Source organism: Paenibacillus physcomitrellae (assembly GCF_002240225.1).
GTDB classification, from domain to species: Bacteria; Bacillota; Bacilli; order Paenibacillales; family Paenibacillaceae; genus Fontibacillus; species Fontibacillus physcomitrellae.
Genome location: NZ_CP022584.1, coordinates 1384116 through 1441786, shown reverse-complemented (window position 1 = coordinate 1441786; position 57671 = coordinate 1384116). Strand labels below are relative to the sequence as shown.

At 50.4% G+C, this 57671-nt stretch carries 54 protein-coding genes and 3 tRNA genes (2 of these 57 cut by a window edge); 42 read left to right on the top strand and 15 right to left on the bottom strand.

The genetic code is table 11. From position 1 onward, the window contains the following. Together ileS and CBE73_RS06635 are read left to right on the top strand one after the other, a co-directional pair. A protein-coding gene (gene ileS, locus CBE73_RS06640; protein ID WP_094093559.1) for an isoleucine--tRNA ligase crosses the window boundary here: on the top strand, window positions 1–2138 show its 3' portion. Its footprint begins 961 nt before the window's first position; the window shows 2138 of its 3099 coding nt (coding positions 962–3099); the start codon falls outside the window, past its left edge; the stop codon is at window positions 2136–2138. A 288-nt stretch (window positions 2139–2426) separates the two neighbouring features. Beyond that, on the top strand, window positions 2427–2714 hold the full coding sequence (locus CBE73_RS06635; protein ID WP_094096174.1) for a DUF5665 domain-containing protein: 288 nt from the start codon (window positions 2427–2429) through the stop codon (window positions 2712–2714). A gap of 10 nt (window positions 2715–2724) precedes the next feature. Here the strand turns inward: CBE73_RS06635 and CBE73_RS06630 are convergent, their stop codons facing one another. Beyond that, complete coding sequence (locus CBE73_RS06630; RefSeq protein WP_094093558.1) at window positions 2725–3462, bottom strand: TraR/DksA C4-type zinc finger protein; 738 nt, start codon at window positions 3460–3462, stop codon at window positions 2725–2727. A gap of 205 nt (window positions 3463–3667) precedes the next feature. On the opposite strand from CBE73_RS06630, the gene lspA reads away from it, so the two are divergent. The 16 genes from lspA to CBE73_RS06550 all read left to right on the top strand — a co-directional run bounded on the left by lspA (window position 3668) and on the right by CBE73_RS06550 (window position 24778). After that, complete coding sequence (lspA, locus tag CBE73_RS06625; RefSeq protein ID WP_094093557.1) at window positions 3668–4165, top strand: signal peptidase II; 498 nt, start codon at window positions 3668–3670, stop codon at window positions 4163–4165. Next, complete coding sequence (locus CBE73_RS06620; RefSeq protein ID WP_094093556.1) at window positions 4162–5142, top strand: RluA family pseudouridine synthase; 981 nt, start codon at window positions 4162–4164, stop codon at window positions 5140–5142. Before lspA ends, CBE73_RS06620 begins: the two co-directional genes overlap by 4 nt. A gap of 145 nt (window positions 5143–5287) precedes the next feature. Continuing rightward, window positions 5288–6070, top strand: a complete 783-nt coding sequence (locus CBE73_RS06615; protein ID WP_094096173.1) for a class I SAM-dependent methyltransferase — start codon at window positions 5288–5290, stop codon at window positions 6068–6070. A 571-nt stretch (window positions 6071–6641) separates the two neighbouring features. Continuing rightward, on the top strand, window positions 6642–7196 hold the full coding sequence (gene pyrR, locus CBE73_RS06610; RefSeq protein ID WP_094093555.1) for a bifunctional pyr operon transcriptional regulator/uracil phosphoribosyltransferase PyrR: 555 nt from the start codon (window positions 6642–6644) through the stop codon (window positions 7194–7196). A 1-nt stretch (window position 7197) separates the two neighbouring features. Beyond that, window positions 7198–8112 (top strand): aspartate carbamoyltransferase catalytic subunit, encoded by a 915-nt coding sequence (locus CBE73_RS06605; protein WP_094093554.1) that lies wholly within the window; start codon window positions 7198–7200, stop codon window positions 8110–8112. A 107-nt stretch (window positions 8113–8219) separates the two neighbouring features. Further along, on the top strand, window positions 8220–9515 hold the full coding sequence (locus tag CBE73_RS06600) for a dihydroorotase (protein ID WP_094093553.1): 1296 nt from the start codon (window positions 8220–8222) through the stop codon (window positions 9513–9515). A gap of 39 nt (window positions 9516–9554) precedes the next feature. Continuing rightward, on the top strand, window positions 9555–10691 hold the full coding sequence (locus tag CBE73_RS06595; protein WP_094093552.1) for a carbamoyl phosphate synthase small subunit: 1137 nt from the start codon (window positions 9555–9557) through the stop codon (window positions 10689–10691). A gap of 4 nt (window positions 10692–10695) precedes the next feature. Further along, complete coding sequence (gene carB, locus CBE73_RS06590; protein ID WP_094093551.1) at window positions 10696–13923, top strand: carbamoyl-phosphate synthase large subunit; 3228 nt, start codon at window positions 10696–10698, stop codon at window positions 13921–13923. A gap of 84 nt (window positions 13924–14007) precedes the next feature. After that, window positions 14008–14745 (top strand): orotidine-5'-phosphate decarboxylase, encoded by a 738-nt coding sequence (gene pyrF, locus CBE73_RS06585; RefSeq protein ID WP_094093550.1) that lies wholly within the window; start codon window positions 14008–14010, stop codon window positions 14743–14745. Next, on the top strand, window positions 14738–15379 hold the full coding sequence (gene pyrE, locus CBE73_RS06580) for an orotate phosphoribosyltransferase (RefSeq protein WP_094093549.1): 642 nt from the start codon (window positions 14738–14740) through the stop codon (window positions 15377–15379). Before pyrF ends, pyrE begins: the two co-directional genes overlap by 8 nt. A 173-nt stretch (window positions 15380–15552) precedes the next feature. Beyond that, window positions 15553–16725 (top strand): M20 metallopeptidase family protein, encoded by a 1173-nt coding sequence (locus tag CBE73_RS06575; protein ID WP_094093548.1) that lies wholly within the window; start codon window positions 15553–15555, stop codon window positions 16723–16725. A gap of 621 nt (window positions 16726–17346) precedes the next feature. Further along, window positions 17347–18183 (top strand): ABC transporter ATP-binding protein, encoded by an 837-nt coding sequence (locus tag CBE73_RS06570; RefSeq protein WP_094096172.1) that lies wholly within the window; start codon window positions 17347–17349, stop codon window positions 18181–18183. Then, window positions 18149–19273 carry an efflux RND transporter periplasmic adaptor subunit gene (locus CBE73_RS06565; protein ID WP_094093547.1) on the top strand — a complete coding sequence of 375 codons (1125 nt, stop codon included), beginning with the start codon at window positions 18149–18151 and terminating at the stop codon, window positions 19271–19273. Before CBE73_RS06570 ends, CBE73_RS06565 begins: the two co-directional genes overlap by 35 nt. Further along, window positions 19273–22344 (top strand): ABC transporter permease, encoded by a 3072-nt coding sequence (locus tag CBE73_RS06560; protein WP_229752475.1) that lies wholly within the window; start codon window positions 19273–19275, stop codon window positions 22342–22344. Before CBE73_RS06565 ends, CBE73_RS06560 begins: the two co-directional genes overlap by 1 nt. A gap of 2 nt (window positions 22345–22346) precedes the next feature. Then, window positions 22347–23240, top strand: a complete 894-nt coding sequence (locus CBE73_RS06555; RefSeq protein ID WP_094093546.1) for an ABC transporter ATP-binding protein — start codon at window positions 22347–22349, stop codon at window positions 23238–23240. After that, a complete protein-coding gene (locus tag CBE73_RS06550; protein ID WP_229752476.1) occupies window positions 23237–24778 on the top strand; it encodes an extracellular solute-binding protein in 1542 nt (513 codons plus the stop codon). Before CBE73_RS06555 ends, CBE73_RS06550 begins: the two co-directional genes overlap by 4 nt. A gap of 83 nt (window positions 24779–24861) precedes the next feature. Here the strand turns inward: CBE73_RS06550 and CBE73_RS06545 are convergent, their stop codons facing one another. The 4 genes from CBE73_RS06545 to CBE73_RS22110 all read right to left on the bottom strand — a co-directional run bounded on the left by CBE73_RS06545 (window position 24862) and on the right by CBE73_RS22110 (window position 25584). Further along, window positions 24862–25089 carry a DUF6199 family natural product biosynthesis protein gene (locus CBE73_RS06545; protein WP_094093545.1) on the bottom strand — a complete coding sequence of 76 codons (228 nt, stop codon included), beginning with the start codon at window positions 25087–25089 and terminating at the stop codon, window positions 24862–24864. A gap of 111 nt (window positions 25090–25200) precedes the next feature. Beyond that, window positions 25201–25274 (bottom strand) — tRNA-Ile (locus tag CBE73_RS06540). 11 nt (window positions 25275–25285) lie between these two features. Continuing rightward, a tRNA-Met gene (locus CBE73_RS06535) sits at window positions 25286–25359 on the bottom strand. Window positions 25360–25419: 60 nt separating this feature from the next. Next, window positions 25420–25584 (bottom strand): hypothetical protein, encoded by a 165-nt coding sequence (locus tag CBE73_RS22110; RefSeq protein ID WP_174704675.1) that lies wholly within the window; start codon window positions 25582–25584, stop codon window positions 25420–25422. 770 nt (window positions 25585–26354) lie between these two features. Here CBE73_RS22110 and CBE73_RS06530 point away from each other — a divergent pair. The 3 genes from CBE73_RS06530 to CBE73_RS06520 all read left to right on the top strand — a co-directional run bounded on the left by CBE73_RS06530 (window position 26355) and on the right by CBE73_RS06520 (window position 28786). Continuing rightward, window positions 26355–27296, top strand: a complete 942-nt coding sequence (locus tag CBE73_RS06530; protein WP_094093544.1) for a cation diffusion facilitator family transporter — start codon at window positions 26355–26357, stop codon at window positions 27294–27296. A gap of 223 nt (window positions 27297–27519) precedes the next feature. Then, window positions 27520–28263 (top strand): glycoside hydrolase family 73 protein, encoded by a 744-nt coding sequence (locus CBE73_RS06525; RefSeq protein ID WP_157739428.1) that lies wholly within the window; start codon window positions 27520–27522, stop codon window positions 28261–28263. Window positions 28264–28420: 157 nt separating this feature from the next. Next, window positions 28421–28786: a YidH family protein gene (locus CBE73_RS06520; protein ID WP_094093542.1), complete on the top strand. Its 366-nt coding sequence runs from the start codon at window positions 28421–28423 to the stop codon at window positions 28784–28786. A 17-nt stretch (window positions 28787–28803) separates the two neighbouring features. Here CBE73_RS06520 and CBE73_RS06515 read toward each other — a convergent pair whose 3' ends face one another. Next, a complete protein-coding gene (locus CBE73_RS06515; protein ID WP_094093541.1) occupies window positions 28804–30084 on the bottom strand; it encodes an ATP-binding protein in 1281 nt (426 codons plus the stop codon). A gap of 353 nt (window positions 30085–30437) precedes the next feature. On the opposite strand from CBE73_RS06515, the gene CBE73_RS06510 reads away from it, so the two are divergent. The 5 genes from CBE73_RS06510 (at window position 30438) to CBE73_RS06490 (ending at window position 35991) form a co-directional block, all read left to right on the top strand. Further along, complete coding sequence (locus CBE73_RS06510; protein WP_094093540.1) at window positions 30438–30836, top strand: VOC family protein; 399 nt, start codon at window positions 30438–30440, stop codon at window positions 30834–30836. 604 nt (window positions 30837–31440) lie between these two features. Further along, window positions 31441–33264: a cache domain-containing sensor histidine kinase gene (locus tag CBE73_RS06505; RefSeq protein WP_094093539.1), complete on the top strand. Its 1824-nt coding sequence runs from the start codon at window positions 31441–31443 to the stop codon at window positions 33262–33264. Next, window positions 33239–34018 carry a response regulator transcription factor gene (locus tag CBE73_RS06500; RefSeq protein ID WP_094093538.1) on the top strand — a complete coding sequence of 260 codons (780 nt, stop codon included), beginning with the start codon at window positions 33239–33241 and terminating at the stop codon, window positions 34016–34018. Before CBE73_RS06505 ends, CBE73_RS06500 begins: the two co-directional genes overlap by 26 nt. Window positions 34019–34077: 59 nt before the next feature. After that, window positions 34078–35394, top strand: a complete 1317-nt coding sequence (locus CBE73_RS06495; RefSeq protein WP_094093537.1) for an extracellular solute-binding protein — start codon at window positions 34078–34080, stop codon at window positions 35392–35394. A gap of 36 nt (window positions 35395–35430) precedes the next feature. Further along, window positions 35431–35991 carry a GNAT family N-acetyltransferase gene (locus CBE73_RS06490; protein WP_157739426.1) on the top strand — a complete coding sequence of 187 codons (561 nt, stop codon included), beginning with the start codon at window positions 35431–35433 and terminating at the stop codon, window positions 35989–35991. 182 nt (window positions 35992–36173) lie between these two features. Here CBE73_RS06490 and CBE73_RS06485 read toward each other — a convergent pair whose 3' ends face one another. Beyond that, window positions 36174–36884, bottom strand: a complete 711-nt coding sequence (locus CBE73_RS06485) for a YceI family protein (RefSeq protein ID WP_094093535.1) — start codon at window positions 36882–36884, stop codon at window positions 36174–36176. A 224-nt stretch (window positions 36885–37108) separates the two neighbouring features. Here CBE73_RS06485 and CBE73_RS06480 point away from each other — a divergent pair, with 224 nt between their 5' ends. Then, window positions 37109–37792: a response regulator transcription factor gene (locus CBE73_RS06480; RefSeq protein WP_094093534.1), complete on the top strand. Its 684-nt coding sequence runs from the start codon at window positions 37109–37111 to the stop codon at window positions 37790–37792. Further along, window positions 37777–39183 (top strand): HAMP domain-containing sensor histidine kinase, encoded by a 1407-nt coding sequence (locus CBE73_RS06475; protein WP_174704674.1) that lies wholly within the window; start codon window positions 37777–37779, stop codon window positions 39181–39183. Before CBE73_RS06480 ends, CBE73_RS06475 begins: the two co-directional genes overlap by 16 nt. Before the next feature lie 270 nt (window positions 39184–39453). On the opposite strand, the gene CBE73_RS06470 is transcribed toward CBE73_RS06475, so the two are convergent. Continuing rightward, entirely contained in the window at window positions 39454–39792 is a 339-nt protein-coding gene (locus CBE73_RS06470) for a L,D-transpeptidase (protein WP_094093532.1), read from the bottom strand. A gap of 120 nt (window positions 39793–39912) precedes the next feature. Between CBE73_RS06470 and msrA the strand changes: the two genes are divergently transcribed. From msrA to CBE73_RS06455, 3 genes are all read left to right on the top strand, one after another. Further along, a complete protein-coding gene (msrA, locus tag CBE73_RS06465; protein WP_094093531.1) occupies window positions 39913–40431 on the top strand; it encodes a peptide-methionine (S)-S-oxide reductase MsrA in 519 nt (172 codons plus the stop codon). 240 nt (window positions 40432–40671) lie between these two features. After that, window positions 40672–41538: a YitT family protein gene (locus tag CBE73_RS06460; RefSeq protein ID WP_094093530.1), complete on the top strand. Its 867-nt coding sequence runs from the start codon at window positions 40672–40674 to the stop codon at window positions 41536–41538. A 237-nt stretch (window positions 41539–41775) separates the two neighbouring features. Then, window positions 41776–43593: an APC family permease gene (locus CBE73_RS06455; protein WP_094093529.1), complete on the top strand. Its 1818-nt coding sequence runs from the start codon at window positions 41776–41778 to the stop codon at window positions 43591–43593. 159 nt (window positions 43594–43752) lie between these two features. Here CBE73_RS06455 and CBE73_RS06450 read toward each other — a convergent pair whose 3' ends face one another. Next, the gene (locus CBE73_RS06450; protein WP_094093528.1) at window positions 43753–43950 is read right to left on the bottom strand and encodes a hypothetical protein; all 198 of its coding nucleotides are present in this window, start codon (window positions 43948–43950) and stop codon (window positions 43753–43755) included. A 96-nt stretch (window positions 43951–44046) separates the two neighbouring features. Between CBE73_RS06450 and CBE73_RS22105 the strand changes: the two genes are divergently transcribed. Next, window positions 44047–44325, top strand: coding sequence for a hypothetical protein (locus tag CBE73_RS22105; RefSeq protein ID WP_094093527.1), 279 nt, complete (start codon window positions 44047–44049; stop codon window positions 44323–44325). Between the two features lie 55 nt (window positions 44326–44380). Here CBE73_RS22105 and CBE73_RS06440 read toward each other — a convergent pair whose 3' ends face one another. Continuing rightward, window positions 44381–45166 (bottom strand): polysaccharide deacetylase family protein, encoded by a 786-nt coding sequence (locus CBE73_RS06440; protein WP_229752477.1) that lies wholly within the window; start codon window positions 45164–45166, stop codon window positions 44381–44383. Window positions 45167–45442: 276 nt separating this feature from the next. Here CBE73_RS06440 and CBE73_RS06435 point away from each other — a divergent pair. Next, window positions 45443–45528, top strand: a tRNA-Leu gene (locus CBE73_RS06435). Between the two features lie 400 nt (window positions 45529–45928). On the opposite strand, the gene CBE73_RS06430 is transcribed toward CBE73_RS06435, so the two are convergent. Together CBE73_RS06430 and CBE73_RS06425 are read right to left on the bottom strand one after the other, a co-directional pair. Next, window positions 45929–46474, bottom strand: a complete 546-nt coding sequence (locus tag CBE73_RS06430; protein WP_094093526.1) for a glutathione peroxidase — start codon at window positions 46472–46474, stop codon at window positions 45929–45931. Between the two features lie 175 nt (window positions 46475–46649). Further along, the gene (locus CBE73_RS06425) at window positions 46650–47630 is read right to left on the bottom strand and encodes a bile acid:sodium symporter family protein (protein WP_094093525.1); all 981 of its coding nucleotides are present in this window, start codon (window positions 47628–47630) and stop codon (window positions 46650–46652) included. 305 nt (window positions 47631–47935) lie between these two features. On the opposite strand from CBE73_RS06425, the gene rnhA reads away from it, so the two are divergent. The 6 genes from rnhA (at window position 47936) to CBE73_RS06395 (ending at window position 53376) form a co-directional block, all read left to right on the top strand. Further along, window positions 47936–48586 (top strand): ribonuclease H, encoded by a 651-nt coding sequence (gene rnhA / locus CBE73_RS06420; protein ID WP_094093524.1) that lies wholly within the window; start codon window positions 47936–47938, stop codon window positions 48584–48586. Between the two features lie 138 nt (window positions 48587–48724). Further along, complete coding sequence (gene ung, locus CBE73_RS06415; protein ID WP_094093523.1) at window positions 48725–49399, top strand: uracil-DNA glycosylase; 675 nt, start codon at window positions 48725–48727, stop codon at window positions 49397–49399. Window positions 49400–49413: 14 nt separating this feature from the next. Beyond that, complete coding sequence (locus CBE73_RS06410; protein WP_094093522.1) at window positions 49414–49842, top strand: hypothetical protein; 429 nt, start codon at window positions 49414–49416, stop codon at window positions 49840–49842. A 124-nt stretch (window positions 49843–49966) separates the two neighbouring features. Next, window positions 49967–52105 carry an Ig-like domain-containing protein gene (locus CBE73_RS06405; protein WP_094093521.1) on the top strand — a complete coding sequence of 713 codons (2139 nt, stop codon included), beginning with the start codon at window positions 49967–49969 and terminating at the stop codon, window positions 52103–52105. Window positions 52106–52258: 153 nt separating this feature from the next. Further along, on the top strand, window positions 52259–53155 hold the full coding sequence (locus tag CBE73_RS06400) for a ComEC/Rec2 family competence protein (RefSeq protein ID WP_094093520.1): 897 nt from the start codon (window positions 52259–52261) through the stop codon (window positions 53153–53155). Between the two features lie 5 nt (window positions 53156–53160). Beyond that, entirely contained in the window at window positions 53161–53376 is a 216-nt protein-coding gene (locus tag CBE73_RS06395) for a DUF3006 domain-containing protein (protein WP_094093519.1), read from the top strand. A gap of 156 nt (window positions 53377–53532) precedes the next feature. Here the strand turns inward: CBE73_RS06395 and manA are convergent, their stop codons facing one another. Then, window positions 53533–54477: a mannose-6-phosphate isomerase, class I gene (gene manA, locus CBE73_RS06390; protein ID WP_094093518.1), complete on the bottom strand. Its 945-nt coding sequence runs from the start codon at window positions 54475–54477 to the stop codon at window positions 53533–53535. Between the two features lie 131 nt (window positions 54478–54608). On the opposite strand from manA, the gene CBE73_RS06385 reads away from it, so the two are divergent. Then, window positions 54609–55640: a LacI family DNA-binding transcriptional regulator gene (locus CBE73_RS06385; protein ID WP_094093517.1), complete on the top strand. Its 1032-nt coding sequence runs from the start codon at window positions 54609–54611 to the stop codon at window positions 55638–55640. On the opposite strand, the gene CBE73_RS21865 is transcribed toward CBE73_RS06385, so the two are convergent. Continuing rightward, a complete protein-coding gene (locus CBE73_RS21865) occupies window positions 55637–55813 on the bottom strand; it encodes a hypothetical protein (protein ID WP_157739424.1) in 177 nt (58 codons plus the stop codon). The genes CBE73_RS06385 and CBE73_RS21865 overlap by 4 nt on opposite strands. A gap of 255 nt (window positions 55814–56068) precedes the next feature. Here CBE73_RS21865 and CBE73_RS06380 point away from each other — a divergent pair, with 255 nt between their 5' ends. Next, window positions 56069–56647: an LOG family protein gene (locus tag CBE73_RS06380; RefSeq protein ID WP_094093516.1), complete on the top strand. Its 579-nt coding sequence runs from the start codon at window positions 56069–56071 to the stop codon at window positions 56645–56647. A gap of 142 nt (window positions 56648–56789) precedes the next feature. Here the strand turns inward: CBE73_RS06380 and CBE73_RS06375 are convergent, their stop codons facing one another. After that, window positions 56790–57320 (bottom strand): DoxX family protein, encoded by a 531-nt coding sequence (locus CBE73_RS06375; protein WP_094093515.1) that lies wholly within the window; start codon window positions 57318–57320, stop codon window positions 56790–56792. A 235-nt stretch (window positions 57321–57555) separates the two neighbouring features. Between CBE73_RS06375 and CBE73_RS06370 the strand changes: the two genes are divergently transcribed. Continuing rightward, window positions 57556–57671: the 5' portion of a general stress protein gene (locus CBE73_RS06370; RefSeq protein WP_094093514.1), read on the top strand. Its footprint extends 355 nt past the window's final position; 116 of the gene's 471 nt are visible here — the first part of the coding sequence; the start codon lies at window positions 57556–57558; its stop codon lies beyond the right edge, outside the window.

Below are 57671 nucleotides of genomic sequence, written 5' to 3'. Positions count from 1 at the left end.
AAGACGACTATAAGACCTGCCGCGACAACGGCGTGGAGTTTATCAACGTCGTGGATCAGCAGGGCCGCTACACAGACGTGGTGAGTGATTTTGCCGGCCGGTTCGTGAAAGACGAAACGCTGGACGTAGATATCGTTAAAGCTTTGTCCGAGAAGGGCTTGCTGTACGGTAAGGAAAAATACGAGCACAGCTATCCGTTCTGCTGGCGCTGCAAAACGCCGCTGCTCTACTATGCGATGGACAGCTGGTTCATCCAAACGACAGCGGTCAAAGATCAGCTGATCGCCAACAACAATACCGTTCAATGGTATCCGGATCATATCCGCGAAGGCCGTTTCGGCAAATTCCTTGAGGATTTGGTGGATTGGAACATCAGCCGGAACCGCTATTGGGGAACACCGCTTAACGTTTGGGTCTGCGAAGCGACGGGCAAGGAATATGCGCCTAAAAGCATCGCGGATCTGAGATCCCGGGCGGTAGGCGATATTCCGGAGGACATTGAGCTGCACAAGCCGTATGTGGACGGCATTCAGCTGAAGTCGCCGTTCCAGGAAGGCGCCGTGATGAACAGAACGCCGGAGGTAATCGACGTCTGGTTCGACAGCGGTTCGATGCCATTCGCCCAGCAGCATTATCCGTTTGAAAATGAAGCGACCTTTGGCGAGCAGTATCCGGCCGACATGATCTGCGAAGGCATTGACCAAACGCGCGGCTGGTTCTACAGCCTGCTTGCCGTATCGACGCTGTACACGGGCAAACCGGCGTACAAAGCCGTTATCGCGACAGGGCATGTGCTGGATGAAGGTGGACAAAAGATGTCCAAATCCAAAGGCAATGTCATCGATCCTTGGGACATCATCAATGAATACGGCACGGACGCCTTCCGTTGGGCGCTGCTGTCCGACAGTGCGCCGTGGAACAGCAAACGTTTCTCCAAAGGCATTGTAGGAGAGGCCAAATCCAAAGTGATTGATACGCTGGTGAATACGCATGCGTTCCTGACGCTTTATGCGAACATCGATGGCTATCAGGCTGAAGAGCACGCCTACCGACCATCCGAGAACAAACTGGACCGCTGGATTTTGTCCCGTTTGAACTCCTTGATCGGCACGGTGGATAAAGGACTTGCTGTCAACGACTTCCTGAATCCGGCTAAAGCGATTGAAGGGTTTGTCGATGAGCTGAGCAACTGGTACATCCGCCGCTCCCGCGACCGTTTCTGGGGCGAAGGTCTGAACGAAGACAAACTGTCCGCTTACCAAACGCTGACCAGCGTGCTGGTGACTTTGGCGAAGCTGATGGCTCCGTACACACCAATGCTTTCGGAGGACATCTTCGTGAACCTGACTGGCGGAGAAAGTGTGCATTTGGCCGATTATCCGAAGGCGGATGAAGCTTTGATCGATCAAACGCTGGAGCAGGATATGGAAACAGCGCGTCAAATCGTTGAGCTGGCCCGCAACGTCCGGAACGAAACAGGTCTCAAAACCCGCCAGCCGCTCTCCGGCTTGGTCGTTTCGCTCAGCACTGATTTCGATGCAGCTTCCTATGAAGAGATCATCAAAGAAGAGATCAACGTCAAGAAGATCGAAATCGAGAACAGCGACAGCGGGGTTGTGGATTTCACCCTGAAGCTGAACCTGAAAGTAGCTGGCAAGAAATATGGCAAAAATGTCGGTTTCCTGCAGGGCTTCCTGAAAAACATGGCACCGGCGGATACCCGCCAGGTCGTAGAGACAGGCAAACTCGCGGTTGTTTCTCCTGAAGGTGAAGAGCTGCAGATTACTTCGGAGGAGCTGCTGATTGAGAAGACAGCCAAAGAAGGTTTTGCTTCCGCTTCCGGCTATGGCATCACTGTAGCCCTCAATACCGACCTTACGCCTGAGTTGGAACAGGAAGGCTGGGTCCGCGAGGTGGTTCGGGCCGTTCAGGATACACGCAAGAAGCTGGATCTTCCGATCGAGAGACGTGTGGCGCTGACACTGCATGTGGACGACGAGCTGAAGCAGGCCATCACGGCGTTTATGGACGTATTGAAAGAGAATGTTCTGGTAACGGACGTGAGCTTCGGCGAAGCGGCTGATATGGAAGTTATCGATTTGGGGAGCAAAAAAATCGGGGTAACGGTTGTAGTTTAAACGTTAACTGGGTTCACAGTTAACCTGATTTCATCGAGGGCCTGCATGCTCTTCCCTGTGCAGGGTTATAATACAAGCTAAAGAATAGCGGACGGGCTGGGCAGCCCGAAGAAGGTCGAGGTCGACCTTCTTCGGAACTGACCGGCTCGTTTGCGCTATTTGGTTCTTTTTCGAGAAGAATAAAGGATGATACCCTGCATGAAGCTGAACAACAAAGACGGGAAAATAGACGGGAAATTACCATTACATAAGCCGCCCGTTATAAACGCAGAAGCCGAACCGGAGAATATGGAAGACCGGATGAACAAAATGTATGAGCTGACGGTCTGGCTCGCCAATGAGCTGGAGAAATCAAGAATAGCAGACTACACCCAACTGCTTCACAGACCCTTTCGGCTGATTTGGCTGAATTTATTGTCGGGAACGGCCAGAGGCGTTGGATACGGTATCGGGCTGACTTTATTTGGGGCCACCATCATTTATCTGCTGCAGGCGCTTGGAGCGCTTAACCTGCCCATCATCGGCGATTATATCGCGGATCTGGTCCGGATCGTGCAAAGACAGCTGCAGCTTTAGCTATACCGCATTAATAAATGTTGGAGCCTCTGCCAAGTGAATCCTCTGAAGCCAGATGTTTGGTTTCTTTCATATGCTTGCGGTAAACGCCGTTCCGGTAAAAAACGGTATTGCTGCCGTAAATATCGGTGGCTACAAAGCTTTCAAAAGCTTCGGTAAAGCCGTCCAGCTCACCGCTGGCTTCAATCTCAAGGTCATTGTAGTCGTCGACCTCGTTATCCTCGGCGTAAGCCGGAGAGGTTGAGCTACCAAAGCTTTCGACGATCTGCCAGGCATCCTCGCCGTCAAATTCGGTCTCATCGCTGCGCTCGTCAAAGCTGGTTCGGCCAAACGGTGGATACAAAAGTTCTTCCTCCACCGGACGTCTCGCTGAGACGAGCTGCTGAGGACTATGCTCGCGGCAGTAGCAGGTCTCAGGAATCGCCTTCAAACGCTCCGGGTCAATAGCACCCCCGCAGGTTTCACAGATACCATAGGAGCCGTCCTGCATGCGAAGAAGGGCTTCGTTAACGCGGGTCAGTTCCATTTCGGCATGCTCCAGCAGCGATAAATCCTTGGAGCGCTCAAACATTTCTGTCGCGACATCCGCAGGGTGGTTATCGTTGGTGGACAGCTCGCCGGTTTCGTCGCGGAGAGAAGCTTCGATGCCGAAATGATCGTTGTCTTCCAATCGGTGTTCAAGGTCCTGCTTTCGTTCCAGAAGCTGTTCCTCAAGACGCTGCAGTTCGTTTTGTGTCAGGTGATCCATCGGACAGGACTCCTTCCTGAAGATATAAATTCGCTGGTGCTACCGTTTAGATTGCGCCAAAAGGCCTAATTTTAGAGAAGGAAAATCCTTTCGTGCATGGACGGTATATTGGGCCCTGTGCTACAATAAGGAAGCTTGTTTTGGTTAATCCTGTCTGAGTGGGAAAGCCGGAACGCCATAAGACAAAACGGGGTGACAACCTACTGTGGTGTATTATTTGATCGCTTTAATCGCTTTTCTGGTTGACCAAGGAACGAAATATCTGATTGCGAAACAGCTGCAGATCGGGGAAGAAATTCCGATCATCGGGCATTTTTTTGTGATTACGTCCAGCCGGAACCAGGGCGCTGCTTTCGGTATTTTACAAGGTAAACGCTGGTTTTTTATCGTGATTACCATTGCGGTTGTAATTGGAATCGTCTGGTATATGGAACGGGTGAAGAAGAACGGTCAGAAGCTGCTTCCCGTCGCGCTTTCCCTCATTTTGGGCGGGGCTATCGGCAATTTCCTGGATCGCTCTGTAAGCGCTGAAGTTGTTGATTTTCTGCAATTTACGTTTGGCAGCTATATTTTCCCGATTTTTAATTTCGCGGATTCTTGTATTGTAGTCGGTGTTGCCTTAATTATTCTGGATACTTTGCTGGAGAACCGCCGGGACAAAACCAAGCCGGCCGATCCAATGCGAGGAGACAATCATCTATGAGAAATTTGGACCAGTCAGACCATTCAGCTTCAGTGGACAAGCCATTGTTGTCCGAGGATAACGCGGGATTATACGAATGGACGGCTGATGCGAAGGACGCTAAACAACGGATAGACAAATATATTGTAGAGGGTCTGGAGGAGCAGGTTTCCCGAAGCCAGATCCAGCTTTGGATCGACGGCGGTCATGTTACCGTTAACGGCAAGCCTGTCAAAGCCAATTATAAGCTCGCGGCAGGAGACGAAGTGGTCGTCCAGATTCCAGAGACAAGCGCCGTTGAAATCGTGCCGGAGGATATTCCGCTTGATGTGTATTATGAAGACAGCGATGTAATCGTGGTCAATAAACCAAGAGGCATGGTCGTTCATCCGGCACCCGGACACGCTTCCGGGACACTTGTGAACGCTTTGATGTTTCACTGTAAGGATTTGTCGGGTATTAACGGCGAACTCCGTCCCGGCATTGTCCATCGGATCGACAAGGATACATCAGGTCTGCTAATGGCCGCTAAAAATGATCTGGCTCACGCTTCACTTGCCGCTCAGCTTAAGGACCATTCGGTTACACGCAAATATTTTGCGCTGGTGCACGGCAACCTGAGCCATGATCAAGGCACGGTGGACGCGCCGATCGGGCGTGATTCCGCTGACCGGAAGATGTTCACGGTAACGGAGAAGAACAGCAAACATGCGGTCACGCATTTCCAGGTGGTTGAACGCTTTGGCGATTATACCCTGCTTGAGCTGAAGCTGGAGACCGGACGCACGCACCAGATTCGTGTGCATATGAAGTTTATCGGCCATCCGCTGGTCGGAGATCCGATGTACGGCAAAAGCAAAGGCATCAAGATGGACGGCCAAGCGCTTCATGCGGCGGTGCTCGGATTCGTTCATCCGCGCAGTGGTGAGCAACTGGAATTTGCCGCTCCAATGCCTGAAGATATGGAGCAGCTTCTGGTGCAGCTTCGCGGGCGTTAATTCCATTTAAGACCAGACGAACATTTGAAAGTTTGTAAGCATTAGTGGCATTTAAAGCATGGCTGTAAGGGGAGATACCTGGGCCATGCTTTTTTGTAGCATTAACAACAGAAAGCCGGAGGGAGAGTTTGCGATGAATGAGTGGATGGGTGAATCGAAGAAGAATCAGGTTAAGCAGCAGTTTGCCCGAAATGCCCAGAAGTACGTGACGAGTCCAAAGCACGCAAAAGGCGAAGATCTGGACTGGCTCGTATCAAATTCCGAAGCTGACTCGAATATGAAGGTGCTCGATATTGCGACTGGGGGAGGGCATGTAGCCAATGCGCTTGCACCGCTTGTTCAGCATGTGACGGCCTATGACTTGACCCCTGAAATGCTGTCGGCTGCTGAACGTTTTATCGGAGGCAACGGGCATACCAACGTAAATTACATAAAGGGGGACGCAGAGAAGCTGCCGTTTGAAGATGAAGCCTTTGATCGGGTAACTTGCCGGATCGCTGCGCATCATTTCACAGATGTCCCGGCCTTTACCGCAGAGGCGCTGAGAGTTGTCAAACCTGGCGGGAAGCTGCTGCTTATAGATAATGCATCCCCTGAGCAGGATCATTTGGATCAATTCTATAATGAGATCGAAAAGCTCCGTGATCCAAGCCATGTTCGGGCATGGAAGAAGTCGGAGTGGATTCATTTGATTGAAAGTACAGGATTTCGTATAGAGATGTCCGTCTGTTTTCCAAAACCGTTCCCTTTCAAGGATTGGTGCGAGCGGGCTGGTCTTCCGCTGGCGGAAAGAGAAGCTTTGGCGAACAAGCTGCTGCAATCTCCAGAAGAAATACGCGATTTTTTCTCGATTTATTCGGATGAACAAGGAGAACTTGCGGGTTTTTCCGGAGAGTCGGTCTATATACAGGCCATCCGGCCGAAGTAACAGCAGGATGGCCTGCCAAACTGTTTCAATAAAGAGGTACTAGAGTTTTGAATTCTGAGCAAGGACAAGAGAATGAATGCATGCATGAGGCCCACGTTGTCTATAACGATGGGCTTTTTTGAGTTAAATAAAAAAGAATGTGGATATTTATGCGGATTTATTGTATAATTATTAACAAGATACTTGGTTTTATAAAATAAATAATATGTTTATTCATCATCCATACATCTTCCTGTATCGCTCGGCATGCCCGAACCTTGACAAGTTCTCAGTCTTCTGTCATAATTCACGGTAATCAAATAGCACCTTTAAATCAGTCCCGTGAGGCTGGCAAGGTAACGTGAACGAGGTTTGCGGAGGGTTCCTCTAACTGTGTGCTGCACAGTTATGGACTTTTTAGCACAGCCTCTGGACAGTCGCGACTTTAGGTTCGCGGCTAGAGAACTCCTTGCCTGGAATGGGCAAGGAGTTTTTTTATGAAGATTTATGTTATCGGGAAAAGCTCCTTTGGAAGGTTAAAGCCATGCGGGGCAGGGTCTGGTGCAGCCCACAACGATGAGGAGGATTATGGATGAGCGAGAACCGTGTCATTATGGATGAAGCTGCGATTCGCCGGGCGTTAACGAGAATTGCGCATGAGATTTTGGAAAAGAACAAAGGAATTGAAGGCTGTCTATTGGTCGGGATAGTAAGCCGAGGTGTACATTTGGCCCAGCGGCTTGCGGAACGTCTGGAGGAAATTGAAGGCGTAACGGTGCCATGGGGAGAACTTGATGTAACTCCTTACCGGGACGACAGGGAAAGCGACGTTGACGACGTTGATGCCATTGCAGCGGGAGATCAGCTGAAGGGAATGGAGGTACAGGGCAAGAAAGTCATTCTTGTCGATGACGTGCTGTTCACAGGCCGGACGATTCGCGCGGCTATGGATGCGATCATGGACTGCGGACGACCTGAATCGATACAGCTGGCGGTGCTTGCAGACCGCGGCCATCGGGAGCTGCCGATCCGCCCGGATTATGTAGGCAAAAACGTGCCGACCTCCCGGGAAGAGGAAATCGAGGTTTTACTCCAGGAACGCGACGAGACGGATGTAGTCAGACTTACGCAGAAGCGAGGGAATTAACATGGCCCTTACATCAACCATCCTGAAGGAACGCAGTCTGCTGGGGCTCAAGGATCTGAGCCGCACCGAAATTGAATCGCTGCTGGAAAGAGCAGCTTATTGGGAGAAACAGCCGGATAAGGTGATTCCGGTACTGAAAGATCGTTTTGTCGCGAATATGTTTTTCGAGAATAGCACGCGGACGCGGTTTTCCTTTGAAATGGCCGAGAAGCGGCTTGGAGCCGAAGTGCTGAATTTCGCTGCCGCCGCTTCCAGTGTGGAAAAAGGGGAATCGATCTACGACACCGTCCGGACGCTTGAATCGATGGGCATCCATGCCGGGGTGATCCGCTTGAAGCCGATCGGACTTCTGGCCCAACTGGCCGAGAAGGTTAACGTTCCGCTGGTGAATGCAGGGGACGGCAACAACGAGCATCCAACGCAGGCGCTGCTGGATCTGTACACGATGAAGAAGGAATTTGGCAGCCTGAAGGGACTTCAGGTTTCGATCATCGGCGATATCAAGCACAGCCGCGTAGCCCGGTCGAACCTTTGGGCCCTGGAGAAATTCGGTGCGAAAGTCAAGTTCTGCGCGCCGGAATCGATGCAGGCCCCGGAGCTTGCCGAAGAAGCTCCTTATGTGACAATGGACGAAGCGCTGAAAGCCGACGTGGTGATGATGCTGAGAGTTCAGCTGGAGCGCCATGCAACGGGGATTCTGAAATCGCCGGAGGAATACCGCCTCCAGTACGGTCTTACAGAGGAGCGGGCGGCTAAGCTGGCCGGACATACGATCATTATGCATCCGGCTCCGGTGAACCGCGATGTAGAGATTGACGACGCACTGGTGGAAAGCCCGAGATCAAGGATTTTCCCGCAAATGAGAAACGGGGTTCCAATCCGCATGGCGGTTATGGAACGGGCACTGCGGCTGTGAGTCGCTGAGGCATTAAAGCAGCGCGGCCAAGGGGAAGTAGCGTAAACGGAAATTTATCGGGCACATGATCAAGCAAGCATCTTTCAGTATAAATAGCGGAGGTACTTATGCCATTAATCATAATAAACGCCAAGGTGTTAAACGAGGACGGACAGCTGGAGCTTAAGACGATCACCACGGAAGACGGAGTAATCACAGGCATTTACGATCAAGGTACGGAGGTTCAGGCTGCAGGGGCAGAAACGCTGGACGCCGCAGGCAAGCTGGTGACGCCGGGTTTTATCGACATGCACGTGCATCTGCGCGAACCGGGTTTCGAGCATAAAGAAACGATCGCGACAGGCAGTTTGTCAGCTGCAAAGGGCGGATTTACGACAATCGCCTGCATGCCGAACACCCGCCCGATCACGGATGATCCGGAAACGGTGAAGCTGGTTTTGGACAAAGCGAAGGAAGCTGGCCTGGTCAAAGTGCTGCCCTATGCGGCGATTACGGTGAACGAGCTGGGACGCGAGCTGACGGATTTCGCTGCCTTGAAAGAAGCGGGAGCAATCGGCTTTACGGATGATGGCGTAGGCGTACAAAACGCGCAAATGATGAAAGATGCAATGGCTTGGGCCGCCTCGATGAACATGCCGGTTATCGCGCACTGCGAAGATAATTCCTTGGTGGAAGGCGCTCCGGTGGCGGAAGGCGAGTTCGCCAGAAAACACGGTTTGAAGGGCATTCCGAACGAGTCGGAAGCGATCCACGTCGGACGCGACATTCTGCTGGCTGAAGCAACCGGGGTTCACTACCATGTGTGCCACGTCAGCACCGAGCAGTCGATCCGGCTGATCCGGCAGGCGAAGCAAATCGGTATTAACGTGACCGCGGAGGTTTGCCCGCATCACCTGCTGCTCTGCGAAGAGGACATTCCGGGCCTGAATGCCAACTGGAAAATGAATCCGCCGCTGCGCTCGCGCCGCGACGTGGAAGCCTGCATCGCCGCGCTGGAAGACGGCACGATCGACATCGTCGTGACGGACCATGCGCCGCACAGCGAAGAAGAGAAAGCCAAAGGCATGCAGCTTGCCCCGTTTGGCATCGTCGGCTTTGAGACAGCTTTCCCTCTGCTCTACACGAAATTCGTGGAGACCGGGCTGTGGACGCTGCAAATGCTGGTACAGCGCATGACGGCCGACCCGGCCCGCGTGTTCGGATTGGATGCGGGACGCCTGGAAGTCGGCGCGCCGGCTGACCTGACGATTGTGGATCTGGAAACAGAGAAAACCGTTGATCCGTCCACCTTTGCCAGCAAAGGGCGCAACACACCGTTTGGCGGCTGGAGCCTGAAGGGCTGGCCGGCGGTTACGGTCGTAAACGGAAAAATTTCTTGGGCCGAAGATCGCGTGCTCAACTAACGAATAGACTTACATTTGAGAACAGGGAGTGGATCGAAGGTGCAGGCAAGATTATTGTTGGAAGACGGCACGTTGTTTACCGGAACTTCTTTTGGTGCAGAAGTGGAGAAGACCGGCGAGGTTGTTTTTAATACAGGGATTACAGGTTATCAGGAAGTGCTGTCGGACCCGTCCTACTGCGGACAAATCGTGACGATGACTTATCCGCTGATCGGCAACTACGGCATTACCCGGGATGATTTTGAGTCGGTGGCTCCGTCCATTCACGGTTTTGTTGTGCGCCGTCACGAACCGGTCCCAAGCAACTGGCGCGCCCAGTACAGCATCGAAGATTTGCTGAAAGAGTACGGAATCCCTGCGATCAGCGGCATCGATACGCGCATGCTGACCCGGATCATCCGCCAGTACGGCACGATGAAAGGGATCTTGACAACAACGAACAAATCGATCGAAGAGCTGCAGGAAATGATTGCCCACACCAGCATCCATGAATTGCGCGATCAAGTAGCCAAAACCTCGACGCAGCGTATTTACAACGTGCCGGGCTCCGGCGAACGAATTGTGCTCGTCGATTTCGGCGCCAAAAGCGGCATCGTGCGCGAGCTGACCAAACGCGGCTGCGATGTAGTAGTTGTGCCTCATGACACTACCGCGGATGAAATCCGCAAGCTGCATCCGGACGGCATTCAGCTGTCCAACGGCCCTGGCGACCCGAAAGACGTGCCTTATGCGGCAAAAATGGTCTCCGAACTGCTCGGCGAATACCCGATCTTCGGCATCTGCCTGGGACACCAGCTGTTCGCACTCGCCTGCGGCGCTGACACGGAAAGCCTGAAGTTCGGCCACCGAGGCGGCAACCATCCGGTGAAGGAGCTCGAATCCGGCCGCTGCTACATCACTTCGCAGAACCACGGCTATACGGTCACCGAAGCTTCGGTTGCCGGAACGGATCTCGAAGTGACGCATATTAACAATAACGATAAAACGATTGAAGGTCTTAAACATACGAAATATCCGGCGTTCTCTGTGCAATACCATCCGGAAGCCGCACCGGGTCCATACGATAACAGCTATCTGTTCGATCGCTTCCTGGAGATGATCCGCGAGCATAAACGCCTGAATCCAAAGAAACCGCGTCAAGCCGAACTGATGGCCGCTGCGAAAGGAGCTCTGTAAACCTATGCCTATCAATAAAGACCTCAAGAAAATTTTGGTGATCGGCTCCGGTCCGATCGTCATCGGCCAAGCGGCGGAATTTGATTACGCCGGTACGCAGGCCTGCCAAGCGCTGAAAGAAGAAGGCGTGGAAGTGGTGCTGATCAATAGCAACCCGGCCACCATCATGACCGATACGAACATGGCCGACAAAGTTTACATCGAACCGATTACTCTGGATTTCGTGACGCAAATTATCCGCCAGGAACGTCCGGACGGCCTGCTGCCGACCCTCGGCGGCCAAACGGGCCTCAACATGGCGGTGGAACTGGCGCGCGCAGGCGTGCTGGAAAGAGAGAACGTTAAACTGCTCGGCACACAGCTGAACTCGATCGAGAAAGCGGAGGACCGCGATTTGTTCCGCGAGCTGATGCGCGAGCTGGAGCAGCCGGTGCCTGAGAGCACAATCGTCACTACGCTGGAGGAAGCTCTGGACTTTGCGGCAGAGATCGGCTATCCGTTGATCGTCCGTCCGGCTTATACGCTCGGTGGAACAGGCGGCGGCATCTGCGCCGACGAAGAGGAGCTGCGCGAGACCGTATCCTCCGGCCTGCGCTACAGTCCGATTTCCCAATGTCTGGTAGAGAAATCCATCGCCGGCATGAAGGAAGTTGAATATGAAGTGATGCGCGACGCGAACGACAACTGTATCGTTGTCTGCAACATGGAGAACTTTGATCCGGTCGGCGTACATACCGGCGACAGCATCGTGGTAGCACCAAGCCAAACGTTATCTGACCGTGAATATCAAATGCTGCGCTCGGCTTCCCTGAAGATTATCCGCGCGCTCAATATCGAAGGCGGCTGCAACGTGCAGTTCGCTTTGGACCCGCAAAGCTTCCAGTATTATGTCATCGAAGTGAATCCGCGGGTTAGCCGCTCTTCCGCGCTAGCTTCCAAGGCAACGGGTTATCCGATCGCGAAGATGGCCGCCAAAATCGCGCTGGGCTACACGCTGGACGAAATCGTCAACCCGGTGACAGGCCAAACTTACGCCTGCTTCGAGCCGACGCTTGATTACATCGTCAGCAAAATCCCGCGCTGGCCGTTCGATAAATTCATCCAAGCCAACCGCAAGCTGGGCACGCAGATGAAAGCAACCGGTGAAGTGATGGCAATCGGACGGACGTTCGAAGAGTCGATCCACAAAGCGGTTCGTTCGCTGGAAATCGGCACGCACCGTCTGCACTTGAAAGGTGCCGAGAAGCTGGATCAAGAGACACTGGATGCCCGTCTGGTTAAACCGGATGATGAGCGCCTGTTCCTGATCGCGGAAGCCTTCCGCCGCGGGTACGCACTGCAGCAGATCCACGACCTGACGAACGTAGACTGGTGGTTCCTCGACAAGGTCGAGCGGATTGTGGGCTTTGAGAAGACGATCGGCAGCGAAGTGGAGCTTAGCCGCGAGACGTTGTACGAAGCGAAACGGATGGGCTTTACAGACCGCTCTATCGCCGAACTGCGCAAGCTGGCGGGCCAGAGCAGCCATGTGACGGAGAAAGAAGTGCGGGAATATCGTTTGGACAGCGGTCTGCGCCCTGTCTACAAAATGGTAGATACCTGTGCAGCCGAATTTGAAGCTACGACACCTTACTACTACTCTACTTACGAAACAGAGAATGAAGTTACGGCATCCACGAAAGAAAAAGTGGTTGTGCTCGGCTCCGGTCCGATCCGTATCGGCCAAGGCATTGAGTTCGACTACTCGACTGTACATGCGGTTTGGGCGATCCAGAACGCGGGATACGAAGCGGTGATCATTAACAACAACCCGGAGACCGTTTCGACAGACTTTAACACCTCGGACCGCCTGTACTTCGAGCCGCTGTTCTTCGAAGACGTGATGAACGTGATTGAGCAGGAGAAACCAATTGGTGTTATCGTGCAGTTCGGCGGCCAGACGGCCATTAACCTGGCAGCTCCGCTTAAAGCGGCTGGCGTCAATATTCTGGGCACTTCGCTGGAAAGCATTGACGAAGCGGAAGACCGCAAGAAATTCGAAGCTTTGCTCTCCAGACTGAGCATTGCCCAGCCGCAGGGCAGCACGGTGACCTCGGTCGACCAGGCTGTTGATACGGCGCAGGGACTTGGTTATCCGGTGCTCGTTCGCCCGTCCTATGTCCTTGGCGGTCGTGCGATGCAGATTGTTTACTCGGACGAGGAATTGCTGCAGTATATGGAAGAAGCGGTGCAGATCAATCCGGACCATCCGGTGCTGATCGACCGCTACATGATGGGTAAAGAGGTTGAGGTCGACGCGATCTGTGACGGCGAAACGGTATTGATACCGGGCATCATGGAGCATGTGGAGCGCGCAGGCGTTCACTCCGGCGACTCGATCGCGGTTTATCCTTCGCAGCATCTGGAACAGCAGCTGAAAGATAAAATTGTAGAGATCACAATCAAAATTGCTAAAGAGCTGAAGACGGTCGGCCTGGTTAACATTCAATTCGTCATCTACAAAAATGAAGTGTATGTGATCGAAGTAAATCCTCGCTCCTCCAGAACGGTACCGTTCCTGAGCAAGGTAACGAACATTCCGATGGCAAATCTGGCTACAAAAGCGATCCTTGGAACTTCGCTGGCAAGCCAAGGCTACACAGAAGGCTTATGGCCTGAGCCAGACTATGTGTCCGTTAAAGTGCCGGTGTTCTCGTTCGCCAAGCTGCGCCGCGTAGACACGACGCTGGGACCTGAAATGAAGTCTACAGGCGAAGTGATGGGCCGCGACCCGCAATATGCCAAAGCGCTTTACAAAGGTTTGATTGGCGCAGGCATGAAGATTCCAACAACCGGCGCGATTATCGCAACGGTAGCGGACAAAGACAAAGCGGAAGCGATTGAACTGCTGAAAGGTTTCTACAACTTGGGCTACAAGATCATCGCTACCGGCGGTACAGCAAGCACGCTTGAAGAACAAGGGCTGCATGTGACAACGGTTCATAAGCTGAGCGAAGGTACGCCAAACATTCTGGATATGATCCGCACAGGTCAGGCGCACTTTGTGATCAACACGCTGACCAAAGGCAAAGAACCGGCAAGAGACGGTTTCCGCATCCGCCGTGAAGCGGTCGAGAACGGCGTGTTCTGTATGACTTCGCTGGATACGGCAGCTGCACTGCTCAGCATGCTGCAGTCGATTAACTTCTCATCCCAGGCGATGCCTTCCCTGCCTGTAGGCAGTGTGAAATAAAGGTTTCGGTTAAAGTCAGAGCCCATGGCATCATGCGCATAGCTGCATGGATGGTATGGGCTCATCCATAAAGGGGGAGAACAAATGAGCTTGGATTTGAAAGCCGCGAGCCGTTTGATGGTCGCACTGGATTTTAAAACCGCGGGGGATGCCCGGACGCTGATTCAGCGTCTGGAGGGCATTCCCTGTTATATGAAAGTCGGCATGCAGCTGTATTACGCGGCCGGTCCGGATTTTGTCCGGGAGCTGAAGGACAAAGGATATTCGGTGTTCCTCGATCTGAAAATGCACGATATCCCCAACACGGTCAAGGGTGGAGCGGACAGCATCACTCGCCTTGGTGTGGATATGTTTAACGTGCATGCCGCTGGCGGCGTAAAAATGATGCAGGCCGCTTATGAAGGCGCAGCGGACGCCGTACAGGAGGTCAGCGGCTTAAGCCTGCCGCAGATCATTGCGGTCACGCAACTGACCAGCACGGATCAAGCGACGTTGAACAACGAAATCGGCATTGCCGGCAGCGTGGAGCAGGCCGTGCTGAACTATGCGGCGCTGGCCAAGCAGGCCGGGCTTCAAGGCGTGGTCGCTTCGCCGCTCGAAGCGCAGGCCATCAAAGCCGTCTGCGGAGCCGGCTTTGCAACGGTCACGCCGGGTATCCGCCCGGCCGGAAGCGAAGCGGGTGATCAGTCCCGCACGTTGACGCCGGGACAAGCAATACAGCAAGGGACGGACTACATTGTCGTCGGCCGTCCGATCACGGCGGCGGCCGATCCGCGAGAGGCCGCGCTGCACATCATAGAGGAGATGAATGAACATGTCTAACTTGAATCAAATCGCCGGACAAATTGCCGGCTCGCTGCTGGAAATCAAAGCGGTAGCTTTGCGGCCGCATCAGCCGTTCACCTGGACATCGGGCATCAAATCTCCGATTTACTGCGATAATCGGCTGACGATGTCTTATCCGGAGGTGCGCGATCTGATCGCTGAATCCTTCGCCTCCATCATCCGCGATCAGTATCCGGATGCCGAGGTCATTGCTGGAACGGCGACTGCGGGTATTCCGCATGCGGCATTTGTATCGCAGAAGCTGGGTCTGCCAATGGCCTACATCCGCGATAAAGCCAAAGGTCATGGCAAAGAGAACATGATCGAAGGTTTGATTAAACCGGGGCAAAAGGTCATCGTGATCGAAGACTTGATCTCCACCGGGGGAAGCTCCTTGAAAGCGGCTTTGGCCGTCAAAGAGGCAGGGGCCGAGCCATTGGCCGTGCTGGCGATTTTCAGCTATCAGCTTGAGAAAGCAACGACCGCGTTTGCCGATGCGGGTATTCCGCTGCAAACCTTGTCCAATTACACCGCCTTGACGGAGAAGGCGGTTGAACTGGGCAGCATCAAACTTGAGGATCTGGAGCTGCTGAAAGCGTGGCGCGAAGATCCGGCTTCTTTTGGTCGATAATCTGTCGGATCATTGCCAATCACATAGGGAAGAAGCGGGGCACCCGGCCAAATGGTTGGGTGTTCTTTTTTATAGAAAGGTAACGATTTATAATTCCGATTTTTCATAGTTAGATTGTATGCTATAATTTTGTTTACGAGAAATAGAGACTTACATAAAGGAGAGACTTTACTATGTACGAAGCATTGGCAGCACAGCTGGCCGAGCAGGAGCAGCAATTGATTGAATGGCGGAGATTTATGCATCAGCATCCGGAGCTTTCTTTTCAGGAGATAAATACGGCCCATTTCATTGCGAATCAGCTCCGCTCTTTCGGCATTGAGATTCGTACAGGCGTAGGCGGCAACGGCATCGTGGGTGTAATTCGTGGCGGAAGCCCTGGCCCGCGCATCGCTTTCCGCGCTGATTTTGACGCCCTTCCGATTCAGGATGAGAAGGACGTTCCTTATAAATCTACCGTTCCCGGCGTTATGCACGCCTGCGGTCATGACGGACACACCTCGATTCTGCTTGGGGTCGCCCGCTTGCTGCAGGAACATCGGGAGAAGCTGAAGGGGGAACTGGTGCTGATCTTCCAGCACGCGGAGGAGAAGCCGCCGGGCGGAGCGATCGCTATGATTGAGGACGGCTGCCTGGAAGGTGTGGACGCCGTTTACGGCATTCATTTGGCCTCGGAGCTGCCGCTGGGTACTTTTGGCGTGAAGACCGGTCCTATGAATGCCGCTGTAGATGCCTTCACTATCAAGGTATACGGCAAAGGAGGTCATGGAGCCAGACCTCACCAGACGGTCGATGCGCTGGTCATTGCCTCGCAAATCGTCGGAGCGCTTCAGCAGATTGTCAGCCGGCGTGTGAATCCAATCGAATCCGCTGTCGTAACGGTTGGACAATTTGTTTCCGGAACGGCTTTTAACGTAATCGCCGATAAAGCCGAGCTGCAGGGGACGGTTCGCACATTTAACCCGGAAGTCAGAAAGCAGGTGGAGCAGGAGCTCCGCAAGATCGTACAGGGACTGTGCGAGGCGTCAGGAGCGAGAGCGGAGATCGATTATTTGAACGGTTATCCGCCGCTTGTTAATCCGGCTGCAGAAACCGAGCGGATGAGAGGGCTGATCACGCAGCACTTCAAAGGTGAAGCCCTGCTCGAGATTGAGGCTTCCATGGGAGCCGAGGACTTTGCTTATTATTTGGAACATAGACCCGGGAACTTTATCGAGGTCGGTTCAAGAACTGACGATGAGGGGACGCAATACCCGCACCATCACCCGATGTTTGATTTCGATGAACGGGCTATGCTTCAGGCGGCCAAGCTTTTCCTGGCTATTGCCGAAGACTATCTAGGCTAGAAGGAGAAGGTTGATCGAACTGCCGGGTTCTATTTCGGTTTGCAGCCGACATTTCCCACTTTCTATCTCTGATAACTCCGGAATAGCCGGACATTTCAGTACCCCGAGTCAAGCATCCCGAGAGCCGTGTACCCCGGCTCCCGGGATGCTTTTTTTCTTGTTGTAATGGTTAAAACGCGGGCCCTTATTCTCTGTTACCCGCTGATCAGGGACTTTGGGCTTATTTATCCGGTCCTTTGCTCCTGATCACAAAAATTACGAGAAAGATCGAAAGGATTGTAACTTTTTGGTAACTGGTTTCGTTTATAATGCAGACATCCGATGCATTTGCGATACATAGTGAAACATAGGGGGGCGTACATGAAACGTTTGTTTCGGAAACGACCCGACGGCAGGGCTGAAGAAGGAGTTTTTCAACCGGCTGCCAAAGGGGACATAGAAGGACAAGAGGGAGATTTAACGCCGCGGCAGCAGCCGCAGGAACAGAGGGAATCGGCAGAAGTATTTGAGGTTAACCGGCCGGGTACAGTCAAAGAGAGCAGTTCGCTTCTGACGGAAGCTAAGCTACCAGCTGAACCCAAACTTCCGGTTGAAGACAAGCTACTGGATGAAGCCAAGCTACTGGATGAGGACAAGGCAAACAAGGAGGAATGTGAAGAAGATGTTGTTGCAGTAGGCTCTAGGGCAGCAGCTGATGATGACGGCGAAGCCGCGGTTGACCTCACAGCAACCGGCGGTGAAAGGACTGACAACTCTTCGGCTCCTTATAGCCGTGGAGAAGGGGGACGTGCCGTCCTCCTGAAGGTAGAGGGAGTGCAGCGGTCTTTTTCAGTGGGCGGTTCTACTCTCCAGGTGTTGAAAGGCATTAATATGGAAGTGTCGGAGCGCCAGCTGGTGATGCTGAAAGGGCGGTCCGGCTCCGGCAAAACAACCCTGCTGAACATGCTGGGGGGTCTGGATCAGCCGACAGATGGGCAAATCTGGTTTATGGACCAGCCTCTTCATGTGTGGAATGATGCTAAACGAACTGAGCTGCGGCGCAAACAGATCGGCTTTGTTTTTCAGGCTTATGCATTGCTTCCGCTCCTGTCTGCGCGCGAAAATGTCGAGCTGTCCTTAAGGATGGCCGGCGTGCCGTCTGCCGAATGGAAAAGCAGAGTGACCTACTGCCTGGAGCTGGTCGGTTTGGGCAAACGAATGAACCACAGGCCGGGTGAGTTATCAGGGGGCGAACAGCAGCGGGTAGCTATTGCGAAAGCGGTTGCACATCGTCCCCGCCTTCTGCTCGCTGATGAACCCACAGCTAATCTAGACTCCCAGATGGGTGCCCAGGTCATGGCGGTATTCCGCAGCATCATCGAAGCCGAAGGGATGACGATTTGCATGACGACACACGATCCTACGATTTTGGAGGTAGCGGACCATGTTTACGAGATGGTGGACGGAAGATTCGTATAGGAGGGAGAGGTCCAGACATTTTAAACGGCGAACGGCGGCTTTAATGGTGCTTGCTTTTGTGTTATTGGCCACTGCGGGCTGCAGTCTGCTTCCCAAGGAAGAGGAAGAAGAGGTGCTGCCTGTCATTACGCCGCCAACCATTTCCAAGAAACCGGAATACACGGTGCGGAGCGAAACGCTGGAAACCTCGGTCAGTGCTGTAGGAAGTTTAAAAAGCCAGCGCGAGGAACCGGTCTATTTTACGTCGGACGGCTTACATATGAAAGAGATCAACGTGAAAGCCGGAGATAAGATAGCGGCTGGAGCAGTGATTGCAACCCTGGATGTGGAAGACCTGCAGAAGCAGCTCCGGAAGAAACGGCTGGAATTCCGCAAGCAGGAGGTCACCATGAAAGAAACGCTGCGGAAGAAAGACGAAATGGACCCGATCGAATTTGAAGAAGCGTCTATCGTATTTGAGGAAGCCCGGACGGAACTAAACGATCTGGAGGCGGAGATTGCCAAAGGCGTGCTTACGGCTCCTTTTTCAGGGACGGTGTTGTCGGTCAGTGCGGTAAAAGGCGATACGGTTAAGGCCTACGAACCTGTAGCCGTGATCGCGGATACATCCAATCTGATCGTGGCGGCCTCATTTGCCAAAGAAGATCTGGAGAAGGTAGCGGTCGGCATGAAAGCATCGGTTGATATCAATGCAGCAGGCGTGTTTCAAGGCAAGGTCAAGGTGATGCCTTCGGCAGAAAGCGATGCCGGCAGTTCTGGCGGGAATGGCGGAGGCAGCAGTCCGGGGGAAAATGGAAATGCTCCGGTCAAGGATTCCCTGGACAAGTATTTGATCGTTCAGCTCGACAAGATGCCCGCAGATCTTAACCGGGGCACGCCGTTAAGCGTCAAAATCGTCACCGAACGTAAAGAAAATGCAACCCTGATTCCCATCTCGGCGCTGCGCTCCATCGGTTCCCGGACGTATGTCCAGGTCGTTGAAGAAGACGGGAGCAAACGGGAAGTGGATGTGGAAGTTGGTCAGCAAACCTCAACGGACGTAGAGATTCTCAAGGGGCTTGAGCCCGGACAGAAAGTAGTGGGGCGCTGATGGTGACGCCGCTGTTGAAATTTCTGTTTCGGAAAATGTGGAACACCAAATGGATGACGCTCAGTACGCTGCTTGGACTCATCGTGGCTGTTTCTTTCACGGTCAGCATTCCGATGTACGCAGATGGGGCGCTCAAACGGGTGGTTGCCAAATCGCTGGAGGAACAAAGCGAGGGTCTGCCTGCGGGCTCTTTATTGATGAGTTATCAGGCTGCAGGAGGTACCAAAACGGATCAGGCCGGATTTAAGGCGGTGGATGACTACATCCGGATGAAAGTGCCGAAGGAAATTGGCTTCCCGTATCAGGTCTATTTCAGCACCCGTTCCATAAGAAGCACGGAGGTTTCTCCGGAAGATCCGACGAAGGTGGATGCGAGCCGCACCCGCACGATGTCAATCCTGACGATGTCCGGTCTTCAGGAGCATGTTGAAGTGACCAACGGAAGAATGTACGCAGGCGCAGGGGAAGACATCGGCTCAGGCGATACAAACGGAAATGCTCCAGCCTCCTCCAAAGAGGCAGAGGCCGGGGACAGCGGAGCCCAGGGAGCTGAAGCAGCTTCAGCGTCTGGGGATCCTGTTGGTGCTGCTGGTTCTGGTGCCGCGGATGCGGACGGGGTGATCGAGGCGGTTATGCTGGAGGACGGGATGTATCGAAATGACCTTCATGTGGGCGACATCATGGAATATCCGGTATACAGCGGCCTGGATTTGACGCTGCGGGTGAAGATTGTCGGTGCAATCAAACCTTTAAGCGATACGGATCCTTATTGGGTACAAGGGCTGGAAGGCATGATGAACAGCTTCTACATCAGCGGCAGTGCCTTCGATCAGGCATTGCTTGCCAAGCAGGTTCCTCTTCACGGAGCACAGTGGTACTACGCGTTTGATCTGAGGGAGATTAAAACCGGACAGCTGCCGTCCCTGTCGAGTACGCTGGAACGCCTCGATATTGAGCTGTATCAGAAACTAAAGGATACGAAGGTGGATATCTCCTTCGGCGATCTGCTGACGGAATTCCGCAGGCAAAGCCTGCAGCTGCAGACTTTGCTGTTTACGCTGGCGGCACCTATGATTGCCATGGTTTTTTATTTTATTGTGATGAATGCCCGCCAGGCGCTTGATAAGCAGCAAAGTGACATTGCGGTGCTGCGCAGCCGGGGGGCGTCCACGAAGCAGATTATTTTTATCTATTTGCTCGAAAGCGTCATTTTAGGTTTAATCGCCTTGATAGCCGGTCCCCTGCTCGGCTGGTTCATGGCCAAATCGATCGGCTCGGCAGACGGGTTCCTGACGTTTGTGGACCGCAAATCACTGCCGGTCGGCTTTAACAGGGATGCTCTTGCACTGGGCGGAGCAGCGGTTGTGATCGCTATTTTATCAACGCTGATTCCGGCGATCGCCTACGCCCGTTCTTCTATCGTGAATACAAAGCGGATGCAGGCACGCAAGGATCGCAGCCCCGGCTGGCAGAGATGGTTTATCGATGTGCTGCTGCTTGGACTGGCCGGTTACGGTTATTATTTGTTCTATGACCGGCAGATGCTTACGTTTCAGACGGGTATGACGACGGATGAGCTTCAGGTCCAGCCGTTTCTGTTTTTTGTCCCGGCGCTTGCCATATTCGCGGGAGGGCTGTTCTTTCTGCGGCTGTTCCCGTGGTTTCTACGCCTGCTTGGCTGGCTTGGCAAACGCTGGCTGCCCGTTCCGTATTATCTCAGTCTGACCCAGCTTTCCCGCTCTGCGGCTTCGTATTATCCGCTGATGATCCTGCTGGTGTTGACCCTTGGGCTTGGAATCTATAATGCATCAGCCGCCCGGACCATTGATCTGAATTCTACGGAACGTACCCTTTATCAGTACGGAACCGATGTGGTGATGCAGACGGTATGGGAAGGAACACCTGAGGTTTCGCCGGGTTCCGGGAATGCCGGGGGATCCGGTGGTCCGGGTACCGGGGCAGGTTCCCCGGGAGGTGGACCCGGCCAAGGCGCAGGCGGCGGAGCAGGGGGACCGGGAGGAGCACCTGGAAGTCCAGGGGGACCGGGGGGCCAGCCTGCAGCCCCGGCTAAAGTGGTATATGCCGAGCCGCCATTTGAGACGTTCCGGCATTTGCAGGGCGTGGAAGCGGCGGCCCGGGTGCTGCAGACAAGAGGAAACATCGTGGTATCCGGCAAATCGGCGGGCCAGGGCAGTGTAATGGGGATTGACAACGTCGATTTCGCTAAGGTCGCCTGGTTCAGGAGCGATTTGTTCCCGATTCATCCCTATAATTATTTGAATTTTCTTGGCATGAATGAAAGCGCAGCGCTCATACCGTCTAATCTGGCGGAGAAATATCAGCTCAAGCCGGGCGACGTCATTTCGGTTTCCCTTCAGGATCAGCTGGTGGATTTCGTCGTTTACGGCATTATCCCTTACTGGCCAACAGAGTACCCGGATAAGACGCCGTTTGTCATCGCCAATCTTGATTACATTTATGATCAGGTTCCGCTGATCCCTTACGAGGTCTGGCTCAAGATGAAGCCGGATGCCAAGGTTGCTCCTTTAATTACAGCGCTGGCCGGCCAAGGAATCGAATTGTCTTCGGTCAAGGATGTGCGGAGCGAACTGGCCCTGCAAAGCAAGCTGCCGACAAGGGGCGGCGTATTCGGCATTTTGAGTTTGGGCTTCCTGCTGTCGGTCATCGTTTCGCTCATCGGGTACGTGCTGTACTGGATCTTCAATCTGTCCAGCCGGGTGGTGCAGTTCGGCATTCTGCGGGCTATGGGCTTATCCCGGCGCCAGCTGACTCTGATGCTGCTGGCCGAGCAGATTTTGACGGCGGGGTTATCGATCCTGCTGGGGATTGTCATTGGTAAATGGGCAGGCAAATTGTATTTGCCTTTCCTGCAAACGGCGGACAATGTCACCTCGCAGGTACCGCCTTTCCGAATTGTGTTTAACTCCGGCGATACGCTGCAGCTTTATGCCGTGGTGCTGGTTATGCTGCTTATGGGAGCAGCGCTGCTGCTGTGGCAGATCCGGCGATTGAAGGTTCATCAGGCCGTCAAGCTGGGAGAGGAGCGGTAAAGGTGATTCACTGCGAAGGACTTGTAAAGATTTTTAAATCGGAAGAGATCGAGGTTGTTGCGCTGCAGGGACTGAACTTGACCGTCGAGCAAGGCGAAATGATGGCGATCATCGGCAATAGCGGCAGCGGCAAATCCACCCTGCTCAATATCCTGGGCGGGCTTGACCGCCCTTCGGCAGGGCAGGTGAATGTCGGCGGCTGGGATCTGCTAAAGATCAAAGAGGATCAGCTAGTGGAATACAAACGGAAAACGGTAGGTTTTGTCTGGCAAAACAATGCCCGCAACCTGCTCCCCTATTTAACGGCTCTGGAAAATGTCGAGCTTCCCATGACGCTTGGCGGCAAGGTTGACCGTACGTATGCCAAGCAGCTGCTGGAATGGGTAGGGCTGAAGGATCGCATGCGCAGCAGGCTGACGCAGCTGTCCGGCGGCGAACAGCAAAGGGTCGCGATCGCTATTGCTTTGGCGAACCGTCCGGCTATGCTGCTGGCGGATGAACCTACAGGATCGGTCGATACGGCCACGTCAGACCAGATTATGAGTATTTTTCGCAAGGTGAATCAGGAGCTGGGCATTACCATCGTCATCGTTACCCATGATCTGGCGCTGGCCGGCAAAGTGGACCGGGTAGTTGCCATCCGTGACGGCTTGACGAGCACGGAGTTTTTGAAACGAAATCCGGGTCTTGACGGAAATGCGGTTGGTTTTTCCTCGCAGGAGGGAGGCCTTCAGGACGTTCATGAAGCTTTCGTGGTGGTTGACCGGGCCGGTCGGCTTCAGGTCCCCAAAGAATATCTGGATTCGGCAAGAATCAGCGGACGCGCCACCATGGAGTTCGATGGGGAGAAAATTATCATTACGGCACCAAAATCATTAGAGGGGGATTCGAAATGAACAATCGGTTTCAAGCGAAAATCAGCTTTAGCGGCAACAAGATCAGGAAAATGGCAGGAGCGGGATTGGCTCTTGCGCTGGCCTTCTCCGTATTGTCCGGCTGCAGCGGTTCCAAAGCATCGGATAATGAGCAGAAAGTGCTGCGGGTAGGCATGCTGTACGGCGGGTACGACGATTCTTATTTTCGTCAGCAGTATACGGATGCTTACGAGCTGACGCACCCCAACGTCGATATTGAAATCGTGCCCGCCATTGATCAAAGCATCTATCGTTACAGCAATGGTACGGAGCAGATTGAGCAGCCCGATCCGCTCGAAAGTATGAAAAAAATTATGACAGGCAGCAATCCGGTTGATGTCATTGTAGCCGATACCAGCACCTTGAAGCAGCTGATTCAGGAAAATATGCTCAAGCAGCTTGATCCGCTCATTCAGGAGGATAAGTTTGATACATCCGATTTTGTCCCAACTGTTATTGACGGACTTAAAGACATCGGCGAAGGCAATTTATACGCGTTGGCTCCAACATTCAGTTCCTCGGCTCTCTTCTATAACAAAAATCTGTTTCAGTCTGCCGGAGTTGAGCCGCCGCATGACGGCATGACCTGGGACGAAGTGTTTGAGCTGGCGCGCCGGGTCAGCAAAGGAGAAGGGAAAAACCGCGTTTACGGCTTGTCGTTCAGCACTTATATGGGTTCCGATCCGTACTGGGATATCCAGAACTATACCAGTACGCTCCAGCTCCGTTATTTCGATGATAAAGCGGAAACGATGACTGTGGATACCCCGCAGTGGGAGAAGGTCTGGAGTACGATGAGCAAACTTTATATGGATAAGGTTCTGCCTGACGGGAATCAAATGATGAATGAAATGAATCAAGGCGGGACGACGGCTGTCAGCCCTGTGAACCAGGATTTGTTCTTATCCAGCAGAGTAGCAATGGTCGTAGGCTATAACAGCTATGTTAATGACGTTACCGATGCCAACAATAATGCCTCCAAAATCAAAAACTTTAAGGCCGTTGATTGGGACGTAGTCACGATGCCTACGCATCCGGAGAAACCGGGCGTTGGAGGCAATGCTTACCTGAGCAATGCTTTTGCGATTAACAGCAGCGCGCCAAACGCCGATACAGCCTGGGATTTCGTGAAATTCCAAAACAGTGAAGAGTGGGCGAAGATCAAATCCCGCAGCTCTTATGAGATGGTGGCACGTAAATCTTATATTAAACCTAAAGATGGTCAGGATTATAATATACAGGCCTTTTATGCCCTGAAGCCGGTTTCGCCGGTCAACAACTCGGATGACAAACTTTATACGGAGAAACCAGGCTTGTCTTCCATTACTTCGATCGGACAGAAGTATTTCAAAGAGGTGCTCGATAACAAGAAGACACCAGCCGAAGCTTTAAAGGAATGGCAGCAGAAGGGCAACACGATGCTGCAGGCGATCAAAAACAACCCGAAAACGATGTTCCAGGAGGACGGGACGCCGTTTGTACCGCAGGATAACGGAGCAGCAGTCGGAGTTAAAGGTTAACGGTCTTATTCCTATCAGATTTCTATCGGAAAAATGCCAAACAGCCGCCAAGGTCCTGTGAACCTGGCGGCTGTTTGCATGATTCAGAAGCAGTTCATAATTCCTCCGGCTATAAAGATCAGCCCGACAAGAAGGATGATGATGCCTAAAAGTTTCCTTGAGGAAATATACGTATCGCTTGGTTCTGAAATGTCTTCCTTGAACCTCCACTGCTGCTGGTACCAGCCCAATGTAGGTTTAACAATCATCAAGATCCCGAGACCCAGAATAATAACGCCGAGAATCATATCAAAAATAGCCATACCAATCATTCGGAACCAGCTCCTTAAAGGATTGTACACTTTATTTTACAAAAAGTTCCACGGATTTTGAAATAATAAACAACAAAAAAACCTTTGCCGCAGCAAAGGCTTCAGTCGCAATGGGCCCTACAGGACTCGAACCTGTGACCAATCGGTTATGAGCCGACCGCTCTAACCAACTGAGCTAAGGGCCCTTATGTAAGTATTGCGGGGGCAGGATTTGAACCTGCGGCCTTCGGGTTATGAGCCCGACGAGCTACCGGGCTGCTCCACCCCGCGTCAGTAAATAGCGACATATATTAATATACCTGATCTTTTGCTGGAGCGTCAAGCCTAAATTTAGGGCAGGAAACGTACGCCGTAGCGTCCTTTTTTGGAACGGAACACTTCAATTTCGCGCATTTCACGGAAACCGTATACCCAGCCGTCGTGTTCTAGCCGTCTTGCCAGACAGCCCGCCTGGAATTTCGAGGAGTACAACCGGTTGAAATAAATCCATTTCATAGGTTCTTGTCAGCCTTCCTTCAAAAAAGGTTATTTTGCGAAAATAGATGAAATCGCACCGCATCCCCTAAGATTCCCCTTTTCACGAAAAATAACCCTTTCCATAAAACTACCTGCTACCGGTGTTTTCTGAAATTCTTCTGAACTCTTATTAAACCGGAAGAGGTCAGCAGCAGGGCAAGAACAACAAGATTCCAGGTGCCAGCTTTCATAGTAACTCCCCCTTTAAGGAATCTCCACTTCCATTTAATTCGCTTGGCCGGAAATTTCGGTCTTTAGGATAAGATATGTTTGATAACCGAGGTTGGAGACAGAACAGGGGAAGCCAAATAGGATTTGGGTGCGGGGAAGGGTGAGGATGAAGGGGAGGAAATAAAAAAAGCTGCGAATGCAGCATTTTTCCCTTAGCTCTGTTTAAAAACGTTAAAATACAAAAGCATAAATCCGGTAAAAAATATGGCAATCAGCAGCACAATGCCGACGATCAATCCAATTACAAACTTGTTGCCTCTCATCATTCAACGCTCCTTTTGGCATACAGGTAACCATTATGTTTATATTAGCAGAGCCATGAGGTGAAAGACAAACCCGGAGGCTGCCCTTGCCTGCCGGAAACAATGTTAACTGCTGTAAATGCTCTTGTAATAGCCCAATAAATCCTGACTGGTGCAATTCTTTTTCTCTGGACTTACTCAAAAGATATTTTATATAATGTTTTTTTGTATAATAACACGGTGCCTTTTCGAAGAAATCGTTGGATTCTGGTTATAATGGAAATTAAGAATAGGTTGGGGGACGGAAATTTGGAATCGGCGAATACAGCAGCGGACAAACAATCATCTTTTGCGATTTGGATTAGCCTGGTGAGCAACATTGTCTTGACGGCCATGAAACTGGCCGTGGGGCTTATATTCGGCAGCCAGGTTCTGATTGCGGATGGTGTACATAATGCGGGGGATGTTTTTGCAACGGCGGCGGCCCTTGTCTCCATGATCATTTCCAAACGGCCTCCGGATGAGGATCATCCGTATGGACACGGCAAGGCGGAAGTCATCGGAGCGGGTATTATTGCTATTGTGCTTGTGCTGGCCGGTTTATATATGGGTTATCATTCGGCGATGGCGCTGATGGAGCCCCCGCATCAAGCCAGCGTGCTGGTGTTGATTGCGGCCTTTATCTCTCTGGTTTGGAAAATGTGGCTGTACTTCTATACGATGAACATCGGCAAAAAGAACAACAGCAGCGGGCTGATCGCCACGGCTTATGATCATCTGGCTGACGTTTACGCTTCTTTGGCGGCTGTCATCGGGATTGGCTTGGCGATGCTCGGCAATCATTATCACATCCGGATTCTGACTTACGGCGATCCAATTGCCGGGATTCTGGTTGCTTTTCTTGTCTTGAAATTGGCTGTTCATATGGGACGCACATCGGTAGATGTGCTAATGGAGAAAAATATTGACGAAGCCCAAATGGAGCCCATATTACAGCTTGTCCAATCCGTGCCCGAAGTGAAACGCATTGACAGGATTCGCGCCAGAGAACACGGGCACTACATTATTGTAGATGTTCGTGTGGGTATACCTGGTCAGCTCACGATCCAGGAAGGCCATGACATTGCAAAAAAAATCAAACAATCGATCAGGGAAGCCAATCCATTGGTCAAAGAAGTAATGGTACATTTAAATCCGTGGTATGAACATGAGGCTTAGCAGGTTAAGGAAGGTAATGGGTAAAGGTAAAGGTAAAGGTAGGTCAAAAAAGCCGGCGATTCCAGCCGGCTTTTTTGTGTACCCTTATTCTTCTGAAAGAGCTGGGTTCAAGAGCTAAAATCCCTAATGAGTATAAAATTTATCCTAATAATACGAGCTTCAGCTCCAAAATCCAAACGTCTTGTCAACGACCTTCATAATTTATCCAAGGAGGTGACAAAACTTGGCAACCACATATCGATTTGCTGCATTTCTGGAACTGCTTGTTCCAATCGTCGAGCGAGTCAGACAAGAGGGGAGTCCGATGTTTCCTTCGGTCAGACTGGCTCAGAGCTGGCTGGAGACCGGCGGAGTGATTCCGGATTGGAACAATCTTGGAGGCTACAAGGTGGGAGGAGGCAAGCCAACCCCTTATTGGGACGGAGCCAGCGTCAGCACGAAGACCCGGGAATATGTAAACGGGACAGCGACTTCAGTCAGCGCCAATTGGCGGGCGTATACAAGTATTTATAATTTCTTTAAAGATCAGGATTTATTATTTGCAAGTGCTCGTTATGAACGGGTTCGGCAAGCGCCAACCCCTGAAGCCCAGTGCGAAGCTTTGTATTTATCCGGCTATGCGTCTGATCCAAATTATGCAGCCAAACTGATTCAAATTATAACGGCCAACCAATTAAAGAGATACGACGTTGTTCCTCCGATCCAGACCGAGCAGGATCCGGACAGCGAGAAGCTGGAAGAGTTAAACCTCCGCCTGGCTGCAATGGAGAAGAAGCTGAACCTATCGGGGAAAGAGCCGGTTCCCAATTGGGCCGTATCGGCAGTAGAAGCGGGCATGGCGGTGAAGGCGATCAGTTCAATCGCGGATAAAAGCATGCCCAACTTTATTGTTCTGCAAATGCTTAAAAATCTGGGACTGCTGGATGCCGACACTACTGCTGCGCTTCGAAAGTTCAAGCAGAACTGAATTTAATCTTCGGAGTCCGGGTAAGGATCGTAAGGAGAACCAGTCAGCGGTATAGCCGTAAGCTGGTTCTTTATTTCGATCATCCAGGCTTTTCTGGCGCATAATATTGGGGTAATAATAACCAAATAAGAAGTAATAAAGATGCAGGAGGAGATCGATGTTGCCGGAGCAGGAACATGATGTGAAGTCACTTCAACAGCATTTGGCCAACGAGCGGACGTTTCTGGCTTGGGTCAGAACGAGCATTGCCATGATCGGGTTTGGGTTTTTGACCGCAGGACTGGCGTTTCAGTCGGATTCATTTGCCAACATGGGCAATATCTTGGCTAGGGTTGGAGGAATTGGAGCCGTGCTCTTGGGAGCTTGTGTGCTGATTTGGGCTACGCGCGATTTTTTTCTGAAACAGAAGGGGATTCGGGACGAGCGCCTGGTTTATTCTACTCATTTGATCTGGTTTTTGTTTATTTCTCTGGGGTTGATCACTCTGCTGCTTATCTTTCTCGTTGTACTCATGCTGCTTTGAGGACCGAACCGCCTTGTTTAGTTGGTGCTGGCAAGCTGCTCGCCCTCCAGAGGCAAGGAGATGATGCAAACGGTTCCTTTTCCTTTTTCACTTTCGTATAAAATGTTCCCTTTCATGGCTTCTATAATCCTTACGGCGACAGAGGTGCCAAGTCCGGTGCCTTTTTCTTTTGTGGTATAAAATAATGTGCCGATTCGTTGAATTTCCTCTTCGGTCATGCCTTTGCCGCTGTCAATGATTTTAAGTTCTGCTTGACTACCCTGCAGGGCAAGATCGATTTGCACGGAGGAATTTTCCGGGGAGGCTTCTACTGCATTTTTTATGACGTTCACAATCGCCTGCTGCAGCTGTTCCCGGTCGGTATAAATGTACATAGGGCCGTTAAACCTGCATTGAAATTCAATTCCTTTATAGCTGGAAAGCGGAGTCAGCCTCGTAATGATATGATGGGTAAGCTCTGCAAGGCAGAAGGTTTCAAATTTGGTTAACTTGGGTTTCGTAAAGCTTAAATAGTCTTTAATGACTGATTCCGCCCGTTCCAGTTCATCCAGTGCAATTTGCAGATAGTCATTGGTTTTGCGGTCATAAGTGCCGGCCCGAATAAGTTGGAGAAAACCTTGAACCGCTGTTAACGGATTTCGAATTTCGTGAGCTATGGAGGCGGCGACTCCGCCCAGCGCTTTTAGTTTCTCCGCGCGCATGCTTTCCTCTTTCAACAGTAATCTCTCATTGTTAAACTCCAAAAGCATGGCAAGCATCCAGGTACCCAAGGTTTCCAGTGCTCCAAATAACAATAAAGCTATAATTGGAGTAAAGTGAACGGGGCTTTCGACGGCATTAAATAAGGTATAGCTGAGCGGGATAATCAACATAAGCAGTGAAGGAAGTACAGCAACCGCAGCAACCCGCCTAAGTCTATCCCGGTTGCTGTGGTTCTTGAAGTACCGGGATAAATATAAGGTGCCAAGGAAGGTCAAAGTAAGGCTTGCACTTGCATAACCGAAGTACCATGCGTCGCCGTCCAGATAAGCTCTGAACCCCAGAATAACAAGATAATTGATCAAACCAGCGACTGGACCCGCGTAAACGGTTGAGATGACCAACGGGACATATCTTAAATTCCAATACAGATCTAGCGCCTCGTAAGAGAAGATAAGACAAAGTGAAGAGGCTGCGCCCTGCACCAGCCCGATGGAGAGCGGAGATGCAACTTTTTTGATCCGGTCACTAAATGCGGTATAGATAAGAATTGGAGATAAGACGATAAAAACGTTAAGTAATAATTTTTCCAGCAGCATGCCTTGTTCAAACCCCTTATACAAAATAGTAATAAGTAGCAAAAACAGTCCTTAAATGCCCTTTGAAAACTCAACATTCTTAAAATACTAGACTTAGAGTTGGAAAGCTGTCGTTTCATGACGAAGGATATAATTTTACAAAAACGTTTTAATAGAAGAGGCTAAGAAAACGAAAAATGCTGATATAAGCGGGGTTATCCTTAAAAAGGCGACAAATGATTTTACAAATAGAATAAAAAGCGGCGAAAGGAATTTGCTTGGTTATGTCGATAATTGGGTTTATATGGTATGCTGCTTGTAAAAAATAGAATAGAAATCATATGAAATACAAACAACGGTAAAGGAGTTTTTAAATGATCACCTTGCGCTCCCATCTTTTTCTGGAAAATTGTCGTGAAGCCTTGGAGGGATATCGGCAGATCTTTGGCGGGGAAATCCGTAACGCCCAGCTGTCGGACGGAATTGAAGGTTTTAAAGGGCAGGAGGGCAAATACCTTCATGCCGAACTGCACATTAAGGACCATTGTGTGCTTTATTTCGCGGATGTATTTCGTCCTGTTGTGCAGGGGAATCAGATCTGGCTTTCCATTGAAGCGGAGAATGATGAGGAGCTGACCCGAATCTTTAACGGACTTAGTGAAGGCGGAGAGGTGCAGATGCCGCTGGAAGTGACGTTTTGGGGCGCCAAATACGGGGTGGTCAAAGACCGCAACGGCATTACATGGGAGTTGAATCTGCCGAATACGCAGTAATCCATCTGTATAGGTGCAAGAGGAAAGCCGGGCATCCCCGGCTCTTTTGTGCTGCTTTTCTATAGACGCTGCAAATTTCCTTCCTGTATTGTGGGAGCAGGTAAGTCCTCCAGTCTGATAAATATTTTGCTGCGATGGATGGCCTTGCTCCAGATCAAAACCGCCGCCGGAGCAGTGAAATCCAAGGGCAAAGCTGGAGAAAGCCCCAACAGGAGCATAGTGAGCGTTAAAAAAGTTTGTTATCCAAAAAAATGCCTTCTATTCTAAAAGCGGGATTGTGTGGTATGTTGATACTAGCAAGGAATTTAAGCGCTTTCTATAAATCAGGGCAGCATGGGGCTTATCCAAAATAGACAACGAGGGACCGGGAGGGACTGCTGATGTCAACCAAGCAGCAGCGGACGCCTCTGCCGGGATCGAAGAATACAAGCAGCTGCAGGACAATATGAACACGCTTTCAGCTGTATTTGGTTTGTTTGCCGCATTAACCGAAGGGATCAGGTTTCCTCAGGTGCCGCGCTCCGGCAATCTGTGCTCAAACCGGATTGCCAGCGAATCCCCAAGTAAAATCAGAGTTCGGCTTCACATCTAAAGGGGCGAGTAGATGAAAAGAGCAAAAAAAATAGCAAGAAGGCTGCGGCGGTTTAACACGCTTCGAAACCAGATCTTTATTGCCTTTTTTCTGGCGATGCTGGTCATTTTGGGTATTGCGGGCGGTTTTACGTACAGCAAGGTCTCTTCGCTTCTCAAAAATAACGCGGAAAAACATATCAAACAAACCGCGATACAGGCCAGCGGCCGTTTGGATGCCTTAATGACGCAGGTGGACAGTTTGACGGCGCAGGTGGCCGGCAACCCTTTTGTCCAGCAGCTGCTCCTGGACGAAGTGGACGGACGGTCCGCTACCTTTAATGAACGTCAGGCACTGCTTCAGGTAGCCGGCAGCTATCAGGCTTATTCACCGGGAGGTGAAGCATTGGAGCTGTACACGAATACCGGCAAGCTGCTGTTTCCTTTGAAGGAGGGGCAGCTGGATATCCGTGTGGACCCCCGTTATATCGAAGAGGCGGACAAACAAAAGGGTCGGTTAGTCTGGATCGGGATTGATCCGGAGAACAGCCACTCTGTACTGGCCATCCGCAGGGTGAATCTGTTTGAGCGCTGGTTCTCGCCAGGCGGTTACTTGATCGCTAGAATCCAGCGGGGATACTTCCAGTTGAATGAGCGAACCACCGTGGATGACAGCGGGGAATCAATCCTGCTCGCGAACGACCAGGGAGAGCTGCTCGGGATCGGCGATACAGCTTCGGGGACGGACTTGACACCGCTGCTGAACACCAAGAAACAGACCGTCACCTTCCAAGGAGAAGATTATGTCCTGGTCAAACAATATTCGGAAGCGGCGAACTGGACGATCCTTATTCTGACGCCCGTGCAATACGTAACCAAGGGGCTGTCGGTTCTGAGGACGGTGCTGCTTGCCGCGGGCGGATTTGGCGCGCTCGGCTTCCTGATTCTGTCTTTCGTTCTGTCAACGATGCTGACCAGACCGATCATTCAGTTGATCAGAGCGATGCGTAAGTCACGGCTCGGCGGCGTTCTTATGCCGAATCCGGAGCCAGTCTCCACGACGATGGAGATGAGGGAGCTTAATTATTCCTATAACGAAATGGTGCACCATATCAACCGGTTGATCCGGGTCGTATACGAGAAGGAAACTTTGCAGAGCAGAACGGAATTAAAGGCGCTTCAAGCCCAAATTAATCCACATTTTCTGTTTAATACGCTGGAGGCTTTTAACTGGTCCCTGGTCGATAAAGGCGAAGATGAGCTGGCAAGTCTGGTAGTTGCCATGTCCCGGCTGTTCCGGTATATCATCAGCAATCCGGAGAAGGATGAATGGGTAACGGTCGCTGATGAGTTCGATCATGTAGAGCGGTATCTTAAAATCATGTCCATGAGGCTTGGCGAAAGGTTGGAGTGGGAAATCGATCTGGATACCGAAGCCGCACGGGTGCCAATACCGAAGCTGCTGGTGCAGCCGATTGTAGAGAACGCAATCCGTTACGGTGTGGAGAGCAAAATCGGCAAAGGACTCGTAAGCGTTAAAGCTTGTCTGGCTGACGATAAGGTGAGGATTGAGGTTGCCGATGACGGGCAGGGTATGAATGAGGAAGAATTAGACGTGCTGCGCAAGGCTATCCGGACGGGAACTTCTTTGACTACGGCCAGCACAGGGGTCGGATTGATCAACGTGGAACGCCGTTTGAAATTGTATTACAGCGGAGGGGAGCAAAGTGGAGCCGAAGCCCTTCATATTGATAGTGCCAGATCGAAGGGGACAACGGTTTCCTTTACGATTCCTTTAGATGGACAATTTTCGAGAGAGGGAGGAATAAGCGGTGGTCCGAACGATATTGATCGTTGACGATGAACCGGGAACCCGCCAGGGCATTCGGAAGACACTCGAGCTTTGGGCGGACGGCCGATACCGGATAGAATGCGCTGCAAACGGGGTAGAGGCAGCCGAGTGGCTGGCGCACAATACGGCCCATCTGCTGATTACGGATGTCCGGATGCCTGAGGTCAGCGGCCTGGATTTGATTCGTTCACTCGAGGACAGGCCGGATCGTCCAGCAACGGTTGTGATATCCGGTTATGCCGAATTTGAATATGTGCAGACGGCTTTACGTTTCGGAACGGTAGGATACCTGCTTAAGCCGATTGACAAGGATGAGCTGCTGGAGATTACGGAACGCGCTTTGAAGCAGGAAGAAGAACGGCATCTTGCGGAGAAGCTTGCTAAACTGGTGGATCCGAAGCTTTTTGCTATCAATGAAGAGCATCTCCGGCCTAACGGTCCGGTGGGTGAAGTGATGGCGTATGTGGATGACCATCTGCAGGAGCATCTGACGATGGCGGAGATGGCTTCAAAGGTGCATTTGAACGCAAGTTACTTCAGCGTCTTGTTCAAAGAGCAGGCGGGCATTCCGTTCAGCGAATATGTAACCCGCAGACGAATTCAGCGGGCCAAGGAGCTGCTGACGCAAACCCGGCTCTCTGTAGGGGAAATCGCCGAGCAGGTCGGCTACAACACCGATAAATATTTTATCAAGGTGTTTAAGCAGCTCGAACAAATCAGCCCAAGCCGCTACCGGCACGAGATGTCCAATTTCCAATAATAAAGAGGGTTCATCGTTTGCATCCATCAATTTAGGAGGAATCCATTGTGTATAGGAGAATGACGGTTTCCGGCCTGCTGCTGATTTTGTCCCTGCTGCTCGTCTTATCCGGGTGTGAGAATGCCTCGAATCGGGACGATGTCGGGAATATCTCCGCGGACGGAGGGGGGCAGCCGATTACGCTGAAGATGATGCACATTTGGCCGGAAAGCAGTTCAGCCCAGCAGTACAAACTGGTCAGCCAAATCATTGACCAATATGAGCAGGATAATCCGAACGTGACCATCGAGCAGGAAGTGTTTGAGAACGAGCAGTATAAAAATAAATTAAAAGTGTTATCCGCTTCCAACGAGCTTCCCGATGTGGGGATTACTTGGGCGGCAGGATTTATGGATCCCTACGTGAAAGGGGATTTGTTTGCCGATCTGGATGACGTTCTGGATAGACCCGGGCTGAAAGATAAATTTTTCCCCGGTACGGTAGAGGCCTATTCTGTGGATGGCAAAACCTACGCGCTGCCTATTGAACTGAATATAACGCCTGTTTACTATAACAAAGAAATTTTTGCAAAATATAACCTGCGGGTTCCTACTACGTACGAGGAATTTAAGCAGGTCGTCAAAACACTGGCCAGCCATGGCGTCGAACCTATCGCACTCGGCAATAAGGACCGCTGGACAGGTTCATTGTGGTATATGTATCTGGCGGATCGGATTGCCGGCAGCGATACGTTGTCTAAAGCGATTAACGCGACCGGCACATTCGAAGATCCCGGCCTTATTAAAGCCGCGCAGGAAATACAAAACCTTGTGGATATGAACGCCTTTAATAGAGGTTTTAACGGCTTGTCCAATGAAGAGGGCAAAGCGGAATTCATGGACGGCAAAGCGGCGATGTCTCTAATGGGAACCTGGGAAATTCCCAACTTCACGACGAACCCTGATGTTCCGCAGGAGTTTAAGGACAAAGTGGGTTTCTTCAAATTCCCTACTGTCGCAGGCGGAAAGGGCGACATCAACAGCTGGGTAGGAGGCCCCGGAGCCGGGCTGTTTATCGCCAAGAATTCCAAGATTAAAGAGGAAGCAAAGAAATTTGTTGCTTATTTCGTAGCCAAATGGGGCGAGCAATCGGTCACGGATGCCGGCGTGATCCCGGCAACCAAAGTAGATCCTTCCAGCATGGATCTGCCGCAAATTTATGTCGATCTGCTTGGCGAATTGAACAAAGCGAGCAACATCACTTTATTTGCCGACGTGCAAATGAAACCGGATGCGGCCCAGGTTCACTTGAATATGATTCAAGCTTTGTTTGGCGAAGCCGTAACGCCTGAGGAGTTTGCGAAGAAACATCAGGAAGCGGCACAAAAAAACAAATAGCCCAAACCTAAATCAAGAATTGGGAGTACGATGCAGATGAATGGCAGTGCGAAGATCAAGAAGACGGAAATTGTCGGTGATCTCATCCTTCTCCGATACGCGGAGAAAGGGGATCTGGCCGATTATACAGCTTTCCTGGAGGATAAAGAAATGATGGTTTTGACCGGTTCGTTCTCGGTTTCATTTACCGCTGAGCAGAATGCGGCCTGGCTCGAGCGGATCGGTCAGCCTGGCAAGGACCGTGTTGATTTCATGATCGTCCCGAAGGACAGCAAGCGCCTGATTGGCGAAGTGGTGCTGAATGACATCGATTGGGACAACCGGAGCGCCAACATCCGGATTGCGATCGGCAGTGCGCATGGACGAGGTAAAGGTTATGGGCAGGAAGCGATGAGACGGATGGTTGAATATGGGTTTCGGGTGCTGGGGCTGCACCGGATTCACCTTGGCGTTTATACCTTTAATCCAAGGGCTATCCATGTCTATGAGAAGATCGGTTTCAAACATGAAGGAATCGAACGGGATGCGCTTTATCAGGATGGGGAATACCACGACATGATCCGGATGGCTATTCTGGAGCATGAGTTTAAAGAATGAGCTGCTGATAAGCGGATGAATTCAACATTAAACATGAATTAACGCAAGCCGGGGGGAACTTCCCTCGGCTTGCGTCGTATTGTTACAGCCTGGTTGGCGTGTTCCATTATAGCAATCCGTCCTCACAGTTTAGCTGGTTTTCTCCAAGCTTAGCCCTTTAGCAGATCAAGTAGGCCCTTGTTTCAGGATTGGGTTAAGACAAGCTCTAGTTGGACCTTAATGTCATTTTCGGTGCTCAGCACCACCGTATGCGGATTTGTCATGCCGAAGTCGCTGAACGTGACAACCGTTGTTCCGGACATCAGCAGTTGACCTCCCTTGTACAGAGCCTGCGCATTGAAAGTGACCTCTTTCGGGGTGCCGTGAACGGTAAGTGTTCCTGTCAGGTTGAACGGAACAGCCGTTCCGTCTGTCCATTCCTGCGGCAGATTCTCGAACGAACGGGCTGTAAAAGTAGCTTCGGGGAACTGGGCGGCATCAAAAAATTCAGCTCCGCGAATATGTTCATCCCGCAGCTTGTTGCCGGAGTCGTTGGCAGTCATGTCGATTTTGCCGCTGCCGGACATGGCATCCGGGTTGTCCAGGGAGACGTTCCAGCTGCCGCTGACCTTCTCGTTAACGAAGTTAACAGTTTCCTGGGAGGTGGACACGGACAAATAAACCTTGGAACCGTCCGTAATCGTCCACTCCTCGTTTAATTGTTCAGCCCGAACGGCCTCTCCGGTTCCGGCTGATGCCGCTTCATTCACCCCGCCCGCCGCAGCTGCTTCAACCGGAATAACACTGCTGATCTCTACGTTATTACCCATATACGATTTTAGGAAAGTGGAACCTCCTGCAAGGATCACAAGGACCAAAGCACCCGCTGTGATCATCCAGCCTCTTTTATTCATCTCTGGTTCTTCTCCTTTCAGTTCCTTTAATTTTTGTTCTTCTTCTTGTTTTTGTTCTTATCTGGATTTGTTGCCTTTGGTGTTACGTAGGCATTGTATCAAGTGAATATGTCGGGAATGTGTCGGGTTATCCGGACTTGCCGCATCGCGGTAAATGTGTAAAATAAAGCCTAAACTTGCTTTGAGAACAAAAGCTGACGATCGAGAAGAGAGGTGAAGTGGTCATGCAGGAACTGCTGATCGTAGAGGATGAAGAAGCCATTGCACGAGTCTTGTCCTCCTACTTGAAAAAAGCCGGTTTTCAGGTCACTAGCTGCATGGATGGTATAGCCGCCCTACAAACATTTCGTGAGGGGGCTTTTGATCTGGTGCTGCTCGATATCAGGCTTCCGGGGCTGGATGGCTTTGAGGTGCTCAAGCGGATCCGGGAGACAAGTCCCTGTCCGGTCATCATGCTGACAGCCCGTGACTTGATGGATGACCGGCTTCAGGGACTGAACGGCGGAGCCGATGATTATATGATTAAACCGTTTGTCCCGGATGAGGTAGTGGCAAGGGTAAAGGCGGTACTGCGCCGGCGTCCGATTTATGACGACCGCAGCGGACGGCAGCATTTCGGATCGCTGCTGATTGACAGTGAAGCGAAGCGAGTGTTTCTGCAGGGACAGGAGCTGGCGCTCAGCCCGCGTGACCTTGACGTGCTTCTCTTCCTGTCGTCGAAGCCCAACCGGGTGTTTACCCGGGAACAACTGATTGAGGAGGTTTGGGGGTTCGACTATGAAGGGAGCGACCGGGCCGTGGATTTGTCGATTAAACGGCTGCGTAAGCTGCTGTCCGGATGGCCTCCGGAACAAGGAGAAATCCGGACATTAAGGGGAAGCGGGTATTCATTTTGCGTAGAAAGCTGAATGCGGAGAGAAAGCAGGTCTCGATTTTATCTTATTGGTCGCTGAGGTATCTTCTTATTTTGTTTATAGGCTGTGCTATTATTGCGCTGGTGTCTATTTATTGGATACGGGAAACAGCCCGTGACAACCGGCTGCAGACGTCGGAATTGTTTGTCTTGGACGTTGCGGACCGGGTTACGGGACAGACAGGACTAGAAATTCCGCCGCAGTTGGATGAGCTGGTGGAGAATAGGCTGCATTTCTTTAAGCTGGACCGGGACTTCTGTTTAATGATTCTGGATAAGAACGACAGACTCGTGTACAGCATGCCGAAGATTACGCAGCAGCAAATGGAAGAGAAATGGAATCCTGACAATTGGAAGTCACGTCATCCGGAATATGCTACCGTGTCGGTTCCTGTACTCAGGGGAGGTCATGAGGTGGGCCGGGTTGCACTCCTGCAGTCGGCTAAATCCTTGACGACCAGCAAGTCCGTCATAGTCGTGATCGTCATCCTGCTCGTCACCTTTGCCTTATCGGGCTGGCTGACCATCTATTTGCTCTCAAGCCGTCTTTCTCACCCGCTTAAGCAAATTACGGTTGCTGCCGGTCGTATCCGGAGCGGGAACTATGATATTGGAAATCTGCAAGTGACCAGTCAGGAACGGGAAATTTCGGAGCTGATCGGGTCGTTCCAGGAGATGGCTTCACGGCTCAAGCAGCTGGAGGAATGGAGAATGCTGTCGCTCGCGGGCGTAAGCCATGAGCTGAAGACGCCGGTAACCTCGATTAAAGGGCTGATCCACGCGGTGAAAGATAAAGTGGTGGAAGAAACGGAAGCGGAGGAATTTCTGGAGCTCGCGCTCAAGGAAACGGGCAGACTGGACCGCATGGTAGCCGATCTCCTGGATTATAATGCACTGGCGGCCGGAAACGTCAGTGTCCGCAGCGACCGGATCGAGCTGAACGATTTGCTTGCTGAGGTGGTTCGGCAGTGGAGATTGTTGGATGAACATGAAGCCGCAGATCTGCAGTTGAATCTCTTGGGTGAGGAGATGTATGTCATCGGAGATGCGCTCCGCATCCGGCAAATTGTGATCAATTTGCTGAACAACAGCTTTCAGGCGGCGCACCAAGAGCGCAAGCCAGTAATTGGGGTTGCGCTGGAAAGGGTCGATCAGGAGAAAATCCGGATTGTTGTGCAGGATAATGGAATCGGAGTGAGCTCGGAGGATCTGCCGAATATCTTTGAACGGTTCTATCGGGGCGAACGCCGGACGGCTCGTCCGCGTGGACTGGGTCTTGGTTTGACGTACAGCCGGCTGCTCGCCCAAGCCATGGGCGGAGAGCTTGAACTGATCGACTCTACCCAGGAAGGCAGTTCATTTGGTTTAACCCTGTTCAGAGCCTGATACTGGGAGCCCGAGACTCTCAATCTGAACTTTCAATCAAGACTTTTAATCGGAATTTTCAATCGAAGAAGAAGGGCGGCCGTGGCCGCCTACTTCTTTCTTTTTTGCATCACCATATAGACGACCCAAATGATAATAACGACCAGAAGTATGTACATGAGAGCAGAACTCCTTCATCTTTTTAAGACAGTTTACCATATTTAAGAGAGTTTACGGCAAGGTCTTCTGCTTAAAAAAAGAAGAGGGGCTGCTCCGGTCTCCCGCGCCCCATCAAGGTCTGATCGAAACCCTTGTGCCTATGGGCACCATAGCGGAGAGTGTTAGCACATCCTCGTTATACATACGGATGCACCCATGGGAAACGGATTTGCCGATCGAAGAGGGATCGTTGGTGCCGTGGATGCCGTAATGGGGCTTCGAAAGTCCCATCCAAAACGCTCCGAAGGGGCCTCCGGGATCGGACTGCTTGTTGACGATCGTATAATCTCCATAAGGCGTTTGGGTCAGCATGGCGCCGGTGGCGACCGGAAATCCCCGGACCACGACATCGTTGTCCAGCAGATAAAGCATATGATCCGAAAGATCAACAATAATTCTGTAATTAGGCATAGGTAGGCTCCTTATATAGACCCCTGGATCGGGGATATGATATTATGGGCTTGCGCTGAGGTTATGTTAGTTTATGCAGCAGCATTTGCAGGTGTGTCATTTGTAGAGGAGATGAAAGACATGGAGAAAGCGACTTTCGCCGGAGGTTGTTTCTGGTGTATGGTGACACCGTTTGACGAGCTTCCGGGGATTCATGGGATTATATCAGGATATTCGGGCGGCAGCGTCGAGAACCCGACTTATGAACAAGTGAAGAAAGGCGATACGGGACACTATGAAGTCGTCCAGATTACATTCGATCCGGAACTGTTCCCTTATGAGCGGCTTCTTGAGCTGTTCTGGCAGCAAATTGATCCGACGGATGACGGAGGACAGTTCCATGACCGGGGCTCCCAGTACCGGACGGCTATTTTTTATCATAATGAGAAGCAGAAAGAGCTGGCGGAAGCCTCCAAAGCAGCAGTAGCGGCCAGCGGTCGTTTCGATAAGCCGATCGTGACGGAAATTCTGGAGACGGCGCCGTTTTATGAGGCAGAGGATTACCACCAGGATTATCATAAGAAGAACACAAAGCATTACAAAGAAGACCGGGGAAAGTCCGGGCGTGACGAGTTTATTAACGAGCACTGGAAACATTAAGTCCGAAACGAGCGAAGATTTGAACGTCTGAAGTTCGAGCGGGCATTAGCCCCTGGAGGCGATAGAGGTTTCATAAAGAAAGGGTTGTCCAAGTACAGCGTGAGCTGCCTGGGCAGCTCTTTTTTGTTGTGCTGCAAGCTATTTATTAGTATTTAACAGGCTGTTTATTTGAGCTTGAGGGATATTTGCTATAAAATAGTTAGTTAGAGAGACAGAAATTCACAAAAAGGGGTTGAAGGGATGCCAGGGAAACACAGAAAGTTATCGATGAAAGAGATTTTCGTGCGGTTTATCTTTATTACGGCAGGTGCGATCCTCGCGGGTGTAGCGCTTGAAATATTTTTGGTTCCGAACAACATTATTGACGGTGGGATTACGGGTATTTCCATCATGATGAATCAGCTGACCGAGCTGCCGCTGGGCCTGTTTCTGTTTGTGCTGAATCTTCCGTTTCTGATTATCGGCTATAAGCAGGTTGGAAAAACGTTCGCTTTCTCTTCTCTGTACGGAATTGTCGTGTTGTCTTTGACAACGACGATTCTCCACCATGTCGAGGCTTTTACGCAAGAAACCATTTTGGCGGTGTTATTCGGCGGACTGCTGCTCGGTCTCGGAGTAGGTCTGGTTCTCCGTTTCTCGGGTTCTACGGACGGCGCGGAAATATTGGCCATTCTGATTTCGAAGAAGACCAACATGCCGGTAGGGCAGATTATTTTGATTACGAATGTGCTGATCTTTATCGTTGCCGGATTTTATCTCGGCTGGGATTCCGCGATGTATTCGATCTTTACGTATTACATTGCGTCCAAAGTGATGGACATTGTCGTAGAAGGTTTGGATGAATCCAAATCGGTGACGATCATTTCCAAGGAATACGAGGAAATCTCTCAGGCGATCATGGACAGACTTGGCCGCAGCACAACTTTTATGTATGCCCGCGGAGGTTATACGAAAGAAGATACCCAAGTCGTGTACTGCGTAGTCTCCCGGCTTGAGCTTGCCAAGCTTAAAGCGATCGTGACTGAAATTGACCGCAATGCCTTCTTGGCCGTTGAGCATGTGTCGGACGTTTCAGGCGGCAATTTTGCCAAGAAAAGCATTCATTAAAGAAAATAAGAAAGATGGTTATTCAACAAATAATCCGAAGATTTGAAAGCCTGGCCTCTGTTTAGAGGTTAGGCTTTTTTTGCTGCGCAGGCTGTGAAGAAAGTTACAGCATTCCGGGAATAGTATGGATAATGAAATATTTGCAAAAACAGTTGAAAACAAAAATGAATTAAGCAATAATATCAATTGCTTCCGTTTATGAATGTCACTTGTAGTGTAAAGGATGATGATTGAATTATGTTTGAGAAAGTAAAGCGGCTTTTAATCGGCAGACCCATGAAGTCAGCGGAACTTGAGGGGGAGAAGCTCAGCAAGCTCAAAGCGCTGGCTATTCTTTCTTCTGATGCGTTGTCTTCTGTGGCGTATGGTACCGAGCAAATTTTGCTGGTGCTGGTCGCAGCCGGATTTATGGCTTTGTGGTATTCGCTTCCGATAGCCGTGGCGGTTTTGGCGCTGCTTGCGATTTTGATTACTTCTTACCGCCAAACCATTTTTGCTTATCCAAGCGGCGGCGGCGCTTATATCGTCGCTAAAGACAACTTGGGTAAGGCTCCGAGCCTGCTCGCAGGCGGCTCTCTTCTGGTCGATTATATTTTGACGGTGGCCGTAAGTGCCTCGGCGGGAACGGATGCGATAACGTCCGCTTTTCCATCCTTACACGAATACCGGGTTACCATTGCGTTAATTATGATTGTGTTTCTGACGATTCTGAACCTTCGAGGGGTTACCGAATCCGCCTCTATTTTGGCGGTGCCGATCTATATGTTTGTTGTGGCGATCTTTGTGCTGATCGTTTGTGGAATCATTAAGTATTTTACGGCTGGCGCTCCGGTTGCCCATGCTGAATTTGGTTCGGCGGTTTCGAATGTCAGTCTGTTTCTGCTGCTTAAAGCCTTCTGTTCCGGATGTTCGGCGTTAACCGGCGTTGAAGCCGTCTCAAATGCCATACCAAACTTCAGGGACCCAGCTCCTAAAAATGCGGCCAAAACGCTGATGATGATGGGGCTTATTCTGGGTTCGATGTTTACCGGAATTACGCTGCTTGCTTATTGGTTTGGCATTGCGCCGGAAGCCAAGTCAACGGTTATATCGCAAATTGCCGAAGCCACGTTCGGACGCGGTGTCCTCTATTTTATTATCCAGGGCGTTACTGCGATTATTTTGTTCCTGGCTGCCAATACCGCATATTCGGCATTTCCGCTGCTGGCGTTTATGCTGGCTAAGGATAAATTCATGCCGCACATGTTTATGGTTCGCGGCGATCGCCTAGGCTTCTCAAACGGTATTTTGTTCTTGAGCGTGCTCTCCGCCGTTCTCGTGATGGTGTTCCATGGGGATACGGATGCTTTGATCCCGCTTTACGCGGTCGGCGTGTTTATTCCTTTTACACTTTCGCAGGCGGGAATGATGGTCAGATGGGTCCGGCTTAAACCAAGCGGCTGGCTGGGCAAACTGTTCATTAACACGGTCGGCATGCTGGTGACACTCTCCATTACACTGATCTTTATCTTTACCAAATTCCATCAGGTATGGATGGCCTTTATCTTTCTTCCTTTTGTCGTCTACCTGTTCTATAAAATCAGAATTCATTATGATAACACGGCAGATCAGCTGCGGATCGATTTGGCCAAGGATAAGCCGATTACCAAAGGGAATACGGTTATTATTCCAATTTCCGGCATCACCCGGGTTGTGCTGAATACCGTCAGTTATGCCAAAACGTTGTCCAACAACGTGGTCGCGGTTTACATCGGCTTTGACGATGAATCGATTGCAAAGATGGAACAGAAATGGGCGGAGTGGGATCCGGGAATCCGGCTCATTGTGCTGAAATCGAGGTACCGCAGCATCATGCGTCCGCTGTATAAATTCATTCAAACCGTAGAGTGGAAAATGGCGGCAGAGGATCATGTCACGATCCTGATTCCTCAGTTTATTACGAAGCATTGGTGGGAAAATGTGCTCCACAACCAGACCAGCATTATGATGCGCGCTTTCTTTATCCGCAACAAGGAAGTCATTGTGACAACCGTGCCCTTCCATCTGGATAAATAACAAAAGACAAGGCGATACTATTTTTGTTTGAAAAAAACGCAAAACTGAACAAACACAAAAAAAAGCTGCGGAAGCGAAATCCGCAGCTTTTTTACTGGCTTGGGCGACCGTGTTCGTTCTACGGGGACGGGGAGGAACATTCAGCTTCAGCTGTTTGCCTTAGGTGTCCCCTTGGTCTTGGAGGGTTGATCTGCCCTGATCCGGTCTATTTCCGGTAGCATCCTCCTGGATTTCGTCCATGATTCCGCCCACAATTTCATCGATCTTGTCAGTAGGGGCCTCTCTATCGGGATCTACTGAAGGGAGAGAATCAAAGCCGGGTTCCCGGTCTTGAAGCGATTTCGATTTGTTATCCATAATGATGCTCCTTTCCTTCTTTTCTGTCCTTTTCTGTCCTGTAAATCAGAGTTTACCTCAGAAGGGGATATGTTACGGTAACCGCTGCAGCCCTTGTTGAAACGCTGGGAAGAGGAGCAGCCCGCCGGGTATCTTCACGTTCTGTGCGAAAGCAACGATTTTTTTGCAGATTTGCAGGCGTTCACCCAATCGGCCTCTCCGCTCAAGGCATATGGTATGGTGTATCCACACATTAAAGGAGGAATTCAAATGGGCGGCGTTGTAGGCGGAGTAGGTTGCGGACCCGTTGGACCAGGAGCATTCTGGACTTCTACAGGCACAATCCTGGTACTCTTTATCTTGCTGGTTATCATTACTCGTTCCTTCTTTTTATAATAAAAGCTAGTTCCATAAACGAACGGGTAAGATTCCAAAAAAAGCGGCAGGCCTCTTAAGGCCCCGCTTTTTTGCTGTCGTTATTTTTGACGGGTTCAGCTCCCCGCTGGTGTTTAAGCAGCTCGGAGACCGTTACGCACTGATAACCCCGTTTTTTAATTTCTGGTAAAATGACTTTAAGCGCTTCGACCGTTTGAACGCTGTTCTCAACATGATCGTGCATTAGAATAATGTCGCCGCTGCGAAGGTTCTTCAGCACCTTGTCGGTGATTTTCCAGACCCCTGGCTTAGCCCAATCACGGGTGTCCTGGTGCCAGGACCACAATACCGCTAAGTAGCCGTGGCTTGTGGTATAGTCAATCAGCTTACTGTTGTAGTAACCTCCCGGCGGACGGAAGAGCGTTGTCCGCTGCCCGGTCAGTGCCAGCACGGAATTTTCTGTTTTGCTGATTTCCTCCGTCATGGACGGCACGTTTCTTGTCAAATTAAAATACGTATGCTTGTACGTGTGATTGCCGATTTCATGCCCTTCTTTGTATTCTTCAAATAAAATATCTGGATATTCGTCCACACGGTTGCCCACCACAAAAAACGTCGCTTTCGCATCGTATTGCTTAAGCAGCTTGAGGATGGCGGGGGTAGTAACCGGATCAGGACCGTCATCGAAGGTAAGCGCTACGACCTTGTCACTGGTCGGCACCTCCCATACGATTTCACCGCGGGGTTCATAATATTCCCGTCCTTTCTGTCCGGAGGGGGCCGCTGCGGCAGCTTGCATTTGATCCGTAACAAGGGCAAGCGAGAACCCCATAAGGACAGCAGCCCATAGCTTGATCTTCACCGTTCGGGAGTCTCCTTCCTTTGAGAAAATAACCATCTTAGTATGTGGATCGGGTTTCTTTTGCATACATGGCATTTCTAAAAAAGAAGGAGGCGGGGATTTAACCTGCAATTGCTTGTTGACAAGCTTAGAGTTAGCGTGATATTATCTTAAATGTCGCTGTTGACGAATAATACGCGTAAGCCTTACGTAGAGCATATCGTAATTCAAAACGAATCCTTTGCGTAGAGACGAATAAACATGCGTTGCGAAATCGCTGACTAGCGTATCATCCCTGCCGGGGTGGCGGAATTGGCAGACGCACAGGACTTAAAATCCTGCGGTAGGTGACTACCGTACCGGTTCGATCCCGGTCCTCGGCATCCATAAAATCAAGGGTTTCAGCTCTTTTGAGCTGAAACCCTTGATTTTTTATAGGCCGGAATAACAGATCGGGATTCTATGTTAAATTGTACTATTTTAACCTTGGGGACGGAGTGGGGACGAACATTAGAATCGAAGGCATTCAAGTGCCACGGTCCGATCGGCTAGTATGAGTTCCACAATGGCCGCCCTGAAGACGCTATAGTACCTCACTCGTCTCATACTCATTCCTTCCAATAAAAAATGCTGCTGATACAACTGACAACGGAGTCAGGAGATGAACTGGATAATTTCTCTTATTCCTCTTTGATTTCATACGTTGAGCCGAATTTCTAACCGAGGCAAAAAAAGCAGAGGGGAATATAACCTCCTCTGCTTACACCAGTTCAAAGGGCTATTTCAAAGAAGCCCCCGCACAGCCGCTGCAATGTCCGCAGGCTCTACCGTGGTTTCAAACCTCTCCACAACCTCGCCTTTGCGCCCGATCAGGAATTTTGTGAAATTCCATTTGATTCCGTCCCCGGAATAAAGCTCCGGATATTTCTCCTGCAAAAAATCCCTCATCCATTTACCTTCCGGTGTTTCCGTATCAAACCCTTGAAACGGGGCCCGCCCGGTCAGAAATGTAAATAAAGGATGAGTGGATGCGCCGCGAACTTCTACTTTTTCGAATATGGGAAATGTAACCCCATGATTGATCCGGCAGTGAGTTTCAGCTTCTGCCCCTGACCCGGGTTCCTTGTTGTTAAACTGGTTACAGGGAAATCCGAGGACTTCCAAACCCTGATCACGGTAAGTTTCATAAAGCTCTTGAAGACCGGCAAACTGCCGTGAATAGCTGCACTGGCTTGCCGTGTTGACGATAAGCAGCACTTTACCGGAATACCTGGACAAGCGGGCAGACTCTCCATTAACGTTTTTGACCTCAAAATCGTAGATATTCAACTTACTCCGCCTCCTTCAAGGGATTTAACATCATCATAAAGGAGGATGGATTATAGGTCTAATATATAAGTTGAATAACACTTATAGGAATCATATCGCAACTAGATCTAGCTGCACTATATATGAAAGGCCATCAGCTCTAGCTGCATCACTTTATTTTATGAACAGTTCAAAATTAAAGCGAGGTAGTTGAAGTTCCGTGAGACTCTTTAAGCTCCCGCCGCTGGGACCGCCGTCCGAGCAGGAAGCCGACCAGCGAAGCCATCATTTGCTGAAACACCATGCCGAGCACAACCGGAACGGCCACCGGAGCGGGAAAATAAGCAACGGCAAGCACCGCCCCGGCACTGATGTTTCGCATGCCTCCATTAAATACGAGCGCGACCTGATCAGATTCACTCCAGCCCATAAGTGATGAAATCAGGAAGCTGAGAAGGTAACCGGCACCGGCCAAGGCAATGATCATGACGGCCAATCCGGCCAGCTTTAAGCTGAAATCGGCCAAATAAGGGGCGACGGCGGAACCGTTAATCGCGATGACTACAGCCATAGCCAATTTGGAAAAGGGATTCAGCCGCGGTCCCCAAACCGGGACAACAGCGCCTTTCGTCCATTCATTGAGCGCCATGCCAAGCAGCGAAGGGAAGACGATCATCCAGAACAGGCTGCTCATCATGGGCAGGATATCCAGGTGAACGCTGGCTCCGATAAGCAGAGACAAAATCCCCGGAACGACAAACGGGGCCAAAAGGGTATCGATAAGGATAATCGATAAGGTTAAGGCAATGCTGCCCCGGTACAGGCTGACCCACACAAAGCTGCTGACCCCGGTCGGGATGGCGGCTGCTAGGACAAGCCCGGTAATGGTAAACGAATCACCTGAGAAGACAAGGTGTCCCGTGCCCAGTGCAACAAGCGGCATGATCAGATGCAGCACCAGCAGACAGGCGACCAGCGGGAGCGGTTTCTTGAGCACGCTGAAGAAGTCTCTAAAGCTGAGGCTGATGCTCCCGGCAAAGGTCATGAAAGCAAACAGCCAAGGAGACAGAAAGGTATAGGAGGAGAGCAGTCCTCCGCATATTACGCCAGCGATAATGCTGGCCGGGGTGATGAGCGGCATCATCCGGTTCAGCCGCCGGTTCAAGGATTGAAGCATAAAAGTCCGTCCTTTATGGGAGTATTTTTCTATTATACAACAGGCTTGCTGAAGGAAGGTCACTTAATTCCTCACTTAATTCCGCTAACGTTCTGCGGTGTTCCTTCATCTATATCCCTTAAGTCCTTTATGTCCCACAGGCTCCTGACATTGACGCATACGGGCGCTTTCAAGTAAGCTAAGAATACACATGGACAAGCGGCGTTTTGTGCATATGGCGGTCCTCTTTTACGTTTTCTGCGCTATGGTGTGGAATGAGGTGAAAGGGGATTTTTTTATCATGAGCGATCAAGGAGCTGAACCTATTGGCAGGGCAAAAGTTTTACGTAGTTTGGGAAGGCAAGAAACCTGGCGTCTACGACTCCTGGGCGGAGTGTCAGAAGCAGACAAACGGCTATACAGGAGCGAAATATAAATCATACCCGAGCCTTGCGGAAGCTGAGGCAGCCTACAAAGCCGGTTGGAAAGGAAATTGGGGCAGCGGGGCCGGCCAGTCGGCGTCAAGAGCAGGCAGAAACAAAAAGGCGCCGGCCCTGGAGGAGATCGGGGAAATTAACTACAACAGCATTTCGGTGGACGTCGGGACAAGAGGCAACCCGGGCCCTGTTGAATATAAAGGAGTGGATACGGCTACGGGAGAAGTGATTTTTGACGTCGGCCCGATTCCGAATGGCACCAACAATATCGGAGAGTTTCTGGCGATCGTGCATGCCTTGGCATTGATCAAGCAGACCGGCAGTAATAAAGTGGTTTATTCCGATTCTGTTAACGCTATTAACTGGGTGAAGAAAAAGCAGGTCGCCACTACTCTTCCACGCAACAGCTCTACGGCTGAAATCTGGGGACTTGTAGACCGTGCGGTCAGCTGGCTCAATACGAATACTTACTCAACGCCTGTGCTGAAATGGCAGACTAAACATTGGGGCGAGATCAAGGCGGATTACGGCCGCAAATAAGTTTATTTTTCGCGTGTATTCCAATCACGCCACTGCCTGATGAACATGGAAAACATGGATTCCGAACTCCTCTGGTGACAAGTTTCGACCTTTTGGGTAAAGAACATTAGACTTAACCCGGGACTGGAGAGATGAAGCATGTTCGGTAATGATTGGGATGACGTTTTGCAGGAGGAATTAGAGCAGCCTTATTTTCAGGAATTGATGGCGTGGCTGAATCATGAATATGCGGAGCATATGGTGTTTCCGCCGCGTCCTTTTTTATTCCAGGCCTTTCAATTGACCCCGTTCCATCAGGTGAAGGCGGTTATTGTCGGTCAGGATCCGTATCATAAATTGGGCCAATCCCATGGCTTAAGTTTTTCCGTGCTGCCCGGCGTTCGGATCCCGCCTTCTCTTCATAACATTTATAAGGAAATGTCCGCAGATCTGAACATTCCGGTTCCCCTGACGGGGACGCTTACGCCATGGGCGGAGGAGGGTGTGCTGCTGCTGAACTCCATTTTGACGGTGCGGGAGGGGATTCCCAACTCCCACCAGGGGAAGGGCTGGGAACGATTTACGGATGCGGTGATTTCGAAGCTTAATGAAGGTCCTCAGCCTTTGGTGTTTATGCTTTGGGGCAACTACGCCCGGAGAAAAGGAGCTATCATTGACGCAAGGCGCCATGAAATTATCGCTTCCGCGCATCCAAGCCCGCTGTCGGCGCGGCACGGATTTTTTGGCAGCAGGCCTTTTTCGAGATGCAATGCTTTCTTGAGCAGCCATGGAAGGTCGCCGATCGATTGGCGTATTCCCGAAAATGATTTCTAGGAGGTTGATAAAGAGTGGATCTTCAAAAATGGGTCGGCCGGTACGCGGCTATCATCCGTCTGAATGACGAGCGGACTTATTCCGCCAGAATCGAAGCCTGGGATCATGACAAAGAGCGGCTGCTGCTTGGCCCGAAACCGGTGTTCATTCCCTTGAATGAAATCGTAAAGATTATGCCGGCCGAGCCGGGTCCTTTCCGCAGGGGGACCGCAGCCGGTCTGGCCGCAAGGCCGCATTCGGTAGGCTATATTATGAAGGAGAACCTGCAGTTTGATAATGCGATTCAATTCCGCTCCCCGGTCATGATCTGGAAGGGCGACCGGATCGTTCACTACCGCACGCTGCTTAGCGGCCACGATGAGAGAGAAGTTACACTTAGAACCGGAGAAAAGTTATCCAAGCATGACCACCGCTTTATCGTTCGGGTTATCCGCGGAAATTAGGCCTTTTTGTCTATTTTTAAAGGGGAATGTTGGAAAAAGGTAACGAAACAAACCGTTGTTGTCGATAAAAATACATAGGTTTAGATACAGGACTGTAGTCCAGAAAGACAAAGGAGAGGAAGAAATGACTGGAAACAGGAAAGTGATGGGATGGTTTCTCGCCCTCGTACTGCTGGTGTCGGCGATTCTTCCGGCAAACGCATTTGCCGCAACCGGAGATGTGAATTCGATCCATTTTGACAGCGACAAGGAGATTGTGCTTACCGTAGATGAGAACACGGAACAGCTTCGGGTGCTCGCAGTCATTGAAGGAGCGTCCGAGAAGGATGTCACCAACGATGTGACCTGGTCCACTTCGAATTCGAAGATTGTCAAAGTGGATGGCGGCCTGCTGACGCCGGTGGCCAAAGGTACGGCGACTATTACGGCCAAATATAAAAACGCAATTACAACCAAAGCGGTAACGGTGAAATATGCCTATAACGCTTTGACCTTAAATACGTCAGACAACACCGAATTCAAATTGGGTACTGAAGATGCTGCTATCAAAGCTATGGCCGACGGTGCGGACGTCAGTGATGACGCTACTTGGACAACCTCTGACAGCAGTGTCGTTACGGTGGATAAAGGCGAACTGACTTTTGTCTCCAAAGGCACGGCAACGATTACCGCTGCTTATAAAGGGTTGACTGCCAATGTGAAGATCAAAGTCGTAGCGCCATTCGCTGCGCTTGAATTCTCCGATGACGACGATTTGGAGATGGTGGCAGGACAGGGCACGGCTGACCTGAAGGTATTAACCAGAGATTCGGATGAGAATGCCGCACCGGTCGATGTAACGGATAAAGTGGAGTGGAGCACTTCCGATGATTCCGTGGCTAAAGTAGAAGACGGAAAAGTCACTCCGCTGAAATTAGGTAAAGCAACGATTACGGCTTCTTATTTGGGAAGTACCATACAGAAAGACGTTTATGTCCGCAATCCTTATGAAGTGATTATTTTGGAAGAGTCCAGTTTTGTTAAAAATGCGGTGCTGTTCTTGAACAATGCAAGCAAGGACGTAGCAGCAAAAGTGATGGCTTCTAACGGAGAATCTGTAGATGTAACCAAAACGGCGGAATGGAAATCCTCCAACCTGCTTGTGGCCAGCGTAGACGGAGGAGTTATCACTCCAAAATCGACAGGCACTACGACGATTACCGTTTCTTATCTGGGCGTAAGCAAAAGCTTTAGTTTAACGGTTTATCCGACGATCACCAAATTTGATGTGGATACCTCTGACATTGAAATTCTTAAGGATGACTCCAAGGACATCCCTAAAGTAACCGGAATCCTTCTGGATGAATCCGAACAGGATTTCACTAAACTTGTGACTTGGAAATCCAGTAATGAAGATGTAGTCACTGTGGATTCCGGCAAGTTTAAAGCCGGTGAAACCGGTTCTGCTGTTCTGACTGCGACGATCGGTTCCGTAACTGTTGCTTCCGTTAACGTGAAGGTATCCGAGAAGGTCCTGGTGTTAATGCCTGCCGTAGAGAACGTTCAACTGATTATCGGCAAAACAGCTGATCTTCCGAATGTGACGGCCGTTCTGGAGAACGGTGACGAGAAGGATGTTACCGCTGATGTGAAATGGACGCTGTCCGGCACCTACGCTGTCATTAAGGATAAAACCGTGAAAGGTCTGTCCAAAGGCAATGCGACCCTTACGGGGACTTATCTGAACAAAACGGTGAAAATACCGGTTTCCGTTGAAGCCGAGGTTGTAACTATGGTGATTAATCCGCAGTCGGTTGAGCTGAATATCAATAAATCCAAGAGCATTGCGGTAAAAGGTTTCTATGCCGACGGCAAATATGTAACACTCTCCTCGAAAATGAACTGGGTATCCTCCGATGTTTCGGTAGCGATGGTCAGCGGTTCGAGTGTTAAGGCTATTGCAGAAGGCAAGGTGACGCTGACAGGTACGTATCAAGGTAAGACCTATAAGGTTAGTGTAAGTGTAGTTCCTAAACTGACTAAATTGACACCAAGCGAAAAACGGTTTATTCTCGCTCCGGGAAGCAGCCAATCGGTTGCGCTGACCGCTCTGTATGATACAGGAGCAACAGCCTCCGTGGCTGGCAGCGCCGTCTGGACGACCAATAAATCCAACGTTGTCAAAGTGACCGCCGGCAAAATTGAAGCGGTGGCTAAAGGCACAGCAAGCATCAAAGCTGCATATGGCGGCAAAACCGTGACGATTTCCGTTACGGTAAAATAACGCTACTACAGGTATGACCCGCTTCGGGAGAAGCGGGTTTCTTTTTTGGGTAAATGTCATTATTGTTGCTTAAAAGGGGAGAATGTAGTAAAATAAAACAAGAACAAATGTTCGGTTTTATTGCAGAGTGACTTACATAAGGGGATTACATCGATGAATTTACTTACGAAGAGATTTCAACGACTGGCAGGGAAAGGACTGCTGATATTCAGTTTGATCGCGGCTTTATGCGGCTGTTCACTCGAACCCGGGCTGCTTAATGAGACTGCTGCACCTCCTCCGCAGGGGGAATCCCTTTTACGGGTCATCTTTCTGGATGTCGGCCAAGGTGCTTCACAGCTGCTCATTGCCCCTTCAGGCAAAACGATGCTGATTGACGCAGGAAATAACGATAATGAGCAGACGATGCTGGATTATCTTCATAAGTATGGAATTAAGAGGCTGGATACCGTGATCGGCACCCATCCGGATGCGGACCATATCGGAGGAATGGATAAAGTTATTGATGAAACGGAAGTAGGGAACATTTATCTGCCCAAAGCAAGCTCCAATACGAAGACGTTTGAATCCCTGCTGAAGTCAATCCAGCGAAAGGGACTTAAAGTGAAGACGGCCAAAGCTGGTGTGCAGCTTGATCTGGGCGAGGGGATTAAGATCAAGATGCTGGCTCCGGTTAAGAGCTATGAGGACAGCAACAATATGAGCGCCGTCGTTAAAGTTACATATGGTAAAAATTCCTTTTTGCTGACGGGAGATGCCGAATCGCAAAGCGAAAAGGATATGCTGGCATCTGGCGCCGACCTTTGCGCCGATGTTCTTCTAGTGGGGCATCACGGTTCTAAATCTTCAACTACGCTTGCTTTCTTGAAGGCCGTTAAACCGCGCTACGGCATTATTCAGGTCGGGAAAGACAACAACTACGGCCACCCTACTCAAACGGTGCTGCAGAGGCTCAAAAAGCAAGGCGTGGAAGTCTACCGGAACGATCTCCAGGGGACTATTGAAGTTGATTCGGATGGAACGAAGCTGACGATTCAAACGGAGAGGTGAACAGAATGGAAGCTGCAGTATTAGAAGGGTTTGAGGGCAACTATGCCATAATCGAGATTAACGGGGAAACCCGGGATATTGAACGCAAGCTGGTTGAGGCCAAAGCGAAAGAGGGAGACGTGCTGAATTGGGACGGAGAGAAGTGGGTCGTAGACCCGGAGGCGACTTCAGAGCGATCCAGCCGGATCAAGAAGCTGATGGACGAGCTTTGGGAGGATTAATTGACTGATCCAAACTAATTAAATAAAGAAGAATTAGCCTAATTGACAGAAGGTCAGCCTAGGTTAAATGGAGGGGCTTCTGTCCTTCTGTCCTCTGTGAAGGTAAAAAGGGCAGCACCCTTTAACAAAGAGGTGCTGCCCTTTTATGCTTTCGTACTATTCCCAGGAAACAATAAACTGCAGTTTACCAGTTAATTCATAAGGGCCGAATCCTACTGGCAAAATGAAATGGTCGCCTTTGCGGACCGGAAAGCTTTGACCGCCAATCTTCAGTTCGCCTTCTCCGTCCAATGCGCTAAATAAGCGGTATTTATCGCTTGCGTCGAAGGAGGAAGCTCCGTTTACCTCCCATTTCTGAACGGTGAAGAAATCATTGGAGACAAACGTGGTAATGTCGGTTTCGCCCTGGCGGCTCGTTTCGTGCTGAGTCGGAACGTAACGCTGCGGAACAGTTGTAACCTCAATAGCCTTCTCCAAATGGAGCTCACGAGTATTTCCGGCGCTGTCCTTACGGTCATAATCATACACACGGTAGGTAGTATCGGAGCTTTGCTGGGTCTCCAGAACAACAATTCCTTTACCGAGCGCATGGATAGTACCGCTTGGCACATAGAAGAAGTCGCCAGCTTTAACGGGAATGGTGGACAGAAGCTCGTCCCATTTACCTTCATCGATATAACTTTTAAGCTGTTCTTTGCTGGTGGCTTCATGGCCGTAAATGATTGTCGCACCCGGCTCGGCATCTACGATGTACCAGCATTCGGTTTTACCCAATTCACCATTCTCATGCTCGCCGGCATATGTATCATCAGGATGAACCTGCACGGACAAGTCATCCGAAGCATCCAGCAGTTTGGTCAGCAAAGGGAATACTTTGGAATTCGAGTGGAATAATTCTTGATGGTTAGCCCACAAATCGCCAAGTTTTTGGCCGGCGAACGGGCCGTTTTTTACCGTGCTTTGGCCATTTGGATGGGCGGAAACCGCCCAGCATTCGCCGGTATGATCGCTGGGAATCTCGTAACCAAACAAAGTTTTGAGTTTTGTACCGCCCCAGATCCGATCTTGAAAGACGGGGTTCAGAAAAATAGGTTCATTCATAGGTATAATCTCCTTTTAAACAAACTGTACTAGTTAACAATTAACAACTTTCACTTTACAAAACTTGACGTTAATATTTTATGTAAAGTAGTATTGGTTTTAGTGTAGCATGTTTTGGGAGGATAGCAAAGATGGCGAGGCCAAAGAAGATCTCCATGCAGACAATCGCTGATGATTTGAAAATTTCTAAGAACGCGGTATCGCTGGCTTTATCCGGGAAAAAAGGGGTCAGTGAACAGGTAAGGAACGAAGTAAAGCAGCGTGCAAAGGATTTGGGCTACAGCATGCAGAACAAACAACAGCGGGGCAGCTCCAATATTCTAGTTCTTGTTCCTGAGAGGGTCATGAGCTATGAAGATAACGAGCATTTTCATTTCTATCATGATATGCTTTGGGGGCTGGAAGCGGCAATCCGCAAAGAAGGTTATAATGCTGTGATTGCCAAGATTGATGTTGAGATGGAGAAGAAGGGCATGCTTCCGGGTATCTTTGATATTGATCACGCCGGTGTGATTTTGTTTGGCATTATGGATAAGAGCTACGCCCGTAAGGTATGGGAACTGAATACGCCGCTGGTAATGATCGATTCCTATTACAGGGACCTGCCTTGTGCGGTCGCAGCTTCCTCTAACCTCGAAGGAGCCCATGCGGCCGTCAGTTATCTGCTTGAGCTCGGACACAAGCGTGTCGGATTTATGGGCCCGTCCAATTTGACAACCAGTCATGAAGACCGCTGGTTTGGTTACTGGAAGGCTATGGCTGATCAAGGCCTTTATCCGGATTCTAAGGATTGCCTCGTCTATTCGGATGGATACCGTTCTACCCGCGAGGAAATTTCCGCATTTCTGGATCAACATCAGGACAGCATGCCTACCGCCTTTTTCTGCAGCAACGACAGAATAGCTTTAATCCTCAATGAATTGCTTCGGAAACGGAATTATGCAGTACCCCAGCAAATATCCATTATAGGGTTTGACGACATCACGCTGTCAGCTGCAGCTGCCCCTTCTCTGACTACAATGCGTGTAGCCAAGAAAGCAATGACAGAAGCAGCGGTGGAGCTGCTCCTGTCTGAAGCCGGCAATAAACGGGAACGGATCTATTACGGGGTAATCCCCAGCCTGACCATTCGCGAATCAACCGGGGCACCGAGTAATGTTTAAATAACAACAGTTGTTGTGGTATCGAGAGTGAGGTTCTTAAAGGCAATATAGGTGCCGATAACCGCTGCAATTAAAGTTAATATGGCAGCAATGATGGCAAGGCGATCAATTTTTGCGACTTCCGCATTTTGAGGTGTAGTTTGGCTGACGCTTCGAACACGGACCGGTTTCAAGTGTCCCCCTCCTTAAGACTTTCAGATTAATGCATCAGTAATTAAAATAATATGTTATAAAGTACGTTCCCCCTTTGGGTTTCGTTCGGGCATTTGAAGAGAATCGGACAAATCTGAGCCTCTGCGTATTAATAACAGATTAGAAATGAGTTAACATATAGAAGAGAATACTTAGTAAAATATAGATATATTAGTAAAATATAGATATATTTGTTCTTACAGGTTAATCTGATGAAAGAACGGGAGTTGAAGTTCATGCAATCCGTTTGTGTATTTGCAGGCAGTCGTCCGGGCACCGCTCCGGAATATACGGATGCTGCCGTGAGTCTTGGGAAAGCTTTAGCTGAAGCGGGAATTAAACTGGTTTACGGCGGTTCCCGAAACGGCCTTATGGGCTTTACGGCCAATGAAGTTTTAGCCGGTGGGGGACAGGTAGTCGGCGTTATGCCGACGGGACTGTTTAAACCTGAGATTGTGCATCGTGAGCTCACAGAATTGATTGAAGTGGACGGTATGCATGCTAGAAAGGCTAAAATGGGAGAGCTGGCCGATGGTTTTATTGCACTTCCGGGCGGGGTAGGAACATTTGAAGAGCTGTTTGAAGTCCTATGCTGGTCTCAAATCGGCATCTACAATAAACCGATCGGACTGCTGAATGTACGTGGATATTACGATCCGCTTATTTCCTTTGTTCAGCACAGTGTCACGGAAGGGTTTACCGGTCCGGCCACTTTAGACTCCATTCATGTTGCTGACGATCCGATCGCGCTGCTGCAAGCGATGAATACGCAAGCGGCCGGTTTATCAGGCTTAACCTGGGAATGGAAAGGCTAATTAGTGCGTGAATAAGAAGTACGTGAATAGCAGTACGCGAAGTCCTGAACTCAAAAAACGCCTCCGGCTTGAACGGCCTTTCCAACCGTTAGCTAATGACTAACCATTGGGCCGCCGTTCACTGGGAGGCGTTTTTTGCTTATTAAGCGATTTTTCTTTTTCCGTGAGGAGCCGGGGTTTGAAGGTCCGTTGTATGGCCGTGTTTGAACAGGTTGCGGAGGAAAGGCAGCACCCAGCGGTCAAGACCGATTTTACCGGCATTAGCTGCAGCTACTACGATGAAGATCTCCAGAATCAGCATTTGCGCGTTAGTGCTTACAGTACCCGAGAAGAGGAACGCGGTGTTCATCACGACGGCCATCAAGGCTGCAAAAGTGGTGAATGTACCAAGTATCAAGCCTACTCCGACTAGTAGTTCACCAAGCGGGATCAAGATGTTGAAGAAGTTGACGCCAGGCAGGGCGGCATGCTCGAGGAAAGCGGCCCACCAGCCTTGTACGGCGGGGTTTTCGCCGGTGCTTTTGGCGATAGCTCCATTCAGGAAGCCGCCAGCGTCAAAGCCGCCTGTTAATTTTTCAATGCCGTGTGTCATCCATTGGTAGCCCAGGTAAATCCGAACGATCGTCAGCAGCCACATCGCTGCTTTGTTATTTCTCAGCCAATTGTTAAACATATAAATCTCTCCTTTGATAGAGTCTATTTTGAGTTGGGTTAGAAGCTTTTGTAAGATGATCATCTCTTATGGCTTTATTATAAGTGATAAATTTCACAATAGGTGTGATAAAAATCACATTCATCAAGATTGTTTAAAATTTTTAGTTTTTGAAGCATCGTTTCCCAAGGGAGAAGGGCGTTTAATTAGGTAGTAGCCAAGAACAAGATAAACAGACTAATAAGGAGCGGATCATATGCCTAAACTCGTAGCGGGTCTATTTGCGGCCAGACAAGATGTGTCGCTGTTGATAGCGGACCTTCAGGAGAAGGGGATTCAAAATGAACATATTTCAGTGATTGCCAAGGATTA

What these genes read in the sequence shown, in the direction of transcription:
- CBE73_RS06635 (WP_094096174.1), top strand. Translation starts at nt 2,427, where the DNA reads ATGGAAGACCGGATGAACAAAATGTATGAGCTGACGGTCTGGCTCGCC.
- CBE73_RS06630 (WP_094093558.1), bottom strand. Translation starts at nt 3,462, where the DNA reads ATGGATCACCTGACACAAAACGAACTGCAGCGTCTTGAGGAACAGCTT.
- CBE73_RS06620 (WP_094093556.1), top strand. Translation starts at nt 4,162, where the DNA reads ATGAGAAATTTGGACCAGTCAGACCATTCAGCTTCAGTGGACAAGCCA.
- CBE73_RS06615 (WP_094096173.1), top strand. Translation starts at nt 5,288, where the DNA reads ATGGGTGAATCGAAGAAGAATCAGGTTAAGCAGCAGTTTGCCCGAAAT.
- pyrR (WP_094093555.1), top strand. Translation starts at nt 6,642, where the DNA reads ATGAGCGAGAACCGTGTCATTATGGATGAAGCTGCGATTCGCCGGGCG.
- CBE73_RS06605 (WP_094093554.1), top strand. Translation starts at nt 7,198, where the DNA reads ATGGCCCTTACATCAACCATCCTGAAGGAACGCAGTCTGCTGGGGCTC.
- CBE73_RS06600 (WP_094093553.1), top strand. Translation starts at nt 8,220, where the DNA reads ATGCCATTAATCATAATAAACGCCAAGGTGTTAAACGAGGACGGACAG.
- carB (WP_094093551.1), top strand. Translation starts at nt 10,696, where the DNA reads ATGCCTATCAATAAAGACCTCAAGAAAATTTTGGTGATCGGCTCCGGT.
- pyrF (WP_094093550.1), top strand. Translation starts at nt 14,008, where the DNA reads ATGAGCTTGGATTTGAAAGCCGCGAGCCGTTTGATGGTCGCACTGGAT.
- pyrE (WP_094093549.1), top strand. Translation starts at nt 14,738, where the DNA reads ATGTCTAACTTGAATCAAATCGCCGGACAAATTGCCGGCTCGCTGCTG.
- CBE73_RS06575 (WP_094093548.1), top strand. Translation starts at nt 15,553, where the DNA reads ATGTACGAAGCATTGGCAGCACAGCTGGCCGAGCAGGAGCAGCAATTG.
- CBE73_RS06565 (WP_094093547.1), top strand. Translation starts at nt 18,149, where the DNA reads ATGTTTACGAGATGGTGGACGGAAGATTCGTATAGGAGGGAGAGGTCC.
- CBE73_RS06560 (WP_229752475.1), top strand. Translation starts at nt 19,273, where the DNA reads ATGGTGACGCCGCTGTTGAAATTTCTGTTTCGGAAAATGTGGAACACC.
- CBE73_RS06550 (WP_229752476.1), top strand. Translation starts at nt 23,237, where the DNA reads ATGAACAATCGGTTTCAAGCGAAAATCAGCTTTAGCGGCAACAAGATC.
- CBE73_RS06545 (WP_094093545.1), bottom strand. Translation starts at nt 25,089, where the DNA reads ATGATTGGTATGGCTATTTTTGATATGATTCTCGGCGTTATTATTCTG.
- CBE73_RS22110 (WP_174704675.1), bottom strand. Translation starts at nt 25,584, where the DNA reads ATGAAATGGATTTATTTCAACCGGTTGTACTCCTCGAAATTCCAGGCG.
- CBE73_RS06530 (WP_094093544.1), top strand. Translation starts at nt 26,355, where the DNA reads ATGGAAATTAAGAATAGGTTGGGGGACGGAAATTTGGAATCGGCGAAT.
- CBE73_RS06520 (WP_094093542.1), top strand. Translation starts at nt 28,421, where the DNA reads ATGTTGCCGGAGCAGGAACATGATGTGAAGTCACTTCAACAGCATTTG.
- CBE73_RS06515 (WP_094093541.1), bottom strand. Translation starts at nt 30,084, where the DNA reads ATGCTGCTGGAAAAATTATTACTTAACGTTTTTATCGTCTTATCTCCA.
- CBE73_RS06510 (WP_094093540.1), top strand. Translation starts at nt 30,438, where the DNA reads ATGATCACCTTGCGCTCCCATCTTTTTCTGGAAAATTGTCGTGAAGCC.
- CBE73_RS06505 (WP_094093539.1), top strand. Translation starts at nt 31,441, where the DNA reads ATGAAAAGAGCAAAAAAAATAGCAAGAAGGCTGCGGCGGTTTAACACG.
- CBE73_RS06495 (WP_094093537.1), top strand. Translation starts at nt 34,078, where the DNA reads ATGACGGTTTCCGGCCTGCTGCTGATTTTGTCCCTGCTGCTCGTCTTA.
- CBE73_RS06490 (WP_157739426.1), top strand. Translation starts at nt 35,431, where the DNA reads ATGAATGGCAGTGCGAAGATCAAGAAGACGGAAATTGTCGGTGATCTC.
- CBE73_RS06485 (WP_094093535.1), bottom strand. Translation starts at nt 36,884, where the DNA reads ATGAATAAAAGAGGCTGGATGATCACAGCGGGTGCTTTGGTCCTTGTG.
- CBE73_RS06480 (WP_094093534.1), top strand. Translation starts at nt 37,109, where the DNA reads ATGCAGGAACTGCTGATCGTAGAGGATGAAGAAGCCATTGCACGAGTC.
- CBE73_RS06470 (WP_094093532.1), bottom strand. Translation starts at nt 39,792, where the DNA reads ATGCCTAATTACAGAATTATTGTTGATCTTTCGGATCATATGCTTTAT.
- msrA (WP_094093531.1), top strand. Translation starts at nt 39,913, where the DNA reads ATGGAGAAAGCGACTTTCGCCGGAGGTTGTTTCTGGTGTATGGTGACA.
- CBE73_RS06460 (WP_094093530.1), top strand. Translation starts at nt 40,672, where the DNA reads ATGCCAGGGAAACACAGAAAGTTATCGATGAAAGAGATTTTCGTGCGG.
- CBE73_RS06455 (WP_094093529.1), top strand. Translation starts at nt 41,776, where the DNA reads ATGTTTGAGAAAGTAAAGCGGCTTTTAATCGGCAGACCCATGAAGTCA.
- CBE73_RS06450 (WP_094093528.1), bottom strand. Translation starts at nt 43,950, where the DNA reads ATGGATAACAAATCGAAATCGCTTCAAGACCGGGAACCCGGCTTTGAT.
- CBE73_RS06425 (WP_094093525.1), bottom strand. Translation starts at nt 47,630, where the DNA reads ATGCTTCAATCCTTGAACCGGCGGCTGAACCGGATGATGCCGCTCATC.
- ung (WP_094093523.1), top strand. Translation starts at nt 48,725, where the DNA reads ATGTTCGGTAATGATTGGGATGACGTTTTGCAGGAGGAATTAGAGCAG.
- CBE73_RS06405 (WP_094093521.1), top strand. Translation starts at nt 49,967, where the DNA reads ATGACTGGAAACAGGAAAGTGATGGGATGGTTTCTCGCCCTCGTACTG.
- CBE73_RS06400 (WP_094093520.1), top strand. Translation starts at nt 52,259, where the DNA reads ATGAATTTACTTACGAAGAGATTTCAACGACTGGCAGGGAAAGGACTG.
- CBE73_RS06395 (WP_094093519.1), top strand. Translation starts at nt 53,161, where the DNA reads ATGGAAGCTGCAGTATTAGAAGGGTTTGAGGGCAACTATGCCATAATC.
- manA (WP_094093518.1), bottom strand. Translation starts at nt 54,477, where the DNA reads ATGAATGAACCTATTTTTCTGAACCCCGTCTTTCAAGATCGGATCTGG.
- CBE73_RS06385 (WP_094093517.1), top strand. Translation starts at nt 54,609, where the DNA reads ATGGCGAGGCCAAAGAAGATCTCCATGCAGACAATCGCTGATGATTTG.
- CBE73_RS06380 (WP_094093516.1), top strand. Translation starts at nt 56,069, where the DNA reads ATGCAATCCGTTTGTGTATTTGCAGGCAGTCGTCCGGGCACCGCTCCG.
- CBE73_RS06375 (WP_094093515.1), bottom strand. Translation starts at nt 57,320, where the DNA reads ATGTTTAACAATTGGCTGAGAAATAACAAAGCAGCGATGTGGCTGCTG.